This is a genomic window from Pseudomonas sp. UBA3149 (assembly GCF_002364655.1).
GTDB classification, from domain to species: domain Bacteria; phylum Pseudomonadota; class Gammaproteobacteria; order Pseudomonadales; family Pseudomonadaceae; genus Chryseomonas; species Chryseomonas luteola.
This window is the reverse complement of sequence record NZ_DEYV01000046.1, coordinates 1-57,340: the sequence shown is the minus strand read 5'-3', so window position 1 is coordinate 57,340 and position 57,340 is coordinate 1. Positions and strand designations below refer to the sequence as shown.

Here is a 57,340-nt window from a genome sequence, read left to right as displayed (position 1 = left end):
CGCCACCTACGGGGTAGTAGGGGACAACGCGCATACGTGCCAGCAAGGCCGGCTTGAAATGGCGGGTCAGTGCAGGGCGAATGGCCTGTTCCAGCTCATCGACGGGTGGACGCTGGCCCTCTTCGCACAGGCTGGCTATACGGTCGCTGGCCAGGTTGGAGGTCAGCAGGAAGAGAACATTGCGGAAATCGATCTCGCGGCCTTCGCCGTCATTAGCAACGCCTTTGTCGAAGATCTGATAGAACAGATTCAGGACATCCGGATCGGCTTTCTCGACTTCATCCAGCAAGACGACAGAATAAGGCTTCTGACGTACAGCCTCGGTCAGCATGCCGCCTTCGCCATAGCCTACATAGCCGGGCGGTGCGCCGATCAGACGAGAAACCGTATGCTTTTCCTGAAATTCGGACATGTTGATCACAGTCAGGAAGCGCTCGCCACCATACAGCAGGTCCGCGAGACCCAATGCCGTTTCGGTCTTGCCTACGCCGCTGGGCCCTACCAGCAGAAATACACCGACAGGTGCATCGGGATTGTTCAAACCCGCGGCGGCTGCGCGCATGGCCCGATTGAGCACCTCAATGGCCTGACTCTGGCCGCGAACGCGTGCGCCCAGATCATCGGCGAAGCGGGCAACCTTGGTATTGTGCTCGCGGGCCAGCTGGGACAGGGGTACGCCTGTCCAATGGCTGATTACTTCGGCTACCAGGCGCGGGCAGACCTCAAAGCTGACCAGGCGCTCTTCCGCCTGGGCGGTTGAAAGCTCAGCCTGAACGGCTGCCAGCTCCTGCTCCAGTGCGGGCAGGTCAACTTCTTCGGCTGTATCGCTTTCGGCAGCTATGCTGCCTTGCTTCATGCGTGCTTTTGCGCACTGCTGGCGTAGCGCCAAAAGGCGAGTGGCCAGATCACGCTGGGTGCTCCAGCGCGTCTCCAGTTGCGCCAATTCGTCCTGGGCTTCCGCCAGACGGTCTTGCAGACGGTTCAACGCTTCTCCGTCAATGACAAGGCCGGACTCCTGATCACGGCTCAGCGCAGCAAACTGGCGCTCGCCCTGGGCGATTTCGCTGCGTAGGCGCTCGACGGCTTCTGGCGCAGCGGCCAAGCTGATACGGACTCGGGCGCAGGCAGTGTCGAGCACATCGACCGCTTTGTCGGGTAGCTGACGTCCGGCCAGATAGCGTGCGGACAGCTCCGCAGCAGCCACGACGGCATCGTCACGCAGGTAGATGCCATGACTTTTCTCATAAACGGAAGCCAGGCCGCGCAGGATGGTAACGGCTTCTGTAACGGTCGGCTCCAGCAGCTTGACCGGCTGGAAACGGCGCGCCAGGGCCGGGTCCTTTTCGAAATACTTCTTGTACTCGCTCCAGGTCGTGGCGGCCACGGTGCGCAGTTCGCCACGCGCCAGCGCAGGCTTCAACAAGTTAGCCGCATCAGAGCCACCTGCCTGGCCACCGGCGCCAATCAGGGTATGGGCTTCGTCAATGAAAAGAATGATCGGTTTGGGCGAGGCCTTGACTTCATCAATCACACCCTGCAAGCGACGCTCGAATTCACCTTTGACGCTGGCTCCAGCCTGTAGCAGGCCCAGGTCCAGGGATAGCAGCTCGACACCTTTGAGGGCTTCCGGCACTTCACTGGCGGCGATACGCAGCGCCAGACCTTCGACGATAGCAGTCTTGCCCACGCCCGCTTCGCCCACCACGATGGGGTTGTTCTTGCGGCGACGGGCCAGGATATCGATCATCTGGCGAATGGATTCATCGCGGCACAGGACTGGATCGAGCTTCCCATCACGGGCCTGCTGCGTGAAGTTATGGGTAAAGCGTGCCAGGAAGGACTCACCGGAAGCCGCTTGTGCCGAGGCAGCCTGCGGTTTCTGAGACTGGGCATAGTCGCGTAGACGCTCGGCATCAAGCTTGGCGATTAAGGGCTGGTACTGCGTACCCGCATAACGCATCGGATTGCGCAGCAGAGCCAGGATAAGCGCGGCGGGGTCGATGTGGCTCTGACCCAGCTCCAGGCTGGCCACTAGCAGGGCATCCTGAAGCCACTGCACCAGCTCCGCTGAAAAGACCGGATTACGGGACTCGCTGGCTTCTCCGCGAGGTTGCAGAGTGCGCGCCAGCTCACCCGATTCGATGCCTGCATCCTGCAGGGCGCGAGCCAGCAAGCTGTCGGTACGCTCCAACAGATTTAGCATCAGGTCTTCGACCAGGATCTTGCTGCCCCCACGGGTCAGGCAGCGTTGGGCGGCCTGTTCCAGGTCGCGGCGGGTGTCGGCATCCAGTGCCTGTACCAACTGTTGCAGGTCAACGTTGATCATGTCATCAGTCCTTAATGAGTCTTGCCGGCCAGCGTTACGACGCCGTCCGCATGTTCATGGCCAAGCCAGCTGGTCCAACCCAGGCGGCACGGGTTATCGGCGCCAAGCCGCAGCTCGCGGATGGCATCGGTGCGCAATTCCAGACGCAGGTCGTAGTCCAGCGGATCGCGCAATGTGAAGCGCACCAGGGCGCATAGCGGCGCATAACCTGCGCCAATGGGAAGAAATTCGTGGAAGCGGTTCCAGTCCAGCTCGCGAATATGAATACGAAACTTGCCGCTGCGATCACGCACCTGTTGCCCCAGCACCAGGTTCTCACCCAGGGTGCTGTTGCCCAGGCCCAGGCGGTTCTGTTGATCGGTAGAGATCTGCACCTGACGTTCGATGCACTGCTCGATATGCATGGCGGCATGCTTGAAGTAGTAGCGCAGCACTGCTTCGATCAAGGCCGCCGAGTGAGCGCGCAGGCTCAGCAGGCCCAGATAGGGCAGCAGACGCTTCCAGTTGAGTTCCTGCGACTGGCGAATCGTCTCGCCACGCAGGCCGATCAGGGCGAACAGCTGTGCGGAAAAGTTATCCACAGCGCCACGTTGAAAGCTGGCGTTGTATCGATATTTACGCCAGATCGGCAGCAACAGGCGCTGGAAGCGATGATTGAAAAGATCCAGAAACTCGCGGGTCGGATTACCGGAGGGGCCATCCCCCAATGCCTGCTCGCTATAAAAAGCAGGCAAGGGCGAGCCGGCACCCGCCAGGCTGACCAGGTTCAGGCGCATCCGCGCGCGCATCTCACCGTCTTCTTCGAAGAACTCGATACGATCGATATCGCTACCCGGAAAACCCAGGCTCGGGTTGGCCTGAAATTCGAGGCGGTCGTAGAGCGCTTCGTCATCCAGGTCGGGATTGTTCTGTCTGAGCTTCTCCAGTACCCGCTGTATGCCCTGAAAGAGGGTGTACTCACGGATACCGCAGCTCAGCGAGCTCAAAGCAAGGGCTGTTGCCCCATGCGCGGCGTCCATTGGTACACCTCTCCTTGTGTGCTTTTCACGCGCAGCTCATGGTAGGAATTGAGGCTGGCGTACAACGCGAAAAATTCATTGAGGACCGAGGCGAAGACAAACAGATCGCCTTCACCCAGAAAGCCTTCCGGGTCCATGGTCAGCTCGGTGCTGATACCGCGAACGGGTAGTCCACGGTGGAGTCGGTCAACCGGCTTGTGGCTGATGCTTTTTAGGGCACCTAACTGGCGACGGCTGATCTTTTCTGCATGCTGGTCGTAGTAGCGCGGCAGGTCATAGGTTTCGAGAATCACCTTGAGCGCCTCTACATCGGAGAGCGACAGGTAATTCAGCGACATATTGGAAATGAGCTTCCACAGGAAATCGCGTGACAGTGGCGGCGCATAGCACGGTGTCGCGGTAGTGATATTGCGAAAGCTCAAGAACTCCGGCGTGTCTTCGCTAGGCAGGCAGATGTCGCCCAGCTTGAGTTGCAACGGTAAATTCTGGTTGGTGCAGACGAGCTCGATAGACAGCGTTTCGTGGCGCTCCTGGGCTACGGCATCACCGAAGCGGCTGCCTGACTCCTGAATGCCGAACGATAGATACGTGTCGACGCCGTCATGCAGGATCGAGGTGCGCTGGCGCACGCTGTAATGCGGGCGCGCCTTGGGCACATCGAAGCTTGCGTCGTGCTCGAAAGATTCGAACGGCACATAGTCTTCATAGCCCATGCCGCCGGGTCGCCAGCCGGTCACGCGCTCAACGGAATAGACGCCGCAGTGCTCGGTATCGTATTCGGCCGGCAGCAACAGGTACTCGTCCTGCTTGCCATCCAGGCGGATGGGGAGGGCGTCATGGTTGAACAGGTTTACGATCGGCGTGCAATAGAGGCGTACGTTGTCACGGGTGGGGCGAAGACGCTGGCTGCCCACCTTGCGCAGATCGAAGCGTAGCTCCAGGCCGCGCGTCTTCTTGATGATCTCTTGAGGCAGCGCATTGACGATGCTCAGCCCATCAAGCTCGACGAACAGGAACTTGTCCTGGAAGGCAAAGTACTCCTGCAGGAAGCGGTAACCCCGAAAGGTATTGTGCGGGTAAGGGATCAGCGCTTCTTCCTCGTCGACACCTACCGCACGCAGTCGGTCAGCCCCCAGCTTGAACTGGATCGGCGTATCGTCGGGAGACTTGACCGGCTTGTTGTCGGCATCCAGCGGTATCAGCTGGACACCTTCCAGATGACGCAGCAGTGCCAGGTACAAGGTCTGGCTGATGTAACGCTCACCGGCCAGATGCAGGCGTAGGCGTTTGAGGCCGATGTCGCCCAGGTGGCCTTCGGCGCTCAGGGTCAGGCGCAGGTTGAGCAGGGCACCTTCGCCTTTAGCGGAATACTCCAGTGCGGACAGGTCCAGCGGTAGCACGTCCGTAGTAAAGCATGTCCGGAAGCGGCAGCTTACGTCCTGTACCGGACGCGCTTCCACTGGCGTGTTGCGTGCAACGGTAATGGCTCCACCGGGACGCTTGAGCGGGTCGAACTGAAGCATGCTGAACGCCGGTAGCGGACGCATGTAGTTTGGCCACAGCAGATGCATCAGGGAGTGGGTCAGCTCTGGCAGCTCGTCGTCGAGCTTCTGGCGCAGGCGTCCAGTCAGAAAGGCAAAGCCTTCCATCAGGCGCTCGACATCCGGATCCCGGCCGCTCTGACCCAGGAACGGTGCCAGGGCCGGGCTGCGCTCGGAGAAGCGCTTGCCCAGCTGCCGTAGCGCGGACAGCTCGCTCTGGTAATAGTGGTTGAACGACATGTGCTTTCCTTAGCTGACCTTCACTTGTCCGCTGCCATCCAGGCGTGCGGTAAAACTGACCTGCTTCTTGATCCCGTCCACGTCCAGCCAGCCTTCGAGAATAAAGCTCAGGGTCAGCGGATCATGACTGCGGGGCAGGGATAACACTCGAACGCTGGACAAACGGGGCTCGTAGGCGTCGATAAAACGTTCGATAGCGACACGCGCCTGATTCAGCGAATCATGCAGGGACAGGCGCATGTCGTTCAGATCGGGCAACCCGTAGTCGGGCTGCGTCTGCACGCTGCCCGCACGGGTGCTGAGCATTTTGGCCAGATGAGAGGCGACCGAGGCCGTAACGGCTTGCTCCCGAGTCAGGCGGGCACGTTGATCCGCTTCCCCGGAAAGACGCTCGAACAGACTGCCGTAGCTCATCACCTGGCTCCTGCTCACTCTTTGTCCAGCTTGCCAACCAGGGACAGTGTGAAATCCGCGCCCATGTACTTGAAGTGCGGACGCACGCTCAGGCCGACACGGTACCAGCCCGGCTCGCCATCCACCTCGGTGACCTTGATACTGGCAGCGCGCAGAGGACGGCGACCGCGAACCTCAGCACTGGGGTTTTCCTGGTCGGCCACGTACTGACGGATCCACTTGTTCAGCTCAAGCTCAAGGTCGGTACGTTCCTTGGTGCTGCCCAGCTGCTCGCGCTGCAGGACCTTCAGATAGTGCGCCAGACGGCTGACGATGAACAGGTAGGGCAGTTGGGTGCCTAGCTTGTAGTTCATCTCGGCGTTCTTGCCTTCTTCGCTGTTACCAAAGAACTTCGGCTTCTGTACGGAGTTGGCAGAGAAGAATGCCGCGTTATCGCTACCCTTGCGCATGGTCAGCGCGATGAAGCCTTCCTCGGCCAGCTCGTACTCGCGGCGATCTGAAACCAGCACTTCGGTCGGAATCTTGGTCTCGATTTCACCCATGCTTTCGAAATGGTGCAGAGGCAGGTCTTCTACCGCGCCACCGCTCTGGGGGCCAATGATGTTCGGACACCAGCGGAATTTGGCGAAGCTGCTGGTCAGGCGAGTCGCGAAGGCATACGCGGTGTTGCCCCACAGGTAATGCTCGTGGCTGCTGGAGACGTTTTCCTTGTAGACAAAGCTCTTGACCGGGTTTTCTTCCGGGTCATAAGGCGTACGCAGCAGGAAGCGGGGCAGGGTCAGGCCTACATAACGGGAGTCTTCCTGCTCGCGGAAGCTCTGCCACTTGGTGAATTGCGGGCCCTCGAAGTGATCTTTCATGTCTTTCAGGTCGGGCAGACCTGTAAACGCCTCTAGACCAAAGAACTTCGGACCGGCTGCCGCAACGAAGGGCGCATGCGCCATGGCCGCAACGCTGGCCACATGCTGCATGGTCTTCACGTCTGGAGAGCTCGGGTCGAAGAAGTAGTTGGCAATGATCGCGCCAACCGGCTCGCCACCGAACTGGCCGTATTCGGCTGTATAGATGTGCTTGTACAGGCCGGACTGAACGATTTCCGGCGAGTCCTCGAAGTCTTCCAGCAGGTCCTGCTTGGATACGTTCAGGATCTCGACCTTGTTGTTCTCACGGAAATCGGTGCGGTCGACCAGCATCTGCAGACCACGCCAGGAGGACTCCAGCGATTGGAACTCGGCGTGGTGAAGGATTTCGTCCATCTGGCGGCTGAGCTTGGCATCGATCTCGGCGATCATGCGGTCGACCAGGGCTTTCTTGACCGGCTCTTTTTCGTTCTGCGGCTTGAGCAGCTCTTCGATGAAGGCAGATACGCCACGCTTGGCGATGCCATAGGCTTCGTCATCTGGCGTGAGCTTGGTTTCGGCGATGATGCGGTCAAGAATGCCGGCTTCGCCTGTTACTTGAGTCGCTTCGAGAGCGGTATTGGTACTCATCTGAACTCTTCCTTGTCCTTGGTTCAAGCGTCCTGGTCGGCTTTGGCGGCCAAACCGAGTTCGCCCAGTACGCGTTCGCGGGAGTCATCGTCCGCCAGTACGCTTTCGATGGCCTTGCGGAAAGCAGGGGCGTTACCCAGCGGGCCTTTCAGCGCGACGAGGGCATCACGCAGTTCCATCAGTTTCTTCAGCTCCGGCACCTGATCCACGATGTTGGCAGGGTTGAAGTCCTTCATCGTATTGATGTTCAGGCTGACGCCCAGCTCTTCACCTTGCGCATCATCCTGCAGGCGGTTCGGTACGCTCAGGTTCAGCGTCAGTTCCTGTTTGCCCAGGACTTCATCGAAGTTGTTCTTGTCGATGCTGATCGGCTTGCGATCCTCGACCTTGCGATCGTCTGCGCGCTGGGTAAAGTCGCCCAGAACCATTAGCTTCAGAGGCAGTTCCTGTTCTTCCTGAACATTGCCAGTGGCGGGTTTGAAGGTGACGTTGATGCGTTCCTTGGGGGCTACCGAGCCTTCTTTGGCCATGGCATTTCTCCTTTCTGTGTGAAGGCCGTACGGCCTCAATCAAGTACCACTTCGAGATCGATGTGGCACAACCTGCGGTAAAGCTCGTCCTTGTAGTCTCGTACTCCAGGGTTCTGAGGCAGCAGTTCGCAGCACTGATAGAGCAGCTGCAAAACCTCCAGGGCGAGTTCGGGTTCCCAGTCGGCCAGACCGCTGCGTTGCAGGGTCTCGTCGAGTGTTTGCAATTGGGTCTTGGCCAGGTCGTATTTCTTGGCCTGGAAGCAGAGGCGGGCGAGGGTGAGCTGCCAGAAAAATCGCTCACGGCCGCCTTGTGCGGTGGTCATGCCCTGCTTGAGTGTCTGAACCGCCTGCTTGAGGCCATCCTTTCGCAGGGTAGGCAGCAGTGCAGCCAGTGCTTCGTCCCAGGCGGGACGATTATTGCCACTATTCGAAGCCGCCTCGCGTGGCGCGCTGGGAGCCTGGGTATGTGGGATGACATGGGCGCTGATCCAGGCGCGTGTTTCGGCATCGGCAAAGGGCTGACCGTCATGGAAGCGCAGCTCCACAATGCCAGGTACGCGGGCCAGAAAGAGGGCGAAGGGCATTTCGACTTCCCTCAGGGAGGCTTCAGCGCCTAGTGCCTGTAGGCATTCCCAGGCCAGGCGTTGCCCATCGAACCAGAAGGGTGCACGTGCCAGGCTGGCCTCCAGATCCACCAGCAATTCAGCATACTGACCTTGCTCGAAACGCTCCTTATAGGAGGCGATCTTGTCGGTGGGAAGTCCACGAAGCGCCGTGATCTGTTCGGCGTTGTGCTCGGGTACGCTGTCGATGCCCAGCCACAGCAGGGCACGATTCAGACGTAGCGGACGAATGTCCGTCGCCTTTTGCCGGGTCCACCAGGTGCACAGGTGACGAGCGCTGTCCTGCTGGGCGCGAAGGGCCTTATGGGCATCCCTGTCGTTTTCGATCGGCCCGGTTGGCACGTTGGATGAAGACGAAGCCAGCGTGGGTGCAACCGAAGGGGCGTTGGATGCTGTCGTTGGGGTCGCCGTCTGACCGGCACGCTTTACCTGATCGTCTACCCGCCGGCACAGCGGCAGTAACAAGGGAGCCTCTTCGCCTAGATGTGTGGACAGGCAGGCATTCAGTGCCTTCAGGTGCTCTATCAGTTGCTGGAACAGCGGGAGCTGTTCGGAGGTTGGCGCGCAGTCCGACAGTACAGGCTCCAGACGCGTCAGCAGCCAGCCCAGGGCCGCACCGCGCGTACGTACCTTGCGTGGATGTAGCGCATCCCAATGCTGGGTGCACAGGGCATGAAGCAAGGCGATACCTGCCTGCAAGCCAGTGAAGCGCTCGCGCTGATACAAGGCCCAGACCAGCCAGGCGGCTACACGCAGGTCTTTGGATTGGGTACGCAGCAGTGCTTCGCTGCCGTCACAAATCATCTGCCAATCGATCTGGCCGCTTTGATGAAGGGAAGAGGCTTTGGCTAGCTCGGCTTCGAGCTGTTCATACTCGCTGGAATATCGCGCGTCCTCGCCGCCGAAGTTGCCCGCTTCGATGGGCTGTTCGGCCAGGGCCAGATAATGCGTAGCGAGTGAACTGGAGAACGTCATTCCGTGACCTTGCTGAAGCATCCATTGCTTTAGGGGGAGCGATAGTGAGCGGCCATCCAGGCCAATCGTCCCCACGAAATTCTGTGCAATTCATTGCACAGCTCGATGTGCAGCAAATTGCGCACATGAGTAATGGTGCGCATCCTAAAGAGCGAAGCCCTCTAGAACAAGGCGGCAAATGTGACCGTTTGAACATTTAGAAGAATTGATGACCCAGCGGTATTTGTTACCGAGACGAACGGTTACCTGTAGCAACCGTTGCGTCTAGAGTAGGCAATTTGCTACCAAGCGTGACGTGCTTTGCATCGGGCGCTTAACAAAAACACCCTTGGCTGACCGTTTTTTTCGCAGAATCTAGCGGCGAGGAACGGAGCGGGTACGGCCACTGCCGTCGATGGCGACAAAAACGAAAGCGGCTTCGGTCACCTTGCTCCATTCGTTGGAGAGAGGGTCATCGCTCCAGACCTCAACCATCATGCGAATCGAACTACGACCGACTTCCAGCGCCTGGGTATAGAAGGAAAGCTGTGCACCCACCGGAACCGGGACGAGAAATGCCATGCGGTCGATGGCAACCGTGGCGACGCGACCCTGAGCGATTCGACTGGCCATGGACGTGCCGGCCAGGTCCATCTGGGCGACGAGCCAGCCGCCATAGATATCGCCAAACCCGTTCGTTTCGCGTGGGAGTGCGGTGATCTGCATAGCCAGATCGCCTTGAGGTATTGGATCTTCTTGTTCGAGTTCTTCAATCATGCGCGGGGCGCCCCTGGAGCCCTTTTCAATTTTGATGGCTGGGAGACCTTTTAAAGCAAGAATATGGCCAACCTGACCGGGCGTGTCGAATGTCGTCTGATCCTGGGCAGTATATAGACTGTGCCAGTCAGGTACGACAGGGTGTTGACAGTTTAAATAAATTCGCCGAACGGCTTGGGCGTCGGTATTTGAATTTGATATCGTGCAGGTTTGCACATGACAGACCCGACCGGGCCGTGTCATGGCTACACAGGTGATGGTTTGCGTTCAACCGGTTCGGGCCAGGTTCGCAATGTTGTCCACAAGATGACGGAGCGAACGTATCACGGCCCAGTGCTCACACGGCTTTTCATTTCCCTGGTTCTCGCTCTTGTATTAATGTCTCGTCTCCGCCTCGTGCGGATTTACGGCCTCCCTGCTTAACTAGGGGAGACGTTCACCGGTGTAGCTCGAACCTGTGTGCGGGAAAACCCTGCTTGTCCAGGTTCCACGGTCTAGCGCGAACGTGTGCATATAATTCTAACGAGACTTGAGCCATGAGACCGCAATCCCATTCCGCCTTGCCCGAATCACGCCCGTTAGGGCGCAGTGACTATAAGACCCTTTCCCTGTCCGCCTTGGGTGGCGCGCTCGAATTTTACGACTTCGTGATCTTCGTGTTTTTCGCCGCCGTAGTAAGCAAGTTGTTCTTTCCTGCCGAGATGCCCGAGTGGCTGCGCCAGATCCAGACCTTCGGCATCTTTGCCGCGGGCTATCTGGCACGTCCACTGGGGGGCGTAATCATGGCCCACTTTGGCGATCTCTTGGGACGCAAGAAGATGTTTACGCTCAGCATCTTCATGATGGCACTGCCCACGCTGGGCATGGGCCTGATGCCAACATACGCCCAGATCGGCATTGCTGCACCGCTGCTACTCTTGCTGTTGCGCATCATCCAGGGGGCTGCCATTGGCGGTGAGGTGCCGGGTGCGTGGGTGTTCGTGGCCGAACATGTCCCGAACCGCCACGTAGGCTATGCCTGCGGTACGCTGACGGCCGGGTTGACCTTTGGCATCCTGCTCGGCTCGCTGATGGCGACGCTGATCAATACCGTATTTACGCCCGTTGAAGTGCACGATTATGCGTGGCGTTTTCCTTTCTTGATCGGTGGCGTATTCGGATTATTTTCGGTGTATTTACGCCGTTGGCTGCATGAGACCCCGGTCTTCGCCGAGCTTCAGCTACGCAAGTCGCTGGCCAGTGAAGTGCCGCTCAAGGCGGTCCTGCGTGATCACCGGGGAGCCGTTGTCGTATCCATGCTGCTGACCTGGATGCTGACCGCCGGTATCGTGGTCGTTATTCTCATGACGCCCACGCTGTTGCAGACTCAATATGGCTTCTCTGCTGCGGTAGCGCTCAGAGCCAATAGCCTGGCAATCGTGTTCCTGACCGTGGGTTGCATCATATCGGGCTCGCTGTCTGACCGCTTTGGCAGCGGACGGATCTTTTTGATCGGCGGTGCGCTCCTGGGAATCATATCCTGGACGATGTACGCCAGCCTAAAGACGCATCCGGAATGGCTGTTCCCGCTGTATGCGCTGGCAGGCTTGTCGGTTGGAGTGATCGGGAGCGTACCGCGTGTCATGGTACTGGCGTTCCCGGCCGAGGTACGTTTCTCGGGCCTGTCGTTCTCCTATAACCTGGCCTATGCCATCTTTGGCGGCCTGACGCCGATGATCGTGACGCTGATGCTCAAGCAGCACCCTTTGGGGCCGGCCTATTACGTGGTCGGCCTGGCCATTCTGGGCATGCTGGTGGGCGCCTGGCTGCTTAGCCAGGAGCGCCGTGTCGTACCGGTTGCGGCCTGATCCTTCGCGTACTCGAACGCTGCCTCAGACGAGGTAGCGTTCGGCAAGCTTGGCCCAGTAGCGTGCCCCAATGGGCAGTAGGGCGTCATTGAAGTCGTAGGCGGGGTTGTGCAGGCTGGCGCTGTTGCCATTGCCAATGAACAGATAACACCCCGGACACCGCTCAAGCATATAGGCGAAATCCTCGCTGGCGCTGATAGGCGCAAAATTCGGCACAATGGACTGGCTGCCAAAACACTCTTCTGCCACTGATCGTGCAAACGCAGTTTCCTGGGTATGGTTGACCAGTACCGGATAGCCGCGACGGTAATCCAGCTGGGCAGTCGCGCCAAAGCTTTCCGCTTGGGCCTGGGTAACCGCGCGGATACGCTGCTCCAGCTGATCACGCACGCTGTTGCTGAAGGCGCGAATCGTCAGCTTCATGTCTACCGCATCGGGAATGACGTTATTGGCATGGCCGCCATGAATACTTCCTATGCTGATGACTGCTGTTTCCAGCGGATCGATATTGCGCGACACGATGCTTTGCAACGCCATGATTGTCGACGCACTGGCGACAACAGGGTCGACGGCCTTGTGCGGTACGGCGCCATGACCACCCTGGCCGACAATACGCAGGTCGGCAGTATCGGCGGAGGCCATGGCCGGTCCTTCTACAAAGCAGAAGTGGCCGGCCGGTACACCCGGCATGTTATGGAAGCCAAACACGGCATCGCAGGGGAACAGGTCAAACAGGCCGTCTTCGATCATCCGCAATGCGCCGCCAAGTCCTTCCTCGGCCGGTTGAAAAATCAAATGAAGGGTGCCGTCAAAAGCACGTGTCTCAGCCAGATAGCGGGCCGCTGTCAGCAGGGTTGTGGTGTGACCGTCATGCCCGCAGGCGTGCATCCGGCCGGCATTGGCACTGGCATAGGGCAGACCGGTGGCCTCTACAATGGGCAGGGCGTCCATGTCCGCGCGGATGCCAAGTCGCTTACTGCCCGAGCCGACTTTGAGCGTGCCGACCACGCCCGTGCCGCCCAGCCCCCGATGAACTTCATACCCCCAGGCGCTTAGCGAGGCGGCTACCAGGTCGCTGGTGCGATGCTCCTCGTAGCCCAGCTCAGGATGCTGGTGGATATCCCGCCGGAGATTGACCATGTCGGGCAGAAAGTCTTCGATTCTCAAGGCGGCGTCGTCACGAAGAAGTGTATCGATAGGCATTTGGATTCCTCTTGTTGGCGCGTGGCGAGATCAGTCGAGGTGGCGCTCCTGGAAGGCCAGTAGGCCGGCCAGACCGATGCTCAGCATGACGATCAGGTACCAGGCAGGTGCCAGTGGAGCCTGTGTGACTTGCAGCAGCCAGGTCACGATGAACTGTGCCGTGCCACCGAACAGGGTGACGCCGATGGCATAGGTCATGGCAAGACCGGTCGCCCGGACCGGGCGGGGCAGGGACTCGCTGATAAGCAGTAGACCGGCCGTCATGTTCATGCCAAGAGCGGCAACGACGATCAGGCGGCACAGCAGAGCCAGCCCCTGTGTATCGGGTGAGTCCAGCCAGGCAAAGGCAGGGTAGATAGCCAGAATGGCAACCACCAGGGCAACAGCGGCCAAACGTTTGTGGTGGCCGAAGCGGTCGGCCGCCAGCCCTGCGAATAGGGCGGATATCATCAGGACAGTACTGCTGGCGGTGCCCATCCAATAGGCCGTTGTGGCTGAAAGGTGCGAGACCCGAGTGGTGTACGTCGGCATGTAGAACAGGATGATGTAGGTCATCAGCGTGGCCGACATGATGATCAAAAGACCCAACAGGAAGCCCCGGGTATGACTGCGCAGAAAAGCCATGACCGGGGCGGTTTCTGGCTTGTCAGCGCTTTGTGGCTGGTAGGTTTCATCAACGTGGGCTCGGATGTAGAGGCCAACCGGAATAATCAGTAGACCGATCAGAAAGGGTACGCGCCAACCCCAGCTATGCAGCGCCTCTTCGCTGAGCGAGCCGTGCAGGATCGCAGCCAGCATAGCGCCCAGCAGGGAGCTGCCGCCCTGGCTGATGACCTGCCAACTGACATAAAAGCCGCGCCGACCCCGGCTGGCTGATTCCAATAGTAACGCGGTGGCTGCCCCAATCTCGCCACCGGCTGAGAAGCCTTGTAACAGACGCCCCACCACTAGAAGCAGGGGTGCGAAAATCCCGATCTGGGCATGGGTAGGCGTCAAGGCGATAAACAGGCTGCCCAATCCCATGAGCAGAATGGTCAGCAGCATGGCCGCCTTGCGTCCGGCACGGTCGGCATAGGCACCCAGGACCATGCTGCCCAGGGGGCGCATCACAAAGCCAACGCCAAAGACAGCAACGGCCATGAGCAGCGAGCCGTAGGGTGTATCCGAGGGAAAGTACAACTGGCCGATGAGACTGGCGAAAAAACTGAAGACGGTAAAATCGAACATCTCCAGCCCGTTACCCAGGCTGGCAGCGGCGATCAGTTTGGCGCGGGGGAGTGGGGCGGCGACTGCCGATGGCGTAACGGAGGCGGCGTGCGAAGGAAGCGCATGAGCCATGGGGTATCTCCTTGGACGGCCAGAGGTCGATAGCTAGGCAAGCAAGGTTCGCGCCGGAGGGTGTCAACACGCTGAAAATGGCCTGATCGGCTAGAAACTGAGGAAAGAATCTGTGCTGTACAGGCGCCTGAGCACAGCAGGCAGGCGCTACGATGGTGCGCTGTGCACCTAATAGGATGGGCGCGGCGGCCCATGGGCTTGGCTGGCGTCACAATATGTTCATATTTTGGTCATATAGTGGCTCAATGCCCACTTATCGCTAATGGGCGCCACCCAATCATTCTTGCAAGGAATGTGGTATGAGATTCAAAAGGCTGATGGTCGCCATGACGTTTGCCGCTGTGGGACTCAGCGCAACGACTGCTGTAGCGGCCATCGACCCGGCGCTTCCGGATTACCAGAAGGCCAGCGGAGTATCGGGTAACCTGTCCAGTGTCGGTTCGGATACTCTCGCGAACCTCATGACTCTGTGGGCCGAGACCTACAAGCGCAATTATCCCAGTGTAAACATTCAAGTGCAGGCGGCCGGTTCCTCGACGGCCCCCCCAGCCCTGACCGAGGGTACTTCCAACCTGGGACCAATGAGTCGCAGGATGAAGGATTCTGAGGTTCAGGCGTTCGAGCAGAAATATGGCTACCGACCGACTGCGGTCCCGGTGGCAGTAGATGCGCTGGCGCTGTTTGTCCACAAAGACAACCCCATCAAGGGGCTGACTATCGAACAGGTGGATGCCATCTTTTCATCCACACTGCTCTGCGGTGGCAAACAGGACATCAGAACCTGGGGTGACCTGGGCATGACGGGCGAGTGGGCCAACCGGCCTATTCAGTTGTTTGGCCGAAATTCGGTATCCGGCACGTACGGATATTTCAAGGAAGAAGCGCTGTGCAAGGGCGACTTCAAGCCAAACGTGAATGAGCAGCCGGGCTCCGCTTCGGTCGTGCAATCCATTAGCCAGTCGCTCAACGGCGTCGGTTATTCCGGTATCGGGTACAAGACATCCAGCGTGCGAACCGTACCGTTGGCTAAAAAAGGATCGGATAAGTATGTGGAAGACACTGAGCAGAATGCCCTGAATGGTAGTTATCCACTGTCCCGCTTCCTTTATATCTATGTGAACAAGGCACCCAACAAGCCCCTAAGTCCGATGGAGAGCGAGTTCCTGAAGATGGTGCTGTCCAAGGCAGGGCAAGAGGCAGTCGTGAAGGACGGTTATATTCCGATTCCAGCCAAGGTTGCCGAAAAAGCCAGGAAAGATCTGGGCTTCTGAGCCCGGCTTCTTTTACAGTTGCCCGCCCGTGTTCTGCACGGGTGGGCATTGGCGTGTCTTATTACTGTCATCTGATTGTCATATCTCGTCTTTAGGCTCTGCGCGACGAAGGACCAGGCTTCCTATTCATGAACCAAACCCGATCCCCTGCACGCATCGATTTCGATACGCCTGCGATGCGTCGCAAGCGCCGCTGGCGAGCCAGCATGGATCGTTTCACGCGGTGGTACGTGCTGGTCGGTGGGTTGGCCGTGCTGGCGGCGATCACTCTGATCTTCTTCTACCTGGCCTATGTGGTCTTGCCGCTCTTCAAAGGGGCTACGCTGACAGCCGAGGCCGTACAGACACCTGCCTGGCTACAACAGGCCGGAGCGCCACTTGTGCTTAGCGTGGAGGAACAGAACGAAGTCGGCATGCAGGTCACCCCGGCGGGCGATCTGGTCTTTTTCAGGGTCAAGGATGGTACGGAGCTGAATCGGCAGGCTTTGCCGGTTCCCTCGGGTACCCAGGTGGTTTCGGTTGCCCAGGACTTGGTCAAGCCGGTGCTGGCATTAGGGCTCTCCAATGGGCGGGCACTGCTGGTCCGGCACATCTATAAGTCGACCTATCCTGAAAACAAGCGGGTCATCGTGCCTCAGGTCGATTATCCCTACGGGCCGGCACCGGTCGTGGTCGATCCTGAGGGGCGCGCCCTGGAGCATCTGAGCCTGACGGCAGGCGAAGGCGAGTTGACCCTGGCCGCGTCCAATGCATCCGAACTATTGGTATTCAAGCTGACCCGTACGGAAGACATGCTGACGGGCGAAACCACCCTTGAGCAGCAGCGAATCGACTTGCCTCGCCTCTCACAAACGGTGCAGGCGTTGCATCTGGATCCTCGGGGTCAATGGCTGTATGTGATTAATGGGCGCTCGGCAGCAGATGTTTTTGATCTGCGCGACCGCACCCTTAATGGTCATTACAGACTGATCGATGATGCGCATAACCAGGTTACCGTGACGGCGCAGTTGCTTGGCGGGATTTCGCTGCTCGTAGGCGATGCCAAGGGAGGTATCAGCCAATGGTTCATGGCACGTGGCAAGGACGGCGAACCCCAGCTTCAGCACATTCGCACTTTCCATCTCAAGGACGCGCCGATCACGCAGATCGTGGCCGAGCAGCGGCGCAAGGGATTTATCGCACTGGATGAAAAGGGCAACCTGGGCGTTTTCCACAGCACCGCCGGGCGTACGGTGCTGGCCGAGAAGATCGCTGACGGCAACGGCCGGCTGGCGCTCTCGCCGCGGGCCAACCATGTCCTGCTTGAGCGTGACAGCCAGCTCATGAATTTCGCGCTGGACAATCCACACCCGGAGATCTCCTGGTCAGCCCTGTGGGGCAAGGTCTGGTACGAAAACTACGAAAAGCCGTCCTATGTCTGGCAATCCACCTCGGCAAGCAATGACTTCGAGCCCAAGCTGAGCTTGGCACCACTGACCTTTGGTACGCTCAAGGCCGCGTTCTACGCCATGCTGCTGGCGGCCCCGCTGGCTATTGCTGCCGCGGTCTACACCGCGTATTTCATGGCGCCGCGCATGCGCCGCAAGGTCAAGCCGGTTATTGAACTGATGGAAGCGCTGCCTACCGTAATTCTGGGCTTTTTCGCCGGTCTGTTCCTGGCTCCTTATGTAGAGGGCCATCTGCCGGGAATTTTCAGCCTGATCCTGCTGGTACCGATCGGCATTGTCCTGGCAGGGCTTGTGTGGTCGCGTCTGCCTGAATCCATTCGCTTCCGCCTGCCCGACGGCTGGGAAAGCCTGCTGCTTATTCCTGTGGTGCTGCTTACAGGCTGGTTTGCGCTGAGCATGAGCCCTCATCTGGAAACCTGGTGGTTCAATGGTGATATGCGTTTGTGGCTGCATGAGCACCACATTACCTATGACCAGCGCAACGCCTTGATCGTAGGCCTGGCGATGGGGTTTGCCATCATCCCGAATATCTTTTCCATTGCCGAAGACGCCATTTTCAGCGTGCCGCGCAGCTTGACTTACGGTTCGCTGGCGCTGGGCGCAACGCCGTGGCAGACCCTGACCCGGGTCGTGATCCTGACGGCCAGCCCAGGCATTTTCTCAGCCTTGATGATCGGTCTGGGGCGTGCCGTGGGCGAGACCATGATCGTACTGATGGCTACCGGTAACACCCCCATCATGGATGCCAATATCTTCGAAGGTATGCGGACCCTGGCGGCCAACGTGGCGGTGGAAATGCCGGAGTCGGAGGTTGGCGGCACGCATTACCGCGTATTGTTCCTGGCGGCACTGGTGCTGCTTTCCTTCACCTTCGTGATGAACACGCTGGCGGAAATGATCCGTCATCGACTGCGTAAGAAATATGCCTCGTTGTAAGCGCTGCCCTGGCGGCCGTAGCACCCTGGACAGGGGCTGGAACTGATAAGTGAAGAACTCCGTGAAGCAGGACTCCCTGAAGCAGTGGTTCAAAAGCGGTGCGCCGGGCATCTGGTTGAGCGGGGGCGCCGTGGCCATTGCTGTGATCATGACCATTGGTTTGATCGCCATCATCGCCGTGCGCGGTCTGGCCCATTTCTGGCCGTCTGATGTGATCGAGGCGCGTTATGCCGTACCCGGCGAGACGCCCCGCATGATCATGGGTGAGGTTGTCCAGACCGAAGAGGTACCTCGGGAGCGACTCAAGAGCGCCGGACTGCCTGTCGAGGCGGAAGGATCAACCCTCATGACCCGGGAACTCGTCAAACTGGGCAATCGGGAGCTGTACGGCAGTGATTTCGTCTGGGTCGTAGGAGATTGGCTTCAGGAACAGAAATCCCCTAAGGATGCTATTGCGCTGGAGCGCCGCGAATGGGGCAACTTCTACGGTTATCTGGTCAACGTCAAGGAGGCGGGCAGGGTCGTTGCGGAAGGGGATGCGGCTCTGCCGGCGATGCGTGAACGTCTCAAGCGCATCGATTCGCTGGCTAGCCGGATCAGCCGTATCGAGAAGGTCGAGATTGGTGGTGTCAATCACGATATCGAGCGTCTCCGGCTCCAGATGCGTAGCCTTGAGCTGGACGACCGGCTTGACGCGGCTGCCCAGGCGGATCTGGCTGCCGAGCGCAGCGAGCTGGATGCCCGCTACCATGACCTCGAGACACAGCTGAACGCATTGCGCCAGGAGTTCGAACGCGACAGCCTCACGGTGCGGGATGCCTCCGGGCAGGAAACCGAGATTCGCCTGGGTAACGTCGTCCACGCCTACCAGCCCAACGCCATGAGCAGCTTTCAGAAGCTGGGCTTCTATTTCGCCAAATTATGGGAGTTTCTATCTTCCGATCCGCGTGAGGCCAATACCGAAGGCGGTGTGTTCCCGGCTATTTTCGGAACGGTGATGATGACCCTGATCATGGCTGTGATCGTGACGCCCTTTGGTGTGATTGCCGCTGTGTATCTACGCGAATACGCCAAGCAGGGGCTGATGACGCGCCTGATCCGTATCGCTGTCAACAACCTCGCCGGTGTTCCGGCCATCGTCTATGGCGTATTTGGGTTGGGTTTTTTCGTCTACGTGCTGGGCGGTTCGATTGATCAACTGTTCTTTCGCGCGTCGCTTCCGGCTCCGACCTTTGGGACACCCGGCCTGCTGTGGGCCTCCCTGACCCTGGCCATTCTGGCTGTACCGGTGGTGATCGTAGCGACCGAAGAAGGACTGGCCCGAATTCCAAGAAGCGTACGCGAGGGGTCATTGGCGCTGGGTGCGACTCAGGCTGAAACCCTGTGGCGCGTCGTGCTGCCGATGGCCAGCCCGGCCATGATGACAGGGCTGATCCTGGCGATTGCGCGCGCAGCGGGCGAAGTGGCGCCGCTGATGCTGGTGGGCGTGGTAAAGCTTGCGCCAACACTGCCCGTGAATCTGAATTACCCCTATCTGCACCTGGATCAAAAGATCATGCACCTGGGCTTTCATATCTTCGATGTCGGCTTTCAGAGCCCGAACGTCGAAGCGGCCCGGCCGCTGGTTTATGCCACGGCGTTGCTGTTGGTCCTGGTGATTGCTGCGCTCAATCTCTCGGCGGTGGCGATCCGTAATCGCCTGCGGGAGAAGTATCGGGCGATGGACAACTAAACGAATCCGGGCGCTCGGCATACCGTGGCGCCCCAACGCGGCCGAGAGGCCCAATGGAGTCATCCATGCGTGAAATGCAACGGCCGAGGTTCGGGCTCAATGTTGGCAGGCGTGAGCGGCAAGGGCTTGACCCGGCGGCTGAGCCCGTGGCCCTGGAAGTACCCGGCTTGAACCTGTTCTATGGACAGAAGCAGGCGCTGTTCGACATCAACCTGAACATTCCCAAACAACGTGTCACATCTTTTATCGGGCCTTCGGGCTGCGGCAAGTCCACGCTGCTGCGTTGCTTCAACCGGATGAACGATCTGGTCGATGGCTGCCGGATCAATGGCGAGATTCGCCTGGATGGACAGAATATCTTTGCCAAGGGGACCGACGTGGCCGAACTGCGGCGCCGGGTCGGCATGGTATTCCAGAAGCCCAACCCGTTTCCCAAAAGCATCTATGAAAATGTGGTTTATGGCCTGCGCATTCAGGGCATCAAGAAAAAGCGCATGCTTGACGAGGCCGTGGAGTGGGCGCTCAAGGGGGCTGCGCTCTGGGAAGAGGTCAAGGATCGCCTGCATGAGTCGGCACTGGGCCTCTCCGGCGGTCAGCAGCAGCGTCTGGTGATTGCCCGAACCATCGCTGTGCAGCCGGAAGTGCTGCTACTTGACGAACCCAGCTCCGCCCTGGATCCGATTTCCTCGCTCAAGATCGAGGAGCTGATCTATGAGCTGAAGACGCGATACACCATTGTCATCGTGACGCACAACATGCAACAGGCCGCTCGTGTATCCGATTACACGGCTTTCATGTACATGGGCAAGCTGATCGAGTATGGCGATACCGACACCGTGTTCACCAACCCGACCAAGAAACAGACCGAAGATTACATTACAGGGCGTTACGGGTAATGAAACCGTCACACTCTATAGCCTACCTTATGTCTATTTAACTATCGGGTTTCCCACTGAAAGGTGTTGCTGACCAGGAAGTCAATCACTGCCCCTATACTCAAGCGCGTTTTTGCCGATAACCCAATCGGGCGCTGCGCATGGCTCAGGTGGTGTTACCGCTCAGCATCTTTTCAGAAAGGAATCTAAATAAACCGGGCAGTCTGACGATACAGTGGCAATCACAGCTTTATAGGTAAGCAGTGCCACGTAGTTGATGCGGTCTGTTCCAGGGAGCGCCGCCCGAGGGGGTTGGCTCCATTCTTTACAGGACGACAACGCCATGATCAGCAAAGAAAGCCTCAACCACCACATATCGCAGCAGTTCAACACCGAACTCGAAGAAGTCCGTAGCCATCTGCTGGCGATGGGTGGGTTGGTCGAGAAGCAGGTCAGTGATGCCGTAAGTGCCCTGATCAACGCCGACTCCGGTCTGGCGCAGCAGGTGCGGGAAATCGATGATCAGATCGACATGATGGAGCGCAACATCGACGAAGAATGCCTGCGCATCCTGGCGCGTCGGCAGCCGGCAGCGTCGGACCTGCGTCTGATCATCAGCATTTCCAAGTCGGTGATCGACCTTGAGCGGATCGGCGATGAGTCCTCGAAGATTGCACGTCGTGCCATTGAACTCTGTGAGGACGGTGAAGCCCCGCGCGGCTACGTGGAAGTGCGCCATATTGGCGAACAGGTACGCAAGATGGTTCAGGAGGCACTGGATGCGTTTGCGCGCTTCGATGCTGAGCTGGCCCTCTCCGTCGCCCAGCACGACAAGATCGTCGACCGTGAATACAAGACGGCGATCCGTGAGCTGGCGACCTACATGATGGAAGACCCGCGGGCAATTTCCCGCGTACTCAGCGTCATTTGGGCGCTGCGTTCGCTGGAGCGCATTGGCGATCACGCCCGCAACATTGCGGAGCTGGTGATCTACCTGGTCCGTGGAACGGATGTACGCCACCTGGGGCTGACCCGGATGGCAGAGGAAGTCAACAAACCGCGTGACTAATGCCATGGCCCCCGACAGGAAGGCGGCCATGTTCTCAGCTACGCTTTTGGGCTGCGAGTAAGCTTGCTTTCCCGACGTGGCGTTCAGCGATCCATGAAGCTGCGTTCGGGGCTTCATGGAGTAATCGATGGGTAAGGTATCTGTACTGATTGTGGATGACGCACCATTTATCCGCGACTTGATCAAGAAAGGGCTACGTAGCCAACTTCCGGGTATCGAAATGGAGGATGCAGCGGACGGACGCAAGGCTCAGACAATGTTGAGCAAGCAATCCTTCGATCTGATCCTGTGCGATTGGGAGATGCCGGAAATGTCGGGTCTTGAGCTGCTGACATGGTGCAGAAGCGAGCCGGCTCATCAGAAAACGCCTTTCATCATGGTGACTAGCCGTGGCGACAAGGACAACGTCATGCAGGCCATTCAGGCGGGTGTTTCCGACTTTATCGGCAAGCCGTTCACCAACGAACAACTGATCACTAAGGTCAAAAAGGCTTTAAGTCGCGTCGGCAAGCTGGAAGCGCTCGTGGCTCGTGGCCCCCAGCGTGCAGCCTCGGCTTTTGCCAACGACTCGTTGAGTGCATTGACCAATAGCCAGCCGGGCCAAGCCGCGGCGCGCTCTTCTGGTGGCGGAAAAGTCAATTTCGGTCAAGGTCAGCTGCGCCTGGCCAATGCTGGCATGGCTTGTGTAATCAAGGCCCTGAGCCTCAAGGAAGCCGTTCTGATCGTTAAGCGGGGCGATATCCTGCCTCAGGTGCTGGATAACGCTGTACTGGATCTGGAGCAGGGTGAGGAGGTGCAGGAGATTGCCCGCCTCAACGGCTATCTGCACTCCGTTGCAGCCCTGGAGCCCAAGCCTTCCAGCGAATGGCTGCAGCTGTTCTTCCGCTTTGTGGATAAGGACCCGGCCAAGCTGGAATACCTGTCCCGCCTGATCGCCCGCGGTACGGCGCAAAAGCACTACGTTCCCGGCGCGTAAGCTTCCATCATGCCGATGCCGATCATCACATCCCGACGAGTGAAGCCTCGTCGGGAGCGTGTTCCACTGATAGGCTTGCGCCCCCTGAAAAGCGCCTGGTTCTGCACCTGCATGTTGAAACGTCTCTTTTTGCTATGTGGCTCGTTCACGCTGGCGGCAGCGACGTGGGCTTCGCCCATCTACAAATACACGGATGCCAACGGTGTGGTGACCTATACGGACAAGGTTACCAAGGGCGCCAAGGTACTTGTATTTGAGGACGATACCAACGAGCGTATCGAGCGTCAGGTTCGGCTGAATACGAAAAAATTGGGCAACGAGACTGTTTTCGAGGCCCGTAACGACCTGCTGGTGCCGGTTCAGGTCGAGCTTCGTCTGGATCAGCTCAAGAACGTGGCTGGTATCAACGAGTCGGCTTCGGTCCGCCGCGTTCTACCCCCCAACAGCACCACTACCCTGATGCGCTTGAAGAAAGAGGTGCAGGGAGTGGCGATTCATTACAAGCCGACCTTCAACTATGCGATGGGCGACCCAGGGCAGGGCGCGCGAGATTATGCCTATCCGCTGCCATGGGTGGGAGGGCCGTTCCGGATCAGTCAGGGGGCAAACGGTGCATTTAGCCATAACACGCCCAGAGGACGTTACGCCATTGATATTGCGATGCCAGAGGGCACGCCTATCATTGCGTCGCGTCCAGGTACTGTGGTCAAGGTTGAAAACGATCAGCAACAGGGCCGTAGCGCCAACCCTTCGGGCAATTTCGTGCGTGTTCTGCACGATGACGGCACCATGAGTGTGTACCTGCACCTGATGCAGGGCTCGGTCAAGGTGCGGGAGGGACAGCGTGTGATGACCGGTACGCCGCTGGCGCTGTCCGGCAACACGGGTCACAGCACCGGTCCGCACCTGCATTTTGTGGTACAGCGCAACACAGGACTGGCGTTGGAGTCGATTCCATTCCGGTTTGCCCAGCCGGTCGACAGCCTGCCTAATTTTGCTGTGGGTGGGCCGTAACGCTTGATTGTTTTGCGGTTTACCTCTCAAATTTCTTTCTAGCGTCGTTCTGACTCGCCATACTTGTCTCATTAGAGAGCGGCGGGTTGTTGGGAACGCCCAGTAATTGCAAGCTTTCGGTTGTTTGCAGTGATGGAATGCTGCATAGAAAGCCTTGCTTTCTTAACGTATGAACCGAGCATTCTCAGGTCTGGTCGAGGAATGACTGATGCGTCTGTATGGGGTAATGCTGTTCTGGATCGTGTTCTTCAGCGCGTCGCTGCAGGCTGAGACCTTGTTCGATCCATTGCCCCGGGCGGTGATCCTGAACGACGCGCAGGAGAAGGTCTCGTTACACTCGGTGAGCTACCTGCAGGCTTCCGCTACCCTGACCTTCGAGCAGGCAGCGGCGGCAGGGCTTGAGGATCGCTGGCAGTCACTGGGGGATGAGACGGTCAATCTGGGTCGGCAACAGATCGGTGCCTGGCTACGCTTCGAAGTGCACAACCCCACCGATCGCGCTCAGCAGCGCTACCTGGTGATTCAGCCACCCATTCTCAATCAGGTCGATGTGCGGGTTCGCTCCCAGTCCAGCGAGTCATGGGGGCCGGTCGAAACCGCTGGGGATAGCTTGCCCATGAGCATACGTTCCCTCAAGGAGCGGGCGTTTGTCTTTCCTCTAACCCTTTCGGCAGGTGACAAGGCGTTCGTCTACCTGCGCCTGCGCTCCTATGAGCCGATGCTGGTTCCGATGTGGCTGATGACACCGGAGCATTACCAGGCGCAGGAGAAGACTTCGCTCGCCCTGCTGACGCTCTTCTTTGGCTTCATGCTGGCCCTGCTGGTTTATAACGGCAGCCGGTACTGGCGGCAGCGCGACCCCAATCATTTATGGTATTGCCTCTACCTGGTCAGCATCCTGGGCTATGAACTCAGCCTGACCGGCATCGGCCAGCGCTATCTGTGGCCGGAGTGGCCTGCGTTTTCCATCCGAACTTATGTAGGCTTTGGCTGCTTGAGCTTTCTTACGGCCATCGTGTTTGCCCGGCGCTTCCTCAATGTGGATCGCTACCGGGGATGGCGGCTGGTCGTCCTGGGGTTGATCGGTTATTGGGCCTTGGCAGCAGCATTGATTGCTATCGAGCCGATGCTGGTCCGCTTCCTGATGATCGAGCCGGCAGGTCTTGTGAGTTGCCTGCTGGGGATTGCCATGACCCTGTCGTTGTGGCGAAAGGGCAATCCGTCGGCCAAGTACCTGGCCATTGCCTGGTCCGTACTGGCGGTGAGCACGATACTGATGCTCATGGCCATCCTGGACTGGATCACGCTGTCACCGTTTATCCTGGATGTGCAAATCATCGGCTTTGCCTTCGAGTTCATGCTGCTGTCCGTTGCGCTGGATATCCGCCATGACCATGAGGGCGCCGAGCGTTTGAACATACAGAAGGAAGCCCTTTTGGCCAGCAATCAGCAGGTGCAGCGGCATAAGCAGGCTTTGCAGGCTCAGCAGCAGACACTGGAGCGGCAGCACAAGCGTAATGAGGAGCTGCAACAGCATATCGAGGCGCAGGTGGATGTGCTCGAGCGGGCCAATGAGGCATTACGAGCAGCCAATGACGAGGTCATTCGTCTGAGTACGATCGATACCCTGACCGGAGCCTTGAGCCGTCCATGCTTCGATCGCCACTTCACCGAAGAGGTCAACCGCGCCAAGCGCAATCAGGTGGTTGTGTCGCTGGTCGTGATCGACATTGACCATTTCAAGGAAATCAACGATGCCTTTGGCAGCCCGCTCGGCGATGAATGCCTGCGGGCGCTGGCCGGTCTGCTGAAGAACTACACTAAGCGCGCAGGCGACATGGCCGCCCGCTTCCGGGATGACACGTTCGTGCTTGTCCTGCCGGCCACTGGCGAGGCTGATGCAGTGGCGCTGGCCAATCGGATCTGCGCCGAAACAAGTATGCTGCGCCTGGAGTACGGCAGTGCAACCGTCAGCTTCAGCGTTAGCGCCGGCATCGCCAGTATCGTGCCGACCCTGGACGACAGTGACAAGAGTCTGATCAACACGGCGCTCAAGGCGTTGAGCCATGCTAAACAGGAAGGCCGCAACCGCGCCTACTTTGGCGAAGTCTAAGCGTGCATGAAAAGAAAAAGGCCGGCATCAATGCCGGCCTTTTTTTATAGGCATCGATCAATGATGCCGTAGGGCATCTTCTTCGCCGCCCAGCTTGATGACTTTGGCCAGAATGATCTTCGGACCTTTCATCTTCTTGATGATGATGCGCAGGCCTTCGGCTTCCAGAACCTCGTCCTCTTCGGGTACGCGCTTCAAGCTGTCATAGACGAGACCGGCCATGGTGTCCGCTTCGACATGATCCAGGTCGATGTGCAACAGGCGCTCGATCTTGAACAGCGGGGTATCGCCACGGACGAGCAGCTTGCCGGGCTGATAGGCCAACACGCCACGCTCGGCCTTGCGGTGCTCGTCCTGAATATCGCCGACCAGCACTTCCAGGACGTCTTCCATAGTGAGGAAGCCTACGACCTTGTGGTCAGCCTCTTCGACCAGCACGAAATGCGCGCCGCCCTGGCGGAATTGCTCGAGCAGGCGGCTGAGCGGCATGTGCTTGGAGACACGCTCAAGCGGGTGGATCAACTCGTCCAACTCGAACGACTCGGCCTGGGAATCCAGTCCGGCGATTGCCAGCAACAGGTCCTTGATATGCAAGACACCGATGAATACGTTCTCTTCCTCGTTGTAAACCGGGTAGCGGCTGTACTTGTGACGACGGATGATGGTCAGGATCTCTTCCAGCGAGGCCGTGTGGTCCAGGTAGATGAGGTCCTCACGTGAGTTCGCCCAGTCCACCACTTCCAGTTCTTCCAGCTCGACCGCCGACGCCAGCACACGCATGCCTTGGTCAGTAGGATCCAGCGCGCGGCTGGAGTGCAGAATCAGCTTGAGCTCATCACGGCTGTAATGGTGCTCGTGATCGCCATTGGACGAGCCCTGGCCGGCGATACGCAGAATGGCGTTTGCGCTGGCGTTGAGCAGCCAGATGGCGGGATACATCAGCCAGTAGAACAGGTATAGCGGGACGGCTGTCCACAGCGATAGCAGATCCGGCTTGCGGATAGCCCAGGACTTGGGCGCCAGCTCGCCGACCACGATGTGTAGATAGGAGATGATAAAGAAGGCTGTAAAGAACGCGATGCCATGTACAAGCTCAGGCGTATCTACTCCAGCCATGCGGAGCAGAGGCTCCAGCAGCTCGGCAAAGGCAGGCTCGCCCACCCAGCCCAGACCCAGGGAGGCCAGGGTAATACCCAACTGGCAGGCGGACAGATAGGCATCGAGCTGGCTATGCACGGTACGCAGGATACGGCCGCGCCAGCCATGGCTTTCAGCCAGACCTTCTACACGTGTGGCGCGCAGCTTGACCATGGCGAACTCGGCGGCTACGAAAAAGCCGTTGAGCAGCACCAGCAGCAGCGCAAAAAGAACAAGACCGAAGTCAGCGAAAAGTACTGAGGTATCGAAACTAGGGGAAGGGTCCATTAGGGGTTCAAAGTGATAAAAGTTGGCCCTAGCATGGGGGTCTGACGAGCGACTTTCAAGTCTCGCTCATCAGTGTTGGTGTACGGCTATTGCAGAGGCCGTCATGGAGGCCGTCTGGGAGGGTTCGAAAACACAGGTGAAAACACTGCCCTTGCCGGGAGTGCTCTCGATTTCAAGGTGTCCATGATGGCGGATCAGGACATGTTTCACGATGGCCAGCCCCAGGCCCGTACCGCCGGTGCTGGAGGCTCTGCTGGCATCCACCCGATAAAAGCGCTCTGTCAGACGGGGTAGGTGACGCGCTTCGATGCCCGGCCCGCTATCGGAAACCGACATCTGGGCACCATGGGCGTCCTGCCACCAGCGAATCCTGATCTGACCACCGTCCGGCGTGTACTTCACAGCGTTGAAAACGAGATTCGAAAAGGCACTGCGCAGCTCGGCTTCGCTGCCTTTCAAGGCCAGACTCGCGTCGGCATCCAGGGTGATCTTGTGGCCGCGCTGGCCTGAGAGCGCACGTGCATCCTGCTGGATGATTTGCAGAAGTGGCGTTACGGCGACGGGTTTGTTTTCGGCAGGGTAGTCGGTCGCTTCCAGTTTGGCCAATAGCAGCAGGTCATCAATCAGGTGCTGCATGCGGCTGGCCTGTTGCTGCATCTGGCCAAGGGCCCGCAGCCAGCGCGGATTGGTATCTTCGGCGGCGTTATCGACCAAGGTCTCCAGATAGCCGGCGATTACGGTCAGAGGCGTACGCAGCTCGTGGGAGACGTTCGCAACGAAATCCTTGCGCATCTGTTCCAGTTGATGAAGGCGGCTCACGTCCCGGACGAGCAGGAGACGATCACCTTCACCGAAGCGCGTAATCAGAATGTGAAGGTGCTGATTGGCATTCACGGGCGAAGCCAGTTCCAGCGGCTCCTGATAGTCACCCTTGTTGAAGTATTCATAAAATTTGGGATGGCGGACCAGGTTGGCGATGGGCTGACCATAATCCTGCGGCTGACGCAGCCCCAGGAGCTGTTCGGCGGCACGGTTCCACCATTCCAGGTTGCCGTTGCGGTCGATGAGGATAATGGCATCCCGCAGCGCCGCAGTAGAGGCCTGGGCACGTTCGATCACGGCTTCCAGGGCGTGGCGCTTTTCACGTTCGCGGCGCTGGGCATAATAGAGACTGTCAAAGATCTCGCCCCAGAAGCCATTGGCCTCCGGGGGTTCCACCCCTTCTTCGGCCGTGGCCAGCCACTTCTGAAGACGGACGATGTGGTAGGACATCCATATCAGATAGATGAACAGGCCGGCAGCCAGCATGGCGCCATAAGCGTCTGTCAGCCAGCCCAGGGGAAGGCAAATAACCAGGAGCAGACAGATATGGCGGGCCAGCAGTGAACGCCAATCCATGTTCAAGGCAGCACATCCCGTTTTTAAAGTTTGGTCGAGAAACGATAGCCCGTTCCGCGTACGGTCTGCACAAGATTTTCGTAGGTTTCACCCAAGGCCTTACGCAGACGGCGAATGTGCACGTCTACCGTACGCTCCTCGACATAGACGTTGCCGCCCCATACTTGATCCAGCAGCTGACCGCGGGTGTAGGCACGTTCCTGGTGCGTCATGAAGAACTGCAGCAGACGGTATTCGGTCGGCCCCATTTCAGCCGGTGAGCCATCAATGGTTACGCGGTGGCTGATGGGATCGAGAATCAGGCCATTCACTTCAATCGGCGTTTCGCTGTCGTATGTGCCTGTACGGCGCAGTACCGCTTTCAACCGGGCGACCAGCTCGCGAGGCGAGAAGGGCTTGGTGATGTAGTCATCGGCTCCTACTTCCAGACCCTGGACCTTGTTGTCCTCGTCATCCTTGGCGGTGAGCATGATGATCGGGATCGCATCCGTCAGCTCGTCACGCTTCAGGCGGCGCGCCAGCTCAAGGCCGGACGTACCCGGTAGCATCCAGTCGAGCAGGACCAGATCGGGCTTGCGGTCGACGATTAGGGCATGAGCCTGCTGCGCATTATCTGCTTCCAGGCATTCATAACCCGCCATTTCGAGCGCAACCGCGATCATCTCGCGAATGGGCGCCTCGTCATCGACGATAAGAATCGACTTGCCCGCCATGGTTCTCCTCACTGTTCTGCACGATGCTCGCGCATTAGATAACCAAATTGTTGCAGTCATGTGACAAGTCGTCGAACACTTCTTTATCCCATAATATGGGATCAGTATTCACATATTGAGATTGCAGTTTTAAAGGAATAGAGTGAGCGCCATGTCTGATCAAAACAACAACGCGCCTGCTGGCGCTCAGGCACTGTTTCGAGGCCTGGCCGTTATCGATGCCATCGCTCAGGGCGCCCGTACGCCGGCTGCCATCGGCGAGGTGATCGGCTGTACGCGCAGCACCACCCATCGGTTGGTCAATGCACTGGTGCAGGCTGGCTATCTGCGTAGCGTTGCCGGTCAGTATCAACTGGGAGCCAAGCTTATCGAGCTGGGCTTCAAGGCCCGTGACCAGCTGCCGCTGACCAACCTGGCGCGGCCCCACCTGCAGCGGCTCGCGGCGTTGACCCAGGACACCGTTCATCTGGGCGTGCGGGAGGGCGGCGACGTGCTCTACCTGGACAAGCTTCCCGGAGCCCGCGGCCTTGAAATGCGCTCGCGCGTCGGGCTGCGCATGCCGTTGGCCCTGACCGGGGTAGGCAAGGCCCTCATGCTTGATCTGCCCGAATCCGAATGGCACCTGCTCTACGAGGAAGGCCTCAGACGGCGCGCCGGGCAACCGGGTCTGCGCGAGGACTTTACGCCCTGGCCGGACTATCTGGCCCAGCAGCAGGCTTATGCTGCGGGTGGCTACACTTTTGATCTGGAAGAAAACGAGCTGGGTATTCGCTGCGTGGCCGCTCCTATTCGCGATGCCAGCGGCGCCATCGTGGCGGCCTTGAGTGTCGCCAGCGCGATTCCCTATATGCCTGAAGCACGCCTGCGGGATCTTTGCCCGGATGTCATCGCTTGCGCACGGGCCATTTCCTTTGACCTTGGATGGACAACCTCGGGTGGAGTCAGTCATGAATGAAACGGCAACGCCACGTCTGATCGGCCTCGATTGGGGCACCTCATCACTACGCGCGTATCTGCTGGGAGATAACGGCCAGATATTGGATACCCGCTCGCAGCCCTGGGGCATTCTGCATACGCCTGAAGGTGATTTCGCCAAGGCCTTTCGTGAGCTGGTCGGCGATTGGCGCGCACAATGGCCATCCGTACCCGCCATTGCCGCCGGCATGATCGGCAGCCGGCAGGGCTGGCGTGAGGTTCCTTATGTGGACTGCCCGGCCGATGTGGGTAGCTTGGCAAAAGGCCTGCTGACGTTCGACAGCGGTTGCGGTGAGCTGAGCCTGATCCCTGGCGTGATGCAGCGCGGCGCATTGCCAAACGTATTGAGAGGCGAGGAGACCCAGATCTTTGGCGCGCTCGAACTGGAGCCCGCCCTGGCAGATCATGCCTTGCTGGTGCTGCCCGGCACGCACAGCAAGTGGGCAACGATCCGCGGTAGCCGGCTCGATCACTTTTCCACCTATATGACCGGCGAGCTGTTTGCCGTCCTGCGTGAGCATTCGATTCTGGGTCGTCCTGCGCGGGAAGAGGGCAGCGAGCCGTCCAACGACGCCTTTATGCGTGGCCTCACCAATGCCCGTGAGAGCGGGGCGGAAGGCGTTATTGGCCGTCTGTTCACCACTCGCAGCCTATTCCTGGCCGGTGATCTGCCCGCGCGCCACAGCCTGGACTACCTCTCGGGCCTGCTGATCGGTGAAGAGCTGCGCAGTGTTGTGGCCAGCCTGAAGGGAGCCGTCTGCCCACCGCTGGTATTGATTGGCGATCCGGCGCTGTGTCGCCGCTATCAGGACGCCCTGGCCTTTTTCGAAATTACCGATGTACGTCTGCTTGAGCAGGCCACCCGTACCGGCTTGTGGCGCATCGCCTGTGCAGCCGGTCTGGTGACTGCCGCCACCCCTTCTCAGGAGGATACCCGCCATGTTTGACGCCTGCATGAAACAACTGCCCCTGATTGCCATTCTGCGCGGCATTACGCCTGCGGAGATCGTGCCGGTCGGCAAGGCCCTGTACGAGGCCGGTTTTCGTCTGATCGAGATTCCATTGAACTCGCCTGAGCCTCTGGAAAGCATCCGTCTGCTGTCTGCCGAGTTGGGCAACGACTGCCTGATCGGTGCCGGAACCGTACTGACCGAGCGCCAGGTGGCGGACGTAGCCTTTGCCGGTGGCAAACTGATTGTGTCGCCCAATGCCAACCTGGCGGTGATCCGCGCGACCAAGGCGGCCGGGCTGATCAGTGCACCGGGCGTGGCAACGCCATCCGAAGGCTTTGCAGCACTGGAGGCGGGAGCCGACTCGCTCAAGCTGTTTCCGGCTGAGCAGCTGGGTCCGGCAGTGGTCAAGGCATGGCGTGCGGTTTTCCCGAAGGAAACGGCCCTGCTGCCGGTCGGTGGGATCACGCCCGACAACATGGACGTATACGTCAAGGCGGGCGCCAATGGCTTTGGTCTGGGTTCGGCTATTTACAAGCCGGGCATGACCTCTGAAGACGTCAGCCGCAGCGCGCATGCGTTTGCTGCTGGCTGGAAAGCGCTGATCGGCCAGTAATCATCGGATTTGACCTGGGCCGATCCGCCGGCCCTGAACGCATCGAGGCACAACAATGAAAATCACCAAACTGACCACTTATATCGTTCCTCCGCGCTGGTGCTTTCTGAAGATCGAAACCGATGAGGGTATTACGGGCTGGGGCGAGCCAGTCCTTGAAGGCCGCGCCCATAGTGTGGCGGCGGCTGTGGAAGAGCTGGCCGACTACCTGATCGGCAAGGACCCGCGCAATATCGAGGATCACTGGACCGTACTCTATCGCGGTGGCTTCTACCGGGGCGGCGGTATCCATATGAGCGCCCTGGCGGGTATCGATCAGGCCTTGTGGGACATCAAAGGCAAGGCGCTGGGCGTACCGGTACACGATCTGCTGGGCGGCCAGGTCCGAGAAAGCATCCGCGTCTACTCCTGGATCGGCGGCGACCGTCCAGCCGAGACAGCGGCCCATGCCCTGGAGCGCAAGGAAAAGGGCTTTACCGCTATCAAGATGAATGCCTCGGAAGAGATGCAATTCGTCGATACCTTCGACAAGGTCGATCAGGTCATCGCCAACGTCGCGGCCATCCGTGACGCCTGCGGCCCGCATTTTGGCATCGGTGTAGACTTCCACGGTCGTGTTCACAAGCCGATGGCCAAGGTCCTGATCAAGGAGCTTGAGCCCTACCGTCTGATGTTTATCGAGGAGCCAGTGCTCAGCGAGAACTATGAGGCGCTCAAGGAAATCGCTCTGATGAGCAATACACCGATTGCACTGGGCGAGCGTCTGTACTCCCGTTGGGATTTCAAGCGCATCCTGCAGGACGGCTATGTGGATATCCTTCAGCCTGACCCGTCCCATGCCGGTGGCATCACCGAAACGCGCAAGATCGCCAACATGGCCGAGGCCTACGATGTCGCCATCGCGCTGCATTGCCCGCTCGGCCCGATCGCGTTGGCGGTCAACCTGCAACTGGACGCCAACTGCTACAACGCCTTTATCCAGGAGCAGAGCCTGGGCATTCACTATAACCAGGGCAATGACCTGCTCGACTACATCAAGAACCCGGAAGTCTTCGATTATGGCGATGGCCACGTGAAGATCCCGCAAGGCCCGGGGCTGGGTATCGAAGTCAATGAAGAGTACGTGATCGAGCGTGCCGCCATCGGCCACCGCTGGCGTAATCCGATCTGGCGCCACAAGGACGGCAGCTTCGCCGAGTGGTAAGCCCTGGCCTTCAGGTCGTGAAGACGAGCCGGACGCAAGAAATGCGTCTGGCTCGGCATTTTTCACATCTTGTAACGAACCTGAGTAGAGCCTGACGAGTCACTGGAAAGCCAGGTTGATAGCAAATTCACATGCCTGCATTTGCTGAGGGACCGGCATTACAAAAACAACGCCCAAAAGGCAGGAGTCCAGTTTATGACGAGTAGTACTCATACCGCCGAGAAGACCAAGGGAACCGCGGTGTTCACCTGTATTCTGGCGGCTTTGGCCGGGCTGATGTTTGGCCTGGACATTGGCGTGATTTCAGGCGCCACGCAATTCATTCAGCAAGAATTTCAAGTTTCCGACCGCGTGATCGAGTGGATCGTCAGCAGCATGATGCTTGGCGCTGCCCTGGGTGCACTCGGTGCCGGCTGGATGTCCGCTGCCCTGGGTCGCAAGCGTTCGCTGATCCTGGGTGCCATTCTGTTCGTGTTGGGATCGGTACTGTGCGGTTTCGCCTGGTCGCCGAACTCACTGATCGCCGGCCGCTTCATTCTGGGCTTGGCTATCGGCATCGCCTCCTTTACTGCTCCGCTGTACCTGGCTGAAGTGGCGCCTGAGCAGATCCGCGGCTCAATGATCTCGTTGTATCAGCTGATGATCACGGTCGGTATCCTGGCTGCGTTCCTGTCGGATACTGCCTTCAGCTACAGCGGTGCCTGGCGCTGGATGCTGGGTATCATCGCTATCCCCGGTGTGCTGTTCCTGCTGGGTGTTCTGGCACTGCCCGATAGCCCGCGCTGGCTGATCATGAAGGGCCGCAAGAAAGAGGCACTGGACGTCCTGCACAAGCTGCGCGGCAATGAAGAGGTGATCCAGCAGGAAGTGCGTGATATCGAAGAGCAGCTGCGCATCCCGCAGCGTGGCTGGCAGCTGTTCAAGGAAAACGCCAACTTCCGCCGCTCCGTTGGTTTGGGCGTACTCCTGCAGATCGTCCAGCAGTTCACCGGCATGAACGTAGTGATGTACTACGCACCGCGTATTTTCGAAGGCATGGGTTACGACACGCATGCGCAGATGTGGTTTACCGCTGCGGTGGGCCTGACCAACGTACTGGCAACTTTCATTGCTATCTTCCTGGTGGACCGTTGGGGCCGCAAGCCGATTCTCTATACCGGTTTCATCGTCATGGCGGTCGGTATGGGCATCGTGGGCACCATGATGAACATGGGTACGCTGAGTCACGGCCAGCAGATCTTCACCGTTGCCATGCTACTGATCTTTATCGTGGGTTTTGCCATGTCGGCCGGTCCGCTGATCTGGACACTGTGCTCCGAAGTGCAGCCACTCAAAGGCCGCGATTTCGGTATTGGCTGCTCCACCTTCACCAACTGGATCGCCAACATGATCGTCGGCGCTACCTTCCTGACATTGCTCAACGTCATCGGCAACGCTGCAACCTTCTGGCTGTATGGCGCACTGAACGCCTTCTTCATCCTGTTGGTGTTCTGGCTGGTTCCGGAAACCAAGGGTGCAACGCTTGAGCAGATCGAACGTAACCTCATGAGCGGCAAACCACTGCGCGATATCGGGCAGTAACGTTTGCAGGAGACCACCGGCGGCTATCGCCGGTGAGTCATCCCCGTTGTGTATAACAAGTCCAAGACAGGTGTAACGGTGATGCAACATTCTTCAACCCGCACGGCGTACAGCCAGACCCAGGCCCAGGTGCAAGCCCAGCCTGCGTCACGCTCGCGCTACTTCATCATGGTCTTGCTGTTCGTCACGGTAGTGATCAACTACCTGGACCGCAGTAATCTTTCCATCGCCGCCCCCCACCTGGCTCAGGACTTGAACATCGATCCCGTGCACATGGGGCTGATCTTGTCGGCGTTCGGCTGGACCTATGCCGCCATGCAGATCCCGGGCGGCTGGCTGGTGGACAAGGTGTCTCCGCGAGTGCTGTACCCGATTGCCATTGCGCTCTGGTCCCTGGCAACCATCGGCCTAGGCTTTGTCGGCAGTTTTATCGGCCTGGTAATCCTGCGTCTTGCAGTCGGTGCGCTGGAAGCGCCGGCGTATCCCATCAACAACCGGGTGGTAACGACGTGGTTCCCGGAAGGGGAGCGCGCCACCGCCATCGGGTTTTATACGTCCGGACAGTTCGTCGGGCTGGCGTTCCTGACCCCAGTACTCATCTACCTGCAACAGACGTTCGGCTGGCACATGGTCTTTGTGGTAACAGGCGGGATCGGTATCGTCTGGGCGGCGATCTGGTATCTGATCTACCGTGAGCCAAAAGACTTCAAAGGTGCCAATGATGCCGAAGTGGCGCTGATCGAGCAGGGCGGCGGCCTTGTAGATCTGGAGAAAAAGAATCAGTCCCGCGCTGCGTTTCGCTGGGCGGATCTGTGGGCCGTGCTCAACAAGCGCAAGCTGTGGGGCATCTACATTGGTCAGTTCTGCCTGAACTCTACGCTGTGGTTCTTCCTGACCTGGTTCCCGACTTACCTCGTCAAATACCGGGGCATGGATTTTATCAAGGCGGGCTTTCTGGCTTCGGTGCCGTTCCTGGCGGCGTTTCTGGGCGTTATTTGCTCGGGTCTGCTATCCGACTGGCTGGTGCGCCGTGGTGTTTCGCTGGGCATGGCACGCAAGCTGCCCATCATCAGCGGCCTCTTGATTTCCACCTGCATCATCGGCGCGAACTTTGTTGATACGCCGGCGCTGATCATTGCCTGTATGGCAATCGCCTTCTTTGGTAACGGTCTGGCCTCGATCACTTGGTCAATGGTGTCGGCCCTGGCACCTGCACGCCTGTTAGGGTTGACGGGAGGCATGTTCAACTTCATCGGCAACCTGGCATCCATCAGTGTGCCGATCGTGGTTGGCCTGCTGGTGGATAGCAACAACTTTGCCCCGGCTATCACCTATATCGGCATCACGGCATTGGTCGGCGCGCTGAGTTACGGGCTCGTCGTCGGCAAGGTCGAGCGCCTCGAAGAGTAATAACCCTCAAGTCAGGGTGCCGGGCAGGCACCTTGACCTACCTCTCGTTTCCTGTCTCCAACCCCGTAAATCCGAAATCCGACACATGCAAATGTGCAGGGTTGTTCTACACTTTTTTCACGCTGCTAAATCGTTTCAGCCAAAGGGCAGCGAGGTATAACAACAAACAAAAAGGAAATCGGACATGAACGCATCTGCTCTGCTTGCCAGCTTCGGATTGCTGGCAGCTGCCTCTCCAGCGTTTGCCTGGGATTACACGCTGATCGACTCGAACAAGCCTGCTGAAAACTGGAGCATCACCAGCGAGCAGCTTGGCGTCAAAACGGACAAGCCTTTTTCAATTACTCTCAAGACGTTGCATGGCGGTCGTCAGGAAGGGGTAAGCCTGATCGAAATCGATACCGGCGCAATGAAAATGACCGTTGTACCAAACCGCGGCATGAACGTGCTTTATGCCACTGCCGGTACTGTACGACTGGGGTGGGACTCGCCTGTGCATGAGGTCGTCAACCCAGCCTTTATCGAGCTCAATGGTCGTGGCGGGCTGGGCTGGCTGGAGGGTTTCAACGAGATGGTAACCCGTTGTGGCTACGAGTGGGTTGGCCATCCGGGCATGGATAATGGAGAGTTGCTGACACTGCATGGCCGTGCGGCCAATATCCCGGCGTCCAAGGTCGTGCTGACCATCGACGAAAAGCCGCCGTATGCCATTCACCTGAAAGGCGAGCTGCGCGAGCAGGCATTCAAGAAGGTGGATTTTCTGGTCGATACTCAGCTGACCACGCAACCGGGCGCCACCCAGTTCACCCTGCATGACCGCCTAACCAACCAGGGCGACTACGAGAAGGAATACCAAGCCCTCTACCACAGCAATTTCGGTACGCCACTGCTGGAGCAGGGTGCCAAGTTCGCCGCGCCAGTGCGTGAGGTCTCGCCATTCAACGAGTACGCCAAGCGTGACCTGAAAGATTGGCAAACCTACCGGGGCCCTACCAAAGGCTTCGACGAGATGGTGTACAACCTGTTTCCTTATGGAGATGCCCAGGGCAACAGCTTGGCGGTATTACATGATAAAGCCGGCAAGCAGGGCGTCAGCCTCGCCTTCAACGTTAACCAGTTACCTGCCTTTTCCCTGTGGAAAAACACGGACACCCAGGGGCAGGGTTATGTGACCGGTCTGGAGCCAGGCACCAGTTTTTCCTATAACCGACGCTTCCAGCGTGACTTGAAGCTAGTACCCAGGATCGGGCCAAAAGAGACTCGTGACTTTGAGATCACCTACAGCCTGCTCAGTGATGCGGGTGCGGTAAACGAGGCACTCAAGCGTGTCGATACGATCCAGCAAGGCCGCCAGACCGATGTACGTGAAACACCGCTGGTGGACCTGAGCAAAGAGAAATAGTGACGGTAAATGAAAAAGGGCCACAGACGTGGCCCTTTCTTTTAGCGCTAGGGTAGGGATCAATCGTCCCAACGACCGTGGCGCTTCCAGTGTTTCTTGTGGTGACCACGGTGCCAGCCGTTGTCATGGGCATAACGGCGGTCATCGTAGCGACGGCCACTGTGGTGACGGTCGCCCGAATCGCCCATGCTGCTGCCGAGAGCTGCACCGCCGCCGCCGCCCAGGGCGGCACCTACCATAGCGCCTGTGCTGCCGCCTACGGCCTTGCCCAATACGTTGCCACCCGCGGCGCCAAGACCGCCGCCAATGGCTGCTTCTGTTTTATCGCCACGCTTGGCGCCTACCGCACCGCCCGCAGCACCACCCAGACCTGCACCGATCGTGGAGCCTGTGCTTCCGCCTACGGCATTTCCTACAACCGAGCCTAACACCCCGCCTAGCGCACCACCGATACCGGCCTGCATATCGTCGCCCGCCATCGCGCTAGTACCTACCAGGCTCAGGGACAACAGAAGGATCGAGGAGTACTTCATAATCAAAACTCACTGTGAGGATGATGGCGCCGATCCTCGTGATTACCGCTTCGCTTGGCAAGTGGAATCTGCTTAAGGGTGCGATAACTTCCACAAAAGGCAAATGTATGAATTTATTACAGAAACTTTATTACGGAACGGTAGTCTGCACCTTTTTATCTTGATCGAAATGTAGCGGAAAAGGGCGGGTTTACGCTCTAAAGCGCCTCTTTCCAGTCAGCCAGTCATGCGCTGATCAGGCCTCTCCCCAGACCTCACGGGCTACGTCTACTACGTGTTGCAGCTTGGCCCACTGTTCCTCTTCCGAGAGCAGGTTGCCTTCCTCTGTCGAGGCAAATCCGCACTGCGGACTCAGGCAGAGCTGGTCCAGGTTGGCATACCGCGAGGCTTCCTCGATACGGCGTTTGAGAGCATCCGGACTTTCCAGTTCGCCGCTTTTTGTCGTGACCAGTCCCAATACAGTCTGACGCTTGCCCTTGGGCAGGTAGCGCAGGGGTTCGAAACCACCGGCACGCTCGGTATCGTACTCTAGGAAGAAAGCATCGATATCCGTGTTGCCAAACAGCACTTCCGCCACCGGCTCGTAGCCACCTTCGCTGATCCAGGTCGAGCGGAAGTTGCCCCGGCAGACATGCAGGCCGATGCGCAAGTCATCCGGGCGACCAGCCAGCGCCTGATTGAGCACGCTTGAATAGATCTCGGCCAGACGTTCCGGATCATCACCGCGCTCGCGGGCGGCGGCCTTTTCCTTTTCTGAGCAGAGGTAAGCCCAGACGGTGTCATCGAGTTGGAGATAACGGCATCCCGCCTCGTAAAAAGCATTCACGGCTTTCTTGTAGGTGCTGGCAAGGTCAGCAAAAAACTCTTCCATATCCGGATAGACGCTTTCACTGATGTTCTTTCGTCCGCCCCGGAAGTGCAGCACGCTAGGGCTTGGAATAGTCATCTTGGCCACACTGCGAGTAGTAGCGCTGGCCAGAAACTTGAAGTCCTCCAGCATCGGATGTTGGGTAAAGTCTAATTTACCCGTGACCTTGATCCCTCGGGATTTGGTCTGTTGGCCGTGGAACTGAATACCCTGGTCTGCCTCGTAGCCTTCTACGCCGCCAAGTTGCTCAAGAAAGTCGAAATGCCACCAGGCGCGGCGGAACTCTCCATCCGTCACTGCAGGAAGTCCGAGGGCTTCCTGTTTGGCGACAATCTTGCGGATCTCATCATTCTCAACCGCACGCAGTACGTCTCGCTCCATTTCTCCGGTCTGATAGCGGCGACGGGCCTCCTTCAGAATCGGGCTGCGTAACAGGCTGCCTACAGAGTCGGCACGAAAACGAGGGAAGTGGCTGGACATAGACTTACCTTGCGACTAGCTAAATGAATATGTCTCATGATCATTCAGTAGACTAAACATTTCTAGCGTCTATGCTTCATGGTCACTATCAAGATCATTCATGAAGGTACTGTTTCAGCCTGGCTGAAGGTAGGGATACACATGCTTCGAAAAGCAAAAGACGATGAATATGAGCACATGGTTTCGATCTGGCTGGCCGCCTCCATCCTGGCCCATGATGGTGTCGCGCCCGACTTCTGGCGTAGCCAGCGGCAGGATATGAAGGAAAAGTACCTGCCCAGCGCCGAGAACTGGGTATATGTACGGGACGATACGGTTCTCGGGTTCTTCTCGCTGCAACAGAATGTGCTGGCAGCCTTATTTGTCGACCCGGACCACCAGGGCAAAGGCATTGGCAGCGCGCTGCTGGAGCACGCCAAGTCCCTTGAGTCGCGCCTCGAACTGTCTGTCTATAGCATGAACAGCCGTGCGGTAGCCTTTTACGAGCGGCATGGTTTCAGGACTATGGACGAGCGCTTCGATGACATGACGGGCCAGTGGGAAAAGGTCATGCACCTGAAGCCTAAGCTGGAAAGCCGTCCCGGCGCGAATGATCGGGACGGCTCGTCGCTGGGTTAAACCGTTACGACGATCTTGCCAACCTGCTGATTGGACTCCATGTACCGGTGCGCCTCAACGATCTGGTCCAGCGGGAATGTCTTAGCAATCTGTGGCTTCAGCTTGCCCTGGGTCAGGCCGTCCAGAATGAAGTGTTTGGCCTTGGCCAATCGATCAGCATCCTGAGTGATTTCGAACAGCTGATAGCCGCGAATGGTCAGGTCCTTGCCCAGCACATCCATCACTGGCAATGACAGGTTTTCAGTGCTCAAGGCACCGTACTGGAAGAAAATGCCCAGGAACGAGAGCGCTTTCAGAATCTTGGGCACGTCCGGCCCACCCACTGGATCAAAGGCGATGCGTGCGCCCTTGCCATCGGTGAGCTTTAGCACTTCATCCGTCAGATCCTGTTCTTCCGTTGCGATGACATGTTTCGCGCCTGCCTCAAGCAAGGCCTGTCGCTTGTTACTCGTCCGGGTGAGGGCAATCGGTGTTGCACCGACAAAATTGGCAATCTGGATTGCAGCGAGGCCAACACTGCTGGAGGCCGCACGAACCAGAACGGTATCGCCCGCCTTCAGTCCGGCAATATCGACCAGCGCGCCATAGGCCGTGGTAAACATCATCCAGGTAGCGGCAGCCTCTTCGAATGAAAGCGTGTCGGGGTGCTTGACGACGGCATGGGCGGGCGCATTTACCAACTCTCCGTACAAGCCATACTGTTCGAACGAGAATGCCGGTATGACGCTTACGGTGTCGCCTACGGCAAACATAGTAACACCCTCGCCAACCGCCTCGATAACACCTGCCGCCTCGTACCCAAGGATGGCCGGAAACACGGGCTGATGCGTGTATTGGCCAGCGCGATACATAGCTTCAGCACGGTTCAGGCCCAGCGCCTTGGTGCGAATCTGTACTTCACCTGGCTGAGGTGGGCGGACGTCTACGTCTTCAATCTTGAGTACGTCTGGGCCACCGGTTTCATGAAAGCGTACGGTACGGGGCATGGAGCACTCTCCCTTGTTAAGTCTGAGTTCTCTTGAGTCCTCACGGCTCAAGAGGTTCATGGGAAGGGAAGTGCGGCAAGACATATTCAGCCAGTTCCTGAACCACTTCCTTGGCCGGGCGGCGGGACGACTTCAGATTCAAAGCGGCGTGGTTCACCCCTCGGCGTTGCATATGCTCAAGATAATCCACCAGGTAGCGACGACCAATCCTGAGTCCGGCATGAATAGGCATGGGGGCCTGGTCCGGATCTTCAGCCAGATCGAAGAACATGCCCTGGGCAAAAGGCTTGAACGTCTCTTCGCCCGTGACGCGCTTGATGGTTTCGCGCCACAACGTGGTAATGGCCGAGACATGCTCGACGCCAATGAAATAGTAGAACCAGCCGTCGGCATTGGCGGCAATCCAGTCCATTGCCTGACGGCTACGACCTGTAACGAAGGCAGGGATGCGTCCGTTGAATGGCTTAGGGACCAGATCGGCCAGCCCCTGCAGATCGCCAAAGCGGTCGAAATCGCCGTTGGGGAAAGGCGTTTCGCTGGCCAGGCGGAACATCTCGAACGCTTCGCGGAAACGGTCGCCGCGCTGCTCGTACTCATCTTCCAGGCCAAAGGCGGGATACTCGACAGGTCGATCTCCCGAGGCGATACCCAGCACGAGCCGCCCGCTGGAGAGCTGGTCGACCGAGGCGGCCATTTTGGCCAGGTGCAGCGGGTGGCGCAGGGTGATAACGGCACTGCCGGTCGCCAGCGTAATACGTTTGGTGGTGCCGGCCAGAAAGCCCAGGTAGGTAAACGCCTCGAAGACCTGCCCCATGTCGCCAAAGCCTGGATCGTAAAACGGTACGTCTCTGGCCCAGAGCGCAGCGAAGCCTAACTGATCGGCCAGCTGCGTCAGCTCGGCGTGATGCTCAAGCGATGGTCCCGGCTCGTTCGGGTAGCTTGCCACCGGCAGAATAAAGCCCAGGGTAAGCCTGTCCGGCGCAAAGACCCGGTTAAACCCATTGTGGTGAGCGAAGGGATGATCGAGGGGGAGCGATGCAGCGTTCATAAGGTTCCTGGGTCCCTGAGCCTGATATCCATGATGACCGGTCTTCCATGAGTGTAATCGGTAGGCAATGGAGTCTCATGGGTTGTTCGAGTTCGAAAAACAATTTTTCCTGTACGGCAATCAGTCCGGCAGGTGGGGCGGTATATGTGCTGCAGATAGAAACCGAAGTTTCGGCCACCGGCACGCCCAGCCTTTCTCGTGCTGTCGTTGCCTGAAGACATCCGGTTTGTAACGTTTGGGGTTCGGTGTAACGTGCAGCTTGAAGAGACCATGCTGAACAAACGGGCTGGCGATTTCGATCTGTCCGCTAGTCAGGAGGCGGGCCGCTAAGGCCGTTTCCATCTCCACCCAATAGCTCATGGCATCCAGGCTGCTGTGATAGGGCGCATCCCCGTTACGCTTATGCATGCGGGCCTGATTCTTGACGGACCAGGGCAGGGCCGCACAGGCCCTGAGCCGGTTCTCAAGTTCAGTATCTCTCTCAGGGTCACGGCAGACAGGGTCAAAATAGATGATGTCGATGTCCGTCAGCGGGGTAGGAACCGTGTAACCGTGCAGGTGATCCCAGACCAGATTGCGCACAAATCCGGCGGCTACCCAGGCATCCGGCAAGTGCAACTGAGCAACACAGGCCAGCACTTGGCAGCGCAGCGGATCTTCAGCTATCCAGTCAGGGAGGCGATACATGAGAAGGAGAGGGAGGCCTTGGACCCTTCAGTGTAGAGCCCGGCCATAAAAAATCAGCCTGCCGTCTATGCAGACGGCAGGCTATTCGCTCGGTATCAAGCGACCGATGCAATCGTGTTGCTATGTGCTGGCTCGACGCGAATGGCTACGAACTTGGAGGTAGGCGTAAAGCTGTCCTTACCGTAGCTTTCCAACGGCACCAGCGGATTGGTCTCGGGATAGTAGGCAGCCGCCTGACCCTCAGGAATATCGAACGGAAGCAGCGTAAAGCCACTGACACGACGCTCGATCCCATCGTCCCACAGCGAGACCATGTCCACCTTCTGGCCTGGCTCATAACCCAGGCGGCGGATGTCCGCTTCGTTGACAAAGACCACGTCACGCTGACCTTTTACACCCCGGTAACGGTCATCCAGGCTGTACACCGTTGTGTTGTATTGATCGTGCGAACGCATGGTCTGCAGGATCAGGTCAGGCTTCTGGCCATTCCGGCGAGCCGCTTCCGGGATCAGATTCTCTGGCAACTGGCTGGGCGCAAAGTTGGCCTTGCCAGTCATCGTGTTCCAGACGCGATCACGTGCCTTGTTGCCCAGGTAGAAACCGCCAGGATTGTCCAGGCGCACGTTGAAGTTCTTGAAGCCCGGGATCACATCGGCGATCAGGTCGCGGATGCGGTCGTAGTCTTCAATCAACCACTCCCAATCCACAGGGTGGTTGCCCAGTGTTGCCTTGGCAATCCCTGCAACAATGGCCGGCTCGGAGCGCATCTGGCGAGACAGTGGCTTGAGCACGCCTGCCGAGGCATGGACCATGCTGAAGCTGTCTTCTACCGTAATGGCCTGCTTACCGCTGGCTTGCAGATCCAGCTCGGTACGGCCAAGGCATGGCAGGATCAGCGCTTGCTTGCCTGTCACCAGATGGCTACGGTTGAGCTTGGTCGCGATGTGTACAGTCAGGTCGCAATTGCGCAGTGCCTGATGAGTCCGCGGTGTATCCGGTGTCGCCTGGGCAAAGTTGCCGCCCAGTCCGATAAAGACCTTGGCATCGCCCGCCAACATGGCAGCGATGGCCTCCACCGTGTTATGGCCGCGCTCACGGGGTGCCTTGAAGTCGAAGCGCTTTTCCAAGGCATCGCTAAGCCAGGCCGGAGCCTTCTCATCGATCCCCATGGTACGGTCGCCCTGCACATTGCTGTGACCGCGAACCGGGCACAGGCCAGCGCCCGGCTTGCCCACATTGCCGCGCAGCAGTTGCAGGTTGGCGATTTCCTGAACGGTGGGCACGGAGTGGCGATGCTGGGTCACACCCATGGCCCAGCAGATGATCACTCGCTCAGCCCTGGCATACATGCGCGCAGCCTGCTCGATCTCCGCCAGGGCCAAGCCTGACTGCTCTACAATCTGTTCCCAGGACGTAGCATCCAACACGGCCAGATAACTATCGACACCCAGGGTGTGCTTCTGAATGAAGTCATGGTCGAACACCGGTGACGTGCCGTTCAGCTGCGCCTCACGCTCCCATTGCAGCAGGAATTTGGCTATCCCACGCATGGCCGCCATGTCGCCACCCAGGGCTGGGCGGAAATAGGCCGTGTTGGTCGGGCGCGAGTTGTTGGTCAGCATCTCGACCGGGCTCTGGGGATGCTGGAAGCGCTCCAGACCACGTTCCTTGAGCGGATTGAAGCTGACTACCTGAGCACCGCGCTTCACAGCGTTGCGCAACACCTCGATCATCCTTGGATGGTTGGTGCCAGGGTTCTGGCCCACCACGAAGATCGCATCGGCATGCTCCATGTCCTCATAGGTCACTGTACCCTTGCCAACGCCTATGCTGCGGCCCAGGCCTACACCACTGGCCTCGTGGCACATGTTGGAGCAGTCCGGGAAATTGTTGGTGCCATAGGCCCGCACGAACAGCTGATACAGGAAGGCAGCCTCGTTGCTGGCACGACCGGAAGTGTAAAACTCGGCCTGGTTAGGGTTTTCCAGCGCCTTCAGGTGTTTGGCGATGGTCTGGAAGGCATCATCCCAGCTGATCGGCACATAGTGATCAGTCGCCGGGTTGTAGCGCATCGGCTCGGTCAAGCGGCCCTGGTATTCGAGCCAGTAATCGCTTTGCGTGCTCAGGCTGCTGACGCTGTGCTTGGCAAAGAACGCAGCATCTACACGGCGGCTGGTCGCTTCCCAGTTCACCGCCTTGGCGCCGTTCTCGCAGAACTTCACTAGGCCATTTTCCGGTGCTTCACCCCAGGCGCAGCCAGGGCAGTCGAAGCCGTGGTCCTGATTAGTCTTGAGCAGGGTCCGGATATTCTTGACGGCCTTGCCGCTGTCGAGCCAGAAGTGCACGACACTTTTCAGCGCACCCCAGCCCGCGGCAGGGCCTTGATAGGGTTTGTAAGAAGATTTTTGCTTGCTCATGACTACTCCCGATGTTCTGGAATGAGCGGCGCCGGGCTGTACACGCGAGGCGGAGACTGATGAGGTAAATGAATAAGGTTGAGACGATGCCGACGGGCCCATTCCACGGCGAGGCCAGTGGGCGCGGACAGAGTGACAAGCGTTGCCAGGTTTGCGCGAACCGCTTTGTGGATCAGCTCCAGGCTGCAGCGGCTGGTCACCACGACAAAGCCGGCACGGGTATTGATCTTCTGGCGCATCAAGGCGCCGATCAGCTTGTCCAACGCGTTATGGCGGCCGATATCTTCACGGCAAAGGCCTAGCTCACCTTCGGCATTGGCAAACAGTGCCGCATGGACGGCGCCACTACGCTGACCCAACTGCTGAGCCTCGTTGATACGCTGGCGCAGATTGGCCAGATGCTCGGCAGGTGGCAGCTGCACCTTACGCAGCCGATCCAGTTGCGGCAGTGCCTGCTCAAGCGCCTCGACGCCACACAGGCCGCATCCGCTGGTTCCGGCCATCTGGCGACGCTGGCTTTTCAAGGCCCAGAACGTCCGGCTGGAAATTTCGACCTCAACATTCAGGGCTTCACCGACGCGGCGTACCTGCATGCCATAGATGTCGTCGATGGAATGAATGATTCCAGCGCTTAAACTCAGGCCCGCAACGAAATCCTCGATGTCGGCAGGTGTAGCCATCATGACGGTGTGGCTGATGCCATTATAGGAAATGGCAACGGCACACTCTTCAGCCAATGGCGTCTGGCCAGTGACTTCCGGGTTCTTCAGCTCGGCATAGGTATACCCGTGCAGCGCTTGGCTGGCGGGCTGTTCCGAGGGTGTATCAGCATGCGGATTCGAGCGGGACATAGCAGCAATTGGCCTGCGGCTGTTTGACACAGATCAAAGCCTAAGCCTATTAAGGTGCGACGTCTAATCGCTGGTACCGATATGGCGATAGATGGGGCTTATCAAGCGACCGTTTTCATTTACTTGAGTACAGCAGGCGCGCTTCAGCAAAACAGGCTTCGGCCACTGGCAGGCGCGGCGCGGTACGCCGGATGATCAGCCCAAGCGGTGCCAGGGCTCGCCCACCCTGAATCGGAAGCAGGCAGGAGTGCTCAGTCAGCGCGTCGAACCCACCCTTGAGTGGCATCACGGCGCAACATAGTCCCGCATTGACTGCTTGCAGGAGCAGATGCACGGCATCGCTTTCCAGTACAGGCCGGGGTGTGAGGCCGCGACTGCGAAAACCGTGATCGACCGATTGGCGAAAGTGCATTCCTCCCGTGAGCAGACCCAGGGGCAGATCGGCTACCCGTTCCCAGCTCAGCTCCTGCTCGTCGAACTGAAAATGACGCTGGTCGAACAACAGGCCCATTCGGGTTTCGGTCAGGGACTGGCTTTCAAACATCTGATCGTTGAGATGGCTGAGATAGGAGATTCCCAGGTCGAGCTGGTTGCTCGCCAGCTGTTCGAGAACATGCTCGGTACTCAACACTGATAACTGAAAGCGCAGATTGCTGTGCAACTGGCGCAGGTGATGCAGCAGAGGCATAGGGTCATAGCTGGCCAGGGGGACGATCCCCAGGCGCAGGGTGCCAACCAGCTGCCCTTTATAGGCGGCGGCTTCCGCATAGAGCCCCTCATGTGCCGCCATAAGGGTCCGGGCCCAGGCCAGAATACGCTGGCCCGCCTCGGTAAAGCCTTCGAAGCGCTGACCCCGACGTACCAGCTCAAGTCCCAGCTCTTCTTCAAGGCTGCGCAGGCGCATAGAAAGGGTTGGCTGAGTGACGTAGCACCGTTCGGCCGCTTGGCCGAAGTGGCGCGTTTCATCCAGGGCAATCAGGAATTTGAGCTGTTTGATGTCCATGATCAGGCGGACAGGCTTCCGGCAGCATGAAGGCAGAATCTATCAGCATAGCGCCGTAGATAGAGTAAGGAACAGAATTGAATGACGAAGGGTGCCTGCCGGGTTCCCCATGGCAGGCACGTCAGGCCGTACGTTAATCGGTGGCAGCCACCTGCTGCTGCGACCCCTGGCAGACATTGGCCATACCGCGGACCAACGCCAGCCGATGCAGAGAATCAAGTGCATGTGCCGTGGCATAGGTGCTCACCGCACGGGCTGCGACATGTGGGCAGTCCGGCGCCTTGCGTAGCGGCTCGGCAGCCTGGAGTGCATCGAGCAGCTCGTTCTGCAGCTGATCGAGCTGCTTACGAACCACGGCAAGGTCCGGGCGCGTCTTGTTGGGTGCCTTATCGATGGCATGCCAGCGATCCAGCAGCCCATACTGGACCCACTTGTTAGCCTCGATCTGATCGGAAAAGAAGCGCTGCGCATCATCGGGTTGCAAACCGTGAGCGGCGGCTTCATTACGAACCCGGGCCAGGACATCCGCCTCTCGTTGGGTGTCGAGGACCGGCTTGCCGCTGTCCCATTTGCTCAGCGCAACCTGATCGGCCGTTGAGGTGCGAGCGTTGATCTTATCAAGCAAAGGCGTAAAGCCACTCGTGTTCTGGGCAGCATTGGCCGTAGCACAGAACACAAGCGTAAGGGCAGACAACCAGACAGCGCCGCGAAGCGGCAGGGTGCGTCGAAAAGCGTTCATAGAGGCAGTCCTGAAAAGGTTAACCAGGGGACTAAACGCCGGCCCAGTGCATCATCACTCCACACTGGGTCGCGCTGAAACGTTGCGCCGCTTCGCCGGCAGGGTCAACCCAGGCATGAGGCGTCTGTGCGCGGGTCACGCTCAGGAGTGTGACGTAGCCACCGTCTCCTGGGGTGGTAGCAGCTCTCGATAATCGTCTACCGCCTCGAATTCAGCGGTGTCCCGCGGGCCCTGGCGGCTATCGGGATTGCGTACCGCCAGAAGATGAGCGATGCCATACCGCTGGGCGCTGCGCAGAACGGATAGGCTGTCGTCGATGAACAGTGTTCGGGCCGGGTCAAAGCCGAAGTCCTGCTGCAGTGCAAACCAGAACTGCTGGTCTTCCTTGGGGAAACCATAGTCATGGGAACTGATCATCCGGTCGAAATAAGGCGCAAGCTCGATACGTTCAAGCTTTAGGGAGAGCGAGTCCCGATGGGCATTGGTGATCAGGGCGACCCGCTTGCCTGCTGCCTGAATGGCAGACAGAAACGTGTCGGCATCGGGACGTAAGGCAATAAGATGGGCAATATCCCGCTTTAGTGCGGCGATCGAAAGCCCCAGTTGAGCGCTCCAGTAGTCCAGGCAATACCAGGTCAGTTTGCCGGCATTCTCCTCGAACAGTGGCTCCAGTTCGGCCATGGCCCACTCAAAGGACTGGCCATGATGCTTGGCGTAGCACTGCGGGAGATATTCCAGCCAGAAATGATTGTCGAAGTGTAAATCGAGCAGCGTGCCGTCCATATCCAGCAAGACGGTGTCGATCTGATTCCAGGCAAGGGTAGGCATGGCTTCCTCTTTTGGACTCCACCGTAACCGCGGTGAGCCATCTCTTCGTGATTACGCCAAGACAGATCGTCCCGGCCACGGATTATTAAACAAGGCGCGTTATGATAGCCGACCCGATTCGCTCAGGAGCCGTTTATGCGCCAGAAACCCGCTGTGCTTGCCCGGCAGATCGTTGCCAAGAGTCGTCTTTTCACGGTTGAAGAAGTCGAGCTGCGTTTTTCCAATGGTGAAGAGCGCACCTATGAACGACTGGCCAACAAGGGGACCGGCCCAGGCGCGGTCATGGTCGTGGCCATGCTGGACAACGAGCATGCCCTGTTGATTGAAGAATACTGTGGTGGCACCGAAGATTATCAGCTGTCCCTGCCCAAGGGGCTTGTCGAGATGGACGAGACCGTATTGGAGGGCGCCAACCGTGAGCTCAAGGAAGAAGCCGGTTACGGTGCCCGCCAGCTCGAATATCTGACGCAGCTCTCTCTGTCGCCCGGCTACATGAATCAGAAAATTCATGTCGTGTTGGCACGCGATCTTTATCCCGAGCGTTTGCAGGGCGATGAGCCCGAACCGATCGAGGTAGACAAGATCAGCCTACGCGAGCTATTCAGTCTTATGGATAATCCCCGGTTTACCGAAGGACGCGCATTGGCTGCGCTCTATTTAGTGAGGGATCTGTTGATCCAGCGTGGCGAGTTCGTCGCCTGAAATTTACCGTGCGGTCGTTATTGAGGCGGCCTCATCTGCCTGTGGAGGTTTTTATGATGGTACCCGTCTCCATTACCGCACCGCTGGTGCTCAACGTTGTCGACCTGGTCCGCCAGGCCGGTGCCGCAATCCTTCCTTTCTGGCGCAATGACGTGGCCGTGACGGAAAAGGCCGACGCCTCGCCGGTTACCGCCGCTGATCTAGCTGCCCACCGCATCATCAGCGAAGGCTTGGCCGCGCTGACCCCTGACATTCCGGTACTCTCGGAAGAAGCGTGTGATATTTCGCTGGAGGAGCGTGCCCGCTGGCGCTGCTGGTGGGTCGTCGATCCGCTGGATGGCACTAAGGAGTTCATCTCCGGCAGCGAAGAGTTCACTGTCAACATCGCCTTGGTGGAAGAGGGGCGCGTTGTGTTTGGTGTGGTCGGTGTGCCCACCCGTGACCTGTATTACTGTGGCGGAACAGAAATGGGCGCCTGGCGTATACTGGGAGAGGACGGCGAAGAGATCAATGTCCGGCCTACACCTGTACAGGGCTTTACCGTCGTTGCTAGCCGCCGACACAGCAGTCCTACTCAGGAGCGACTTCTGGCTGGGCTGGGTGAGCATATGGGCGAGATCAAGCTGGCCAATGTTGGTAGCTCGCTGAAGTTCTGCCTGCTGGCTGAAGGTGCGGCGGACTGCTATCCCCGACTGGCACCAACCTCCCAGTGGGACACAGCAGCGGCTCAGGGAGTCCTAGAGGGAGCGGGTGGCATCGTGCTCAACCTGAACGGTGAGCCACTGACATACGAGGCGAGGGAGGATTTTCTCAATCCCTACTTCCTGGCCTTGCCGGCCGAGGCACATTGGCGGGACACGCTCGTTGAGCTGGCATCCCGCCAGGCCTGATATTACTTGTGCAGCACGTACTGCCCGGTGAAGCGCACGCCGTCTTCACCGTTGGCGGCCAGAATACGTGAGTGCAACGTCAAGCGGCCACGACCGCGACGGCGGAACATGGTCTCGAAACGCTGCCAGTCACGCTCGTCCGGCGCATCGCACAGCGCAATGGCGTCTGTGGTCACAGGCAGCGGATAGGCAATCTGACCTTCCTGAATCACGATATGGCCTTCCTCTTCCAGGCCTGCTTCGCGCAGGCGCAGGTAGAGCCAGCCCCAGCCCGCCAGTACGGCGATGCAATAGAGGCTTCCACCAAACATCGTGTGGGCATGATTGACGTTAGCATCGAGCGGCGCATGCAGACGCAGGGAATGCGCTTCCCAACTCTTCACCTGTAGGCCAAGGGCCTGAGTGATCGGGATATCGCGGTACAGCAGTGATTCCAGGTGGCGGCAATCGCGTTCCATGCCGGGGTCCTATAGAGCAAATGGCGGGGGTAACAGGGCAGACGCAAACATTGACTTGCAAGTCACGTCCGGACTTCATTGTGCCCTAATCGAGGACGTTCAGGGGAGACACTCGGCAGACGGAAGCGAAAACGAGCACCACCTAACGAAGAATCATCAATTGTCAGGGCGCTGCGGTAGCCTTCAAGGATATCCTGCACGACGGCCAGCCCGATGCCTTGACCAGGGTGGCGGCTGTCGATGCGTACGCCTCGCCGCAGGACGGTCTCGCGTCGCTCGGCTGGAATACCGGGGCCATCATCCTCGATATCGATGATCCAGCTGTCGTCGATGAACTCAGCGCTGACCTGTACTTGAGTCAGGCACAGGCGATAACCGTTCTCCAGCAGGTTGCCAAAGACTTCCAGCATGGCGGCTTCCTCCGCCTGAACTTTCATACCCGGCGGGAAATGCAGTGACGCCTGGACTTTCTTCTCGGCGTACACCTTGTCCAACGTACTGAACAAGGACTCCACGAGCGGCTGCAGTTCCAGTGGCCGGCTCAATACCGCACCGCGCCGTGTGGCACGTTGCAGCTGGAAAACAACCTGTTGATTCATGCGCTCAATCTGAACCTGAAGCGCAGACACCTCATGCTCCAGGCTGGGTTTTCGGCGCAGGTCTTCTGTCACGCCCTGCAGAACGGCCAGCGGGGTCTTCAGGCTATGGGCCAGATCACCCAGCGTGTCGCGATAGCGCTCCCGTTGCAGTCGCTCGAAATCGAGAAGGCGATTGAGGGAGCGGATCAGGCGGCTAATCTCGCTAGGTACATTCTTCTCGTCGAGCAGATCACGCTGGTCAGTCTCGATGGCATCCAGCTGGCGGCTCAAGCGATGCAGCGGACGCAGGCTCCAGTGCAGTCCTACCGCCAGAAGAATCAGCAGGGCAAACAAGACGCCGCTTAACCAGAGCGTAACCTGATGCATAAAGCCGCTGCGCAGGCGATCGTATTCCTCGGCCGGCTGCATGGTGACGATACTGAAGCCTGCTACGGGCGGGTTGCCCAGCAAGACCTCTCGGTCAAAGACGAAAAAGCCGCGCCCCTCGTCATCCGTAGTCTTGACCAATTTAACGCCGGTCCCGTCGAAGGTGGGCCGGTAGTTGGGGCGCTCGCGTACGGCGGAGCGGGAGCGCCATAGCAGGCGACCGTTCTGGTCGTATACATAACCCAGGATCGGCGATTGTGGGCGATCAAAGACCTCCTCCGCGATCATTTCCGGCATGGCCAGACGCCCATCAATGGCCCGGGCCGCACCAATCAACGTGTTGGCGTTAGCCTCAAGGCGCGCCGCCACAAAGTTTTCTACCGTCCCGTCAAACGCCTTGCCAATGGCTGGGATCATCAAGCCCAGGCAAATGATGACCAGAAGCGCCGCACTCAATAGCAGGCGCAGGCGGAACGATCGAATCATTGGCAGCGCTCGGTAAACAGATATCCACGTCCGCGGACGGTCTCGATGGGCTGCATACCGCATGACGCTTCCAGCTTGCGTCGCAGACGGCCAACCAGTACCTCGATGACATTGCTGTCATGCTCGCCGTCATCGTCGTAGAGCTGCTCCATGAGGCGCTCTTTCGTGATGACCTGCTGATGGTTGCGCATGAGGTATTCAAGCAGACGATATTCATAAGCGGTCAGCTGCAAAGGCTGCTCTTCATTGAAGGCCTGCTGGCGACCAAGGTCCAGGCGCAGATTACCGGCCTTGATGCTGGGTTGGATGAAGCCGGCCGAGCGGCGCAGCAATACATTCAGGCGCGCTTCCAGCTCTTCGAACTGAAACGGCTTGACGACATAGTCGTCGGCACCAGCGCCCAAGCCTTCCACCTTGTCCTGCCAGCTACCGCGAGCAGTAAGGATCAGAATCGGCAGGGCCATGCCCTGAGTGCGAAGCTGACGGATCAGATCAAGACCGCTCATGCCGGGCAGACCCAGGTCCACAATCGCCAGGTCATGGTGGAATTCGCGTGCGTTATAAAGGGCTTCCTCGGCATTGCCTACGGCATTGACCACATGCCCAGCTTCGCTAAGGCGCACCTTGAGGTGGTGACGGAGCAGGTTTTCGTCTTCGACGACGAGAATTTTCATGGGTGTTCCTGAATGTTCGGCAAACAAAGGTCAACTCGAATCGATAGGGCATTATCCTCGACTTCTGACCAATACGGTGAGTGATGTGCCCCTCTATCAGGGCAAGTACTCGATAAAGGAGGATAAAGGAAAGGTTTCTGGATATGCGTCATTTGTATCAGACAAAAAAAACCTCTCCGATGGGGAGAGGTCAGGAGCACTTCATGGGGATCGAGAAACTGCCACTGGGGAAAGTGGCTATGCACCACCAGGGATGAACTGGCCTGTGCACAATGGAGCTGCAAGGAACATCGCCGAAGAACATGAGGAGGTTACCGATGCATGTGAACTGGCTGCGTCGATCGGAGCGGGGAACGCAACAGCCAGCTGGGGATACATCATGATCGGGCCTCCTCACTGGAGCATCTTCTGACAGTTTCAGACTACGCCAGGGTGGCTGAATACTTTCTGAATCCGTGCTGAACAAGAGCTGAACGATACGAGATCGACGTTTTTTGAACCAAAGGGCGACCAATGGTCATCTTTTACAGCGAGACAACGGCATTCTTGTTAAAGGCGCACTGAAGCTGGCCGGCTCCTGTCTATCAAGGCTGGCGTTCAGAGTTATCGCCTAAGCTAATCCACTACTAGACGATATAGATGCCGTCATGCCTGATTTTGAAACCGAGCTGTCTGATCTGAAAGCGCTTATCTACCGCTATCAACCGCTGATATTGACAGGCGCGGGTATCAGCACCGCATCGGGTATCCCAGATTACCGCGACGTCAATGGCGTGCGCCGGGGCAGGGCACCCATGATGTTTCAGGAGTTCATGAACTCCCCTGAGGCTCGAAAACGATATTGGGCCCGTAGCATGGTAGGTTGGCCCGCCGTGCGTGATGCCATGCCCAATGCCACGCACAAGGCACTGGCTGAATTGGAGGCGGGGCGGCGAATTTCGGGCATCGTTACGCAGAATGTAGATGCGCTGCACGGGAAGGCTGGCAGTCACCATGTTACGGAGCTGCATGGCAACCTGCACCGAGTCGTGTGCATGGATTGCGGCAACCGCATGTGGCGCGAGGACGTCCAGAACGAGCTGAGGGCGCTTAATCCGAATGTACAGGGTATCGATGCTGTCCTGGCACCTGATGGCGATGCCCATCTCGCAGCGTCCTATCTTGAAGGCTTTCGCCTGGCGGGTTGCCCCTGTTGCGGCAGTGAATGGCTCAAGCCGGATGTCGTATTCTTTGGTGAAGGCGTGCCTGCACATGAGGCGGAGGCAGCATGGGAGGGTGTTCGGCATGCCGATGCGCTGGTTGCAATAGGTACGTCCCTGATGGCCTATTCGAGCTTTCGGCTATGCAAGTTGATCGTAGAGCTTGGCAGGCCTCTTATTCTGATCAATATCGGCAAGACGCGCGCCGATACGATATGCACATTGAAGGTTGAGCAACCCTGTCAGGAGGTGCTGCCCTGGCTGATGGCGCAACCTTAATGGTCAGGCAAGAGAAAGGCGCCAGAGGCGCCTTTCAATAAAGCAGATTGACCGCAACTCTTTAATGCCGAATGGCGAAGCGTTCAGGCGTTTGCAGACTGATCACCGAGCTGAATGCATCGCGCAGTGGCTTGAGTTCTTCAGGGCTTTTTTCGCCACGATGAACTTGAGCAATCATGGCGAGTGCGTGCTCGATCAAATCATTGGCGGCCTGTAAATGATCCAGCAGAGAGTCAATTTCTTGCTGTGCGGATAAGCAGGAATTTGATTGAGCCATAGCGGCAAGCTTTCCATAAATGAGCAAAGTATGTTGGCTTGGTGTCGAGCAGGGTTACAGCGCACCATTAACCAAGAGGCGCACAGCCTACATTAATCAAACTATAAAATCTGATGCGGCGAGCATATAGACTGACTCTTGGTGTGCCTCGGCGACCAATGGCATTTAAAGGCCTCTTTTGCGCAGCGTTTCGCCTCACATTTATGTCGCGGAACCTTGGCTACAGTGATCCGGTTAAAGGATGCTGGGCCTTCATAAGTGAGTCGGTCGCTTGCCGTTCTGATTCAGAGAGATGGTCTCGCTTAAGGCCCTGTAAAGGGTATGCACTGGCTGCAATACACGACCACCTGCCCGTATGAGAATCCAGAGCTCACTTTCGCAATGGATCAAGGGAGCGCTTAACGGGCAGAGTTCGGGAGCTGTTTGCAATACAAAGCAGGGCAAGATGGCAACGCCTAATCCTGAGCGCACCAGCTGCGTAACGGCATGTATGCTCTGGCAGCGATACCTTGGGATGAGGGTTGGATAGTTAAGCGTGCGCCACGTGACGGTGGGGTGATCGCTGAAAGAGTCATCGAGTGATATCCAGGTCAGCGCATCCCACGGCTTATCCTGAATCTGACTTAGATAAGACGTATGTCCATACAAGGCATACGGCACTTTTCCCAGGCAGCGACCTACAAGGTGTTCCGGCGGTGTTTTCGTCAGCCGTATAGCGATGTCGGCATCCCGCCGGCTCAAGTCAGCGAAGCCGTCGGATGTCGATATTTCCAGCATCAGCTGCGGATAGTCTGGTAAGACATCTCCAAGCGCCGGGGCCACAAGATTTGCCAGTACGGATTCGGTACAGGTCAGTTGCACGGTACCCGCAATGGAGTCGGCTTCCAAAAGACTGGCCCGCGCATTGTCCAGGGCATGCTCAGCCCGTTCGGCTTGATCCGCCAACAGCAAGGCGGTAGGCGTAGGTAAGTAGCCGGTCCGTTTCTTCTCAAATAACTCAAGCCCTAATGACGCCTCAAGACGCCTGATAGAGCGAAATACGGTAGACACGTCTACGCGAAGCCGCTCGGCAGCACGTGAAAGCGAGCCCCCCCTTACCAAAGCAAGAATCAGCGCAAGATCAGAATAGTCGAGTCGATTGTGCATATGTGCAAGGACAGTCTGCCGAGGCGCCAATAGTGGTCAACAGGGGCTCTTTTTATAGTGCCTGCCCAAGAAGCAAAACTATAGAGGAGAAGTCTATGAGCGCACCGGTGAAAAACCTTATATCAGGTAGGCAAAGCGTTCGGGTTGCGCTGGTAGGTGACTACAATCCTGAGATCAAGGCGCACCAAGCCATCATCCAGGCGTTGCACTTGGCTCAAGCCGCTCTGAATATTCCCCTGGTATTCGAGTGGATCGCTACAGCTAATATAGAAGAAACGACTTTCGAAGAAGCTAATGGCGTTTGGTGCACGCCTGGAAGCCCGTATGACAATGAAGAGGGTGCGCTATCTGCTATTCGATACGCCAGAAATCACGCCCTCCCGTTTTTAGGCAGCTGCGCAGGATTTCAGTATGCATTGATCGAATATGCACGCAATGAGCTGAACCGGGCCAACGCAGCGCATGCTGAAACAGCACCGGAACGCGATGACCCGATAGTCTCTCCGTTAGCCTGTGCGCTAATAGAAAGAGGCGAACAGGTAGGATTCACTTCCAGCTCACGTATAGCCGAAGCGTATGGTGCTATAGAAAGCTACGAGGAATACCGCTGTGCATATGGTCTTAATACAACGGTCGGGCTAGAGATCTTGTCCGGCAAGCTTAAAGCTGTCGGACACAATGCTGCTGGAGAGGTGAGGGCGGTCGAACTGCATGATCATCCCTTCTTTATTGCAACACTCTTTCAATCCGAGCGTCAGGCCTTGAAGGGACGTCTGCCTCCCCTTGTTAAAGCCTTTATAAAAGCCTCTGCCACTCATGCCGTTTCGTCAGGGAGGAACAAATAATGAGTCTTCACTCTCCGCCATGCTACGCAGTCATTTTTGTTTCCAAGCGAAGTGCTCAAAAAGATAGCTATGAGGAAACAGCCGAACACATGCTCGAATTGGCCAAAAGGCAGCCAGGGTTTCTAGGCGTCGTTTCCGTGAGAGACGAAAGCGGTACAGGAATCACCATTTCTTATTGGACCGATGAAAAGGCCATAAAGGCATGGAAAGATCAACCTGAGCACCAGCAGGCGCGCAGGCAGGGTCGCACCAAGTGGTATGAAGGGTACAGTGTGCAGATCGTAAAAGTGGAGCATGCTTACTCTTTATAAGAGCAAACACAAGAGACCACGTGCTGCCAACTTAAAGAGAGGGGTCCTGTTCTGTAAAGCGGCTTAGCTCATCAGCACGAGCTTTGGTCATATCCAATAGGCAGGATGCCGTATTCAGCGCATCAATCGTACCGCCTGTTGCATTGGTATAAAGGCTACAGTTGGCGTCTCGATATTTGATCCACAACCGTTGAGTCTCTTTGAGCTTGGCTTTCTGTGGATCGCTAAAGGTAGCCATCGTGTTCTGATAGGCTTCATTTAGCCGAGTATCCTGAAGCTTTGTTTCGGCAGATATACAGCTCAGCATGTCTCTGGTGGTGCCTCTGGACTCATCAAGGCACGTATTAAAGGTAGCCGAGTAGTCCTCTTCACCCATTGCAAATGCCGGTTGAAAGGCAACAAGAGTGGTAAGTCCAAAAGCAAATAGGTAGAGCCCCATATATTCCTCGCTTGTTGGCGTGCTGCTTTTCCAAAGGATCTGGTGATAGACAATAGGGCTACTATTAAAGTGGTATGAATCAGACGTCCTGAAAGAGAAGCTCGGTACATCCATAAGAAACGCGTGTAGTAACACCTTGAGGCAGTCTAGAAGCTATATAGAGGATTTTATCGAAGCCTATTCAAATAAAGCTTGACCTGT

Annotated in this window: 52 protein-coding genes (1 of these 52 cut by a window edge); 23 read left to right on the top strand and 29 right to left on the bottom strand. The window is 58.1% G+C overall.

The features are described 5' to 3' along the window. From tssH to B3729_RS23310, 8 genes are all read right to left on the bottom strand, one after another. A protein-coding gene (tssH, locus tag B3729_RS23345; RefSeq protein ID WP_286789142.1) for a type VI secretion system ATPase TssH crosses the window boundary here: on the bottom strand, positions 1 to 2,326 show its 5' portion. 281 nt of this gene lie to the left of the window's left edge; only the first 2,326 of its 2,607 coding nucleotides appear in the window; it begins with the start codon at positions 2,324 to 2,326; its stop codon lies off the left edge, out of view. Between the two features lie 11 nt (positions 2,327 to 2,337). Next, complete coding sequence (tssG, locus tag B3729_RS23340; RefSeq protein WP_197873394.1) at positions 2,338 to 3,345, bottom strand: type VI secretion system baseplate subunit TssG; 1,008 nt, start codon at positions 3,343 to 3,345, stop codon at positions 2,338 to 2,340. Next, positions 3,309 to 5,126 carry a type VI secretion system baseplate subunit TssF gene (gene tssF / locus B3729_RS23335; protein ID WP_286789141.1) on the bottom strand — a complete coding sequence of 606 codons (1,818 nt, stop codon included), beginning with the start codon at positions 5,124 to 5,126 and terminating at the stop codon, positions 3,309 to 3,311. Before tssF ends, tssG begins: the two co-directional genes overlap by 37 nt. 9 nt (positions 5,127 to 5,135) lie before the next feature. Then, positions 5,136 to 5,543, bottom strand: coding sequence for a type VI secretion system baseplate subunit TssE (gene tssE, locus B3729_RS23330; RefSeq protein WP_122041261.1), 408 nt, complete (start codon positions 5,541 to 5,543; stop codon positions 5,136 to 5,138). Between the two features lie 11 nt (positions 5,544 to 5,554). Continuing rightward, complete coding sequence (tssC, locus tag B3729_RS23325) at positions 5,555 to 7,030, bottom strand: type VI secretion system contractile sheath large subunit (protein ID WP_010796272.1); 1,476 nt, start codon at positions 7,028 to 7,030, stop codon at positions 5,555 to 5,557. Between the two features lie 23 nt (positions 7,031 to 7,053). Then, positions 7,054 to 7,560, bottom strand: a complete 507-nt coding sequence (tssB, locus tag B3729_RS23320; protein WP_122041262.1) for a type VI secretion system contractile sheath small subunit — start codon at positions 7,558 to 7,560, stop codon at positions 7,054 to 7,056. Between the two features lie 35 nt (positions 7,561 to 7,595). After that, positions 7,596 to 9,158: a type VI secretion system protein TssA gene (tssA, locus tag B3729_RS23315; protein WP_286789140.1), complete on the bottom strand. Its 1,563-nt coding sequence runs from the start codon at positions 9,156 to 9,158 to the stop codon at positions 7,596 to 7,598. 354 nt (positions 9,159 to 9,512) lie between these two features. Further along, on the bottom strand, positions 9,513 to 9,911 hold the full coding sequence (locus B3729_RS23310) for an acyl-CoA thioesterase (RefSeq protein WP_037030601.1): 399 nt from the start codon (positions 9,909 to 9,911) through the stop codon (positions 9,513 to 9,515). A gap of 539 nt (positions 9,912 to 10,450) precedes the next feature. Here B3729_RS23310 and B3729_RS23305 point away from each other — a divergent pair. Then, positions 10,451 to 11,761, top strand: coding sequence for an MFS transporter (locus B3729_RS23305; protein ID WP_010796267.1), 1,311 nt, complete (start codon positions 10,451 to 10,453; stop codon positions 11,759 to 11,761). A 24-nt stretch (positions 11,762 to 11,785) separates the two neighbouring features. Here B3729_RS23305 and B3729_RS23300 read toward each other — a convergent pair whose 3' ends face one another. Next, the gene (locus B3729_RS23300; protein WP_167517266.1) at positions 11,786 to 12,964 is read right to left on the bottom strand and encodes a M20 aminoacylase family protein; all 1,179 of its coding nucleotides are present in this window, start codon (positions 12,962 to 12,964) and stop codon (positions 11,786 to 11,788) included. A gap of 30 nt (positions 12,965 to 12,994) precedes the next feature. Then, a complete protein-coding gene (locus B3729_RS23295; protein WP_150348416.1) occupies positions 12,995 to 14,302 on the bottom strand; it encodes an MFS transporter in 1,308 nt (435 codons plus the stop codon). A 299-nt stretch (positions 14,303 to 14,601) separates the two neighbouring features. On the opposite strand from B3729_RS23295, the gene B3729_RS23290 reads away from it, so the two are divergent. From B3729_RS23290 to B3729_RS23255, 8 genes are all read left to right on the top strand, one after another. After that, positions 14,602 to 15,573 (top strand): phosphate ABC transporter substrate-binding protein PstS, encoded by a 972-nt coding sequence (locus B3729_RS23290; protein WP_286789139.1) that lies wholly within the window; start codon positions 14,602 to 14,604, stop codon positions 15,571 to 15,573. A 128-nt stretch (positions 15,574 to 15,701) separates the two neighbouring features. Further along, a complete protein-coding gene (locus tag B3729_RS23285) occupies positions 15,702 to 17,957 on the top strand; it encodes an ABC transporter permease subunit (protein WP_286789138.1) in 2,256 nt (751 codons plus the stop codon). 61 nt (positions 17,958 to 18,018) lie between these two features. Next, positions 18,019 to 19,689 carry a phosphate ABC transporter permease PstA gene (gene pstA, locus B3729_RS23280; protein ID WP_244322641.1) on the top strand — a complete coding sequence of 557 codons (1,671 nt, stop codon included), beginning with the start codon at positions 18,019 to 18,021 and terminating at the stop codon, positions 19,687 to 19,689. Between the two features lie 74 nt (positions 19,690 to 19,763). Beyond that, positions 19,764 to 20,585 (top strand): phosphate ABC transporter ATP-binding protein PstB, encoded by an 822-nt coding sequence (gene pstB / locus B3729_RS23275; protein ID WP_037030598.1) that lies wholly within the window; start codon positions 19,764 to 19,766, stop codon positions 20,583 to 20,585. A 322-nt stretch (positions 20,586 to 20,907) separates the two neighbouring features. After that, complete coding sequence (phoU, locus tag B3729_RS23270) at positions 20,908 to 21,633, top strand: phosphate signaling complex protein PhoU (RefSeq protein WP_010796260.1); 726 nt, start codon at positions 20,908 to 20,910, stop codon at positions 21,631 to 21,633. Between the two features lie 127 nt (positions 21,634 to 21,760). Further along, the gene (locus B3729_RS23265; protein WP_010796259.1) at positions 21,761 to 22,609 is read left to right on the top strand and encodes a response regulator; all 849 of its coding nucleotides are present in this window, start codon (positions 21,761 to 21,763) and stop codon (positions 22,607 to 22,609) included. Positions 22,610 to 22,720: 111 nt separating this feature from the next. Next, positions 22,721 to 23,623: a peptidoglycan DD-metalloendopeptidase family protein gene (locus tag B3729_RS23260; RefSeq protein WP_125889591.1), complete on the top strand. Its 903-nt coding sequence runs from the start codon at positions 22,721 to 22,723 to the stop codon at positions 23,621 to 23,623. Positions 23,624 to 23,831: 208 nt separating this feature from the next. Further along, positions 23,832 to 25,736, top strand: a complete 1,905-nt coding sequence (locus tag B3729_RS23255) for a sensor domain-containing diguanylate cyclase (RefSeq protein WP_286789137.1) — start codon at positions 23,832 to 23,834, stop codon at positions 25,734 to 25,736. A gap of 57 nt (positions 25,737 to 25,793) precedes the next feature. Here the strand turns inward: B3729_RS23255 and B3729_RS23250 are convergent, their stop codons facing one another. The 3 genes from B3729_RS23250 to phoB all read right to left on the bottom strand — a co-directional run bounded on the left by B3729_RS23250 (position 25,794) and on the right by phoB (position 29,272). Further along, positions 25,794 to 27,161 (bottom strand): hemolysin family protein, encoded by a 1,368-nt coding sequence (locus tag B3729_RS23250; RefSeq protein ID WP_010796256.1) that lies wholly within the window; start codon positions 27,159 to 27,161, stop codon positions 25,794 to 25,796. A gap of 69 nt (positions 27,162 to 27,230) precedes the next feature. Beyond that, positions 27,231 to 28,565, bottom strand: coding sequence for a phosphate regulon sensor histidine kinase PhoR (phoR, locus tag B3729_RS23245; protein ID WP_409438647.1), 1,335 nt, complete (start codon positions 28,563 to 28,565; stop codon positions 27,231 to 27,233). Positions 28,566 to 28,582: 17 nt separating this feature from the next. Next, positions 28,583 to 29,272 carry a phosphate regulon transcriptional regulator PhoB gene (gene phoB / locus B3729_RS23240; RefSeq protein ID WP_010796254.1) on the bottom strand — a complete coding sequence of 230 codons (690 nt, stop codon included), beginning with the start codon at positions 29,270 to 29,272 and terminating at the stop codon, positions 28,583 to 28,585. 151 nt (positions 29,273 to 29,423) lie between these two features. Here phoB and B3729_RS23235 point away from each other — a divergent pair, with 151 nt between their 5' ends. From B3729_RS23235 to B3729_RS23205, 7 genes are all read left to right on the top strand, one after another. Continuing rightward, positions 29,424 to 30,227 (top strand): IclR family transcriptional regulator, encoded by an 804-nt coding sequence (locus tag B3729_RS23235; RefSeq protein WP_286789135.1) that lies wholly within the window; start codon positions 29,424 to 29,426, stop codon positions 30,225 to 30,227. After that, on the top strand, positions 30,220 to 31,194 hold the full coding sequence (locus B3729_RS23230; RefSeq protein ID WP_286789134.1) for a 2-dehydro-3-deoxygalactonokinase: 975 nt from the start codon (positions 30,220 to 30,222) through the stop codon (positions 31,192 to 31,194). The genes B3729_RS23235 and B3729_RS23230 overlap by 8 nt, the downstream gene beginning before the upstream one ends. Beyond that, entirely contained in the window at positions 31,187 to 31,813 is a 627-nt protein-coding gene (locus tag B3729_RS23225; protein WP_074820823.1) for a 2-dehydro-3-deoxy-6-phosphogalactonate aldolase, read from the top strand. Before B3729_RS23230 ends, B3729_RS23225 begins: the two co-directional genes overlap by 8 nt. A 55-nt stretch (positions 31,814 to 31,868) precedes the next feature. Further along, positions 31,869 to 33,017, top strand: a complete 1,149-nt coding sequence (gene dgoD / locus B3729_RS23220; RefSeq protein WP_010796250.1) for a galactonate dehydratase — start codon at positions 31,869 to 31,871, stop codon at positions 33,015 to 33,017. Positions 33,018 to 33,212: 195 nt separating this feature from the next. Beyond that, a complete protein-coding gene (locus tag B3729_RS23215) occupies positions 33,213 to 34,598 on the top strand; it encodes a sugar porter family MFS transporter (protein WP_122041277.1) in 1,386 nt (461 codons plus the stop codon). An 81-nt stretch (positions 34,599 to 34,679) separates the two neighbouring features. Next, complete coding sequence (locus B3729_RS23210) at positions 34,680 to 36,008, top strand: MFS transporter (protein ID WP_286789133.1); 1,329 nt, start codon at positions 34,680 to 34,682, stop codon at positions 36,006 to 36,008. 184 nt (positions 36,009 to 36,192) lie between these two features. Beyond that, positions 36,193 to 37,410, top strand: a complete 1,218-nt coding sequence (locus tag B3729_RS23205; protein WP_286789132.1) for an aldose 1-epimerase family protein — start codon at positions 36,193 to 36,195, stop codon at positions 37,408 to 37,410. Positions 37,411 to 37,469: 59 nt separating this feature from the next. On the opposite strand, the gene B3729_RS23200 is transcribed toward B3729_RS23205, so the two are convergent. Next, positions 37,470 to 37,943: a glycine zipper domain-containing protein gene (locus tag B3729_RS23200; protein ID WP_010796246.1), complete on the bottom strand. Its 474-nt coding sequence runs from the start codon at positions 37,941 to 37,943 to the stop codon at positions 37,470 to 37,472. Between the two features lie 235 nt (positions 37,944 to 38,178). Continuing rightward, positions 38,179 to 39,291 (bottom strand): cobalamin-independent methionine synthase II family protein, encoded by a 1,113-nt coding sequence (locus B3729_RS23195; protein ID WP_286789131.1) that lies wholly within the window; start codon positions 39,289 to 39,291, stop codon positions 38,179 to 38,181. Positions 39,292 to 39,432: 141 nt separating this feature from the next. Here B3729_RS23195 and B3729_RS23190 point away from each other — a divergent pair, with 141 nt between their 5' ends. Beyond that, positions 39,433 to 39,909 (top strand): GNAT family N-acetyltransferase, encoded by a 477-nt coding sequence (locus tag B3729_RS23190; RefSeq protein WP_286789130.1) that lies wholly within the window; start codon positions 39,433 to 39,435, stop codon positions 39,907 to 39,909. On the opposite strand, the gene B3729_RS23185 is transcribed toward B3729_RS23190, so the two are convergent. The 8 genes from B3729_RS23185 to yrfG form a co-directional block, all read right to left on the bottom strand. Further along, entirely contained in the window at positions 39,906 to 40,895 is a 990-nt protein-coding gene (locus B3729_RS23185) for a zinc-dependent alcohol dehydrogenase family protein (RefSeq protein WP_286789129.1), read from the bottom strand. The two genes, B3729_RS23190 and B3729_RS23185, sit on opposite strands and share 4 nt — an antisense overlap. A 40-nt stretch (positions 40,896 to 40,935) precedes the next feature. After that, complete coding sequence (locus B3729_RS23180) at positions 40,936 to 41,943, bottom strand: LLM class oxidoreductase (RefSeq protein WP_010796242.1); 1,008 nt, start codon at positions 41,941 to 41,943, stop codon at positions 40,936 to 40,938. 120 nt (positions 41,944 to 42,063) lie between these two features. Continuing rightward, on the bottom strand, positions 42,064 to 42,630 hold the full coding sequence (locus B3729_RS23175; protein WP_286789128.1) for a nucleotidyltransferase family protein: 567 nt from the start codon (positions 42,628 to 42,630) through the stop codon (positions 42,064 to 42,066). Between the two features lie 95 nt (positions 42,631 to 42,725). Beyond that, a complete protein-coding gene (locus B3729_RS23170; protein ID WP_286789127.1) occupies positions 42,726 to 45,047 on the bottom strand; it encodes an FdhF/YdeP family oxidoreductase in 2,322 nt (773 codons plus the stop codon). Between the two features lie 2 nt (positions 45,048 to 45,049). Further along, positions 45,050 to 45,898 carry a formate dehydrogenase accessory sulfurtransferase FdhD gene (fdhD, locus tag B3729_RS23165; RefSeq protein ID WP_122041285.1) on the bottom strand — a complete coding sequence of 283 codons (849 nt, stop codon included), beginning with the start codon at positions 45,896 to 45,898 and terminating at the stop codon, positions 45,050 to 45,052. 115 nt (positions 45,899 to 46,013) lie between these two features. Continuing rightward, a complete protein-coding gene (locus B3729_RS23160; RefSeq protein ID WP_010796238.1) occupies positions 46,014 to 46,901 on the bottom strand; it encodes a LysR family transcriptional regulator in 888 nt (295 codons plus the stop codon). A gap of 133 nt (positions 46,902 to 47,034) precedes the next feature. After that, positions 47,035 to 47,640, bottom strand: coding sequence for a chorismate mutase (locus tag B3729_RS23155; RefSeq protein ID WP_150348430.1), 606 nt, complete (start codon positions 47,638 to 47,640; stop codon positions 47,035 to 47,037). A gap of 141 nt (positions 47,641 to 47,781) precedes the next feature. Beyond that, a complete protein-coding gene (gene yrfG, locus B3729_RS23150; RefSeq protein WP_286789126.1) occupies positions 47,782 to 48,468 on the bottom strand; it encodes a GMP/IMP nucleotidase in 687 nt (228 codons plus the stop codon). Positions 48,469 to 48,603: 135 nt separating this feature from the next. Between yrfG and nudE the strand changes: the two genes are divergently transcribed. Together nudE and cysQ are read left to right on the top strand one after the other, a co-directional pair. Continuing rightward, positions 48,604 to 49,170 carry an ADP compounds hydrolase NudE gene (gene nudE / locus B3729_RS23145; protein ID WP_010796235.1) on the top strand — a complete coding sequence of 189 codons (567 nt, stop codon included), beginning with the start codon at positions 48,604 to 48,606 and terminating at the stop codon, positions 49,168 to 49,170. 53 nt (positions 49,171 to 49,223) lie between these two features. Then, entirely contained in the window at positions 49,224 to 50,060 is an 837-nt protein-coding gene (gene cysQ, locus B3729_RS23140) for a 3'(2'),5'-bisphosphate nucleotidase CysQ (RefSeq protein WP_409438646.1), read from the top strand. Positions 50,061 to 50,062: 2 nt separating this feature from the next. On the opposite strand, the gene B3729_RS23135 is transcribed toward cysQ, so the two are convergent. From B3729_RS23135 to B3729_RS23125, 3 genes are all read right to left on the bottom strand, one after another. Then, the gene (locus B3729_RS23135; protein ID WP_010796233.1) at positions 50,063 to 50,518 is read right to left on the bottom strand and encodes a YiiD C-terminal domain-containing protein; all 456 of its coding nucleotides are present in this window, start codon (positions 50,516 to 50,518) and stop codon (positions 50,063 to 50,065) included. Positions 50,519 to 50,580: 62 nt separating this feature from the next. After that, positions 50,581 to 51,969, bottom strand: a complete 1,389-nt coding sequence (locus B3729_RS23130) for an ATP-binding protein (RefSeq protein ID WP_219651232.1) — start codon at positions 51,967 to 51,969, stop codon at positions 50,581 to 50,583. Continuing rightward, positions 51,966 to 52,643, bottom strand: a complete 678-nt coding sequence (locus B3729_RS23125) for a response regulator transcription factor (RefSeq protein WP_010796231.1) — start codon at positions 52,641 to 52,643, stop codon at positions 51,966 to 51,968. The genes B3729_RS23130 and B3729_RS23125 overlap by 4 nt, the downstream gene beginning before the upstream one ends. On the opposite strand from B3729_RS23125, the gene B3729_RS23120 reads away from it, so the two are divergent. Beyond that, entirely contained in the window at positions 52,642 to 53,055 is a 414-nt protein-coding gene (locus B3729_RS23120; RefSeq protein WP_037029850.1) for a hypothetical protein, read from the top strand. The two genes, B3729_RS23125 and B3729_RS23120, sit on opposite strands and share 2 nt — an antisense overlap. 235 nt (positions 53,056 to 53,290) lie before the next feature. Then, complete coding sequence (locus B3729_RS23115; RefSeq protein WP_122041291.1) at positions 53,291 to 54,121, top strand: NAD-dependent protein deacetylase; 831 nt, start codon at positions 53,291 to 53,293, stop codon at positions 54,119 to 54,121. 61 nt (positions 54,122 to 54,182) lie between these two features. Here B3729_RS23115 and B3729_RS23110 read toward each other — a convergent pair whose 3' ends face one another. Beyond that, positions 54,183 to 54,398 (bottom strand): hypothetical protein, encoded by a 216-nt coding sequence (locus tag B3729_RS23110; RefSeq protein WP_010796229.1) that lies wholly within the window; start codon positions 54,396 to 54,398, stop codon positions 54,183 to 54,185. A 252-nt stretch (positions 54,399 to 54,650) separates the two neighbouring features. Then, positions 54,651 to 55,544: a LysR family transcriptional regulator gene (locus tag B3729_RS23105; protein WP_286789125.1), complete on the bottom strand. Its 894-nt coding sequence runs from the start codon at positions 55,542 to 55,544 to the stop codon at positions 54,651 to 54,653. A gap of 95 nt (positions 55,545 to 55,639) precedes the next feature. Here B3729_RS23105 and B3729_RS23100 point away from each other — a divergent pair, with 95 nt between their 5' ends. Both B3729_RS23100 and B3729_RS23095 read left to right on the top strand, forming a co-directional pair. Beyond that, positions 55,640 to 56,389 (top strand): CTP synthase C-terminal region-related (seleno)protein, encoded by a 750-nt coding sequence (locus B3729_RS23100; RefSeq protein WP_286789124.1) that lies wholly within the window; start codon positions 55,640 to 55,642, stop codon positions 56,387 to 56,389. Continuing rightward, a complete protein-coding gene (locus tag B3729_RS23095) occupies positions 56,389 to 56,700 on the top strand; it encodes an antibiotic biosynthesis monooxygenase family protein (protein ID WP_286789123.1) in 312 nt (103 codons plus the stop codon). Before B3729_RS23100 ends, B3729_RS23095 begins: the two co-directional genes overlap by 1 nt. 31 nt (positions 56,701 to 56,731) lie before the next feature. On the opposite strand, the gene B3729_RS23090 is transcribed toward B3729_RS23095, so the two are convergent. Beyond that, on the bottom strand, positions 56,732 to 57,253 hold the full coding sequence (locus tag B3729_RS23090; protein WP_286789122.1) for a lysozyme inhibitor LprI family protein: 522 nt from the start codon (positions 57,251 to 57,253) through the stop codon (positions 56,732 to 56,734). Between the last annotated feature and the right edge of the window lie 87 nt (positions 57,254 to 57,340).

Bases quoted from the DNA above. Each gene is read 5' to 3' on its own strand.
- tssG (WP_197873394.1), bottom strand. From the start codon at position 3,345: ATGGACGCCGCGCATGGGGCAACAGCCCTTGCTTTGAGCTCGCTGAGC.
- tssF (WP_286789141.1), bottom strand. From the start codon at position 5,126: ATGTCGTTCAACCACTATTACCAGAGCGAGCTGTCCGCGCTACGGCAG.
- tssC (WP_010796272.1), bottom strand. From the start codon at position 7,030: ATGAGTACCAATACCGCTCTCGAAGCGACTCAAGTAACAGGCGAAGCC.
- tssB (WP_122041262.1), bottom strand. From the start codon at position 7,560: ATGGCCAAAGAAGGCTCGGTAGCCCCCAAGGAACGCATCAACGTCACC.
- tssA (WP_286789140.1), bottom strand. From the start codon at position 9,158: ATGACGTTCTCCAGTTCACTCGCTACGCATTATCTGGCCCTGGCCGAA.
- B3729_RS23305 (WP_010796267.1), top strand. From the start codon at position 10,451: ATGAGACCGCAATCCCATTCCGCCTTGCCCGAATCACGCCCGTTAGGG.
- B3729_RS23300 (WP_167517266.1), bottom strand. From the start codon at position 12,964: ATGCCTATCGATACACTTCTTCGTGACGACGCCGCCTTGAGAATCGAA.
- B3729_RS23295 (WP_150348416.1), bottom strand. From the start codon at position 14,302: ATGGCTCATGCGCTTCCTTCGCACGCCGCCTCCGTTACGCCATCGGCA.
- B3729_RS23290 (WP_286789139.1), top strand. From the start codon at position 14,602: ATGAGATTCAAAAGGCTGATGGTCGCCATGACGTTTGCCGCTGTGGGA.
- B3729_RS23285 (WP_286789138.1), top strand. From the start codon at position 15,702: ATGAACCAAACCCGATCCCCTGCACGCATCGATTTCGATACGCCTGCG.
- pstB (WP_037030598.1), top strand. From the start codon at position 19,764: ATGCAACGGCCGAGGTTCGGGCTCAATGTTGGCAGGCGTGAGCGGCAA.
- phoU (WP_010796260.1), top strand. From the start codon at position 20,908: ATGATCAGCAAAGAAAGCCTCAACCACCACATATCGCAGCAGTTCAAC.
- B3729_RS23265 (WP_010796259.1), top strand. From the start codon at position 21,761: ATGGGTAAGGTATCTGTACTGATTGTGGATGACGCACCATTTATCCGC.
- B3729_RS23260 (WP_125889591.1), top strand. From the start codon at position 22,721: ATGTTGAAACGTCTCTTTTTGCTATGTGGCTCGTTCACGCTGGCGGCA.
- B3729_RS23255 (WP_286789137.1), top strand. From the start codon at position 23,832: ATGCGTCTGTATGGGGTAATGCTGTTCTGGATCGTGTTCTTCAGCGCG.
- B3729_RS23250 (WP_010796256.1), bottom strand. From the start codon at position 27,161: ATGGACCCTTCCCCTAGTTTCGATACCTCAGTACTTTTCGCTGACTTC.
- phoB (WP_010796254.1), bottom strand. From the start codon at position 29,272: ATGGCGGGCAAGTCGATTCTTATCGTCGATGACGAGGCGCCCATTCGC.
- B3729_RS23235 (WP_286789135.1), top strand. From the start codon at position 29,424: ATGTCTGATCAAAACAACAACGCGCCTGCTGGCGCTCAGGCACTGTTT.
- B3729_RS23230 (WP_286789134.1), top strand. From the start codon at position 30,220: ATGAATGAAACGGCAACGCCACGTCTGATCGGCCTCGATTGGGGCACC.
- B3729_RS23225 (WP_074820823.1), top strand. From the start codon at position 31,187: ATGTTTGACGCCTGCATGAAACAACTGCCCCTGATTGCCATTCTGCGC.
- dgoD (WP_010796250.1), top strand. From the start codon at position 31,869: ATGAAAATCACCAAACTGACCACTTATATCGTTCCTCCGCGCTGGTGC.
- B3729_RS23215 (WP_122041277.1), top strand. From the start codon at position 33,213: ATGACGAGTAGTACTCATACCGCCGAGAAGACCAAGGGAACCGCGGTG.
- B3729_RS23210 (WP_286789133.1), top strand. From the start codon at position 34,680: ATGCAACATTCTTCAACCCGCACGGCGTACAGCCAGACCCAGGCCCAG.
- B3729_RS23205 (WP_286789132.1), top strand. From the start codon at position 36,193: ATGAACGCATCTGCTCTGCTTGCCAGCTTCGGATTGCTGGCAGCTGCC.
- B3729_RS23200 (WP_010796246.1), bottom strand. From the start codon at position 37,943: ATGAAGTACTCCTCGATCCTTCTGTTGTCCCTGAGCCTGGTAGGTACT.
- B3729_RS23195 (WP_286789131.1), bottom strand. From the start codon at position 39,291: ATGTCCAGCCACTTCCCTCGTTTTCGTGCCGACTCTGTAGGCAGCCTG.
- B3729_RS23190 (WP_286789130.1), top strand. From the start codon at position 39,433: ATGCTTCGAAAAGCAAAAGACGATGAATATGAGCACATGGTTTCGATC.
- B3729_RS23185 (WP_286789129.1), bottom strand. From the start codon at position 40,895: ATGCCCCGTACCGTACGCTTTCATGAAACCGGTGGCCCAGACGTACTC.
- B3729_RS23180 (WP_010796242.1), bottom strand. From the start codon at position 41,943: ATGAACGCTGCATCGCTCCCCCTCGATCATCCCTTCGCTCACCACAAT.
- B3729_RS23175 (WP_286789128.1), bottom strand. From the start codon at position 42,630: ATGTATCGCCTCCCTGACTGGATAGCTGAAGATCCGCTGCGCTGCCAA.
- B3729_RS23170 (WP_286789127.1), bottom strand. From the start codon at position 45,047: ATGAGCAAGCAAAAATCTTCTTACAAACCCTATCAAGGCCCTGCCGCG.
- fdhD (WP_122041285.1), bottom strand. From the start codon at position 45,898: ATGTCCCGCTCGAATCCGCATGCTGATACACCCTCGGAACAGCCCGCC.
- B3729_RS23160 (WP_010796238.1), bottom strand. From the start codon at position 46,901: ATGGACATCAAACAGCTCAAATTCCTGATTGCCCTGGATGAAACGCGC.
- B3729_RS23155 (WP_150348430.1), bottom strand. From the start codon at position 47,640: ATGAACGCTTTTCGACGCACCCTGCCGCTTCGCGGCGCTGTCTGGTTG.
- yrfG (WP_286789126.1), bottom strand. From the start codon at position 48,468: ATGCCTACCCTTGCCTGGAATCAGATCGACACCGTCTTGCTGGATATG.
- nudE (WP_010796235.1), top strand. From the start codon at position 48,604: ATGCGCCAGAAACCCGCTGTGCTTGCCCGGCAGATCGTTGCCAAGAGT.
- cysQ (WP_409438646.1), top strand. From the start codon at position 49,224: ATGATGGTACCCGTCTCCATTACCGCACCGCTGGTGCTCAACGTTGTC.
- B3729_RS23135 (WP_010796233.1), bottom strand. From the start codon at position 50,518: ATGGAACGCGATTGCCGCCACCTGGAATCACTGCTGTACCGCGATATC.
- B3729_RS23130 (WP_219651232.1), bottom strand. From the start codon at position 51,969: ATGATTCGATCGTTCCGCCTGCGCCTGCTATTGAGTGCGGCGCTTCTG.
- B3729_RS23120 (WP_037029850.1), top strand. From the start codon at position 52,642: ATGGGTGTTCCTGAATGTTCGGCAAACAAAGGTCAACTCGAATCGATA.
- B3729_RS23125 (WP_010796231.1), bottom strand. From the start codon at position 52,643: ATGAAAATTCTCGTCGTCGAAGACGAAAACCTGCTCCGTCACCACCTC.
- B3729_RS23115 (WP_122041291.1), top strand. From the start codon at position 53,291: ATGCCTGATTTTGAAACCGAGCTGTCTGATCTGAAAGCGCTTATCTAC.
- B3729_RS23110 (WP_010796229.1), bottom strand. From the start codon at position 54,398: ATGGCTCAATCAAATTCCTGCTTATCCGCACAGCAAGAAATTGACTCT.
- B3729_RS23105 (WP_286789125.1), bottom strand. From the start codon at position 55,544: ATGCACAATCGACTCGACTATTCTGATCTTGCGCTGATTCTTGCTTTG.
- B3729_RS23100 (WP_286789124.1), top strand. From the start codon at position 55,640: ATGAGCGCACCGGTGAAAAACCTTATATCAGGTAGGCAAAGCGTTCGG.
- B3729_RS23095 (WP_286789123.1), top strand. From the start codon at position 56,389: ATGAGTCTTCACTCTCCGCCATGCTACGCAGTCATTTTTGTTTCCAAG.
- B3729_RS23090 (WP_286789122.1), bottom strand. From the start codon at position 57,253: ATGGATGTACCGAGCTTCTCTTTCAGGACGTCTGATTCATACCACTTT.